At 59.8% G+C, this 47,894-nt stretch carries 48 protein-coding genes, 1 pseudogene and 1 riboswitch; of the genes and pseudogenes, 25 read left to right on the top strand and 24 right to left on the bottom strand.

Features of this window, described 5'->3' with window-relative positions:
- Nucleotides 1–45: 45 nt before the first annotated feature.
- From EOA16_RS12935 to EOA16_RS12925, 3 genes are all read right to left on the bottom strand, one after another.
- Complete coding sequence (locus EOA16_RS12935) at nt 46–831, bottom strand: CbtA family protein (RefSeq protein WP_127258447.1); 786 nt, start codon at nt 829–831, stop codon at nt 46–48.
- Nucleotides 832–846: 15 nt separating this feature from the next.
- A complete protein-coding gene (locus EOA16_RS12930) occupies nt 847–1,026 on the bottom strand; it encodes a CbtB domain-containing protein (RefSeq protein ID WP_013531117.1) in 180 nt (59 codons plus the stop codon).
- Between the two features lie 35 nt (nt 1,027–1,061).
- Nucleotides 1,062–1,257, bottom strand: a riboswitch (cobalamin riboswitch).
- Nucleotides 1,258–1,322: 65 nt separating this feature from the next.
- Entirely contained in the window at nt 1,323–2,522 is a 1,200-nt protein-coding gene (locus tag EOA16_RS12925) for an MFS transporter (RefSeq protein ID WP_127258445.1), read from the bottom strand.
- A 223-nt stretch (nt 2,523–2,745) separates the two neighbouring features.
- On the opposite strand from EOA16_RS12925, the gene EOA16_RS12920 reads away from it, so the two are divergent.
- Nucleotides 2,746–3,744 (top strand): DUF1624 domain-containing protein, encoded by a 999-nt coding sequence (locus tag EOA16_RS12920; protein ID WP_127258443.1) that lies wholly within the window; start codon nt 2,746–2,748, stop codon nt 3,742–3,744.
- On the top strand, nt 3,741–4,217 hold the full coding sequence (locus EOA16_RS12915; protein ID WP_127258441.1) for an isoprenylcysteine carboxylmethyltransferase family protein: 477 nt from the start codon (nt 3,741–3,743) through the stop codon (nt 4,215–4,217). The genes EOA16_RS12920 and EOA16_RS12915 overlap by 4 nt, the downstream gene beginning before the upstream one ends.
- Nucleotides 4,218–4,292: 75 nt before the next feature.
- Here the strand turns inward: EOA16_RS12915 and EOA16_RS12910 are convergent, their stop codons facing one another.
- Both EOA16_RS12910 and mgtE read right to left on the bottom strand, forming a co-directional pair.
- Nucleotides 4,293–4,679: a MerR family DNA-binding transcriptional regulator gene (locus tag EOA16_RS12910; protein WP_023685221.1), complete on the bottom strand. Its 387-nt coding sequence runs from the start codon at nt 4,677–4,679 to the stop codon at nt 4,293–4,295.
- Nucleotides 4,680–4,835: 156 nt separating this feature from the next.
- The gene (gene mgtE, locus EOA16_RS12905) at nt 4,836–6,254 is read right to left on the bottom strand and encodes a magnesium transporter (protein ID WP_127258439.1); all 1,419 of its coding nucleotides are present in this window, start codon (nt 6,252–6,254) and stop codon (nt 4,836–4,838) included.
- A 351-nt stretch (nt 6,255–6,605) separates the two neighbouring features.
- Between mgtE and EOA16_RS12900 the strand changes: the two genes are divergently transcribed.
- The 10 genes from EOA16_RS12900 to EOA16_RS12855 all read left to right on the top strand — a co-directional run bounded on the left by EOA16_RS12900 (nt 6,606) and on the right by EOA16_RS12855 (nt 15,971).
- Complete coding sequence (locus EOA16_RS12900; protein WP_348630317.1) at nt 6,606–7,520, top strand: heme-binding protein; 915 nt, start codon at nt 6,606–6,608, stop codon at nt 7,518–7,520.
- The gene (locus tag EOA16_RS12895) at nt 7,517–9,397 is read left to right on the top strand and encodes a methanol/ethanol family PQQ-dependent dehydrogenase (RefSeq protein ID WP_127258438.1); all 1,881 of its coding nucleotides are present in this window, start codon (nt 7,517–7,519) and stop codon (nt 9,395–9,397) included. Before EOA16_RS12900 ends, EOA16_RS12895 begins: the two co-directional genes overlap by 4 nt.
- Nucleotides 9,378–10,247 (top strand): substrate-binding domain-containing protein, encoded by an 870-nt coding sequence (locus EOA16_RS12890; RefSeq protein WP_127258436.1) that lies wholly within the window; start codon nt 9,378–9,380, stop codon nt 10,245–10,247. Before EOA16_RS12895 ends, EOA16_RS12890 begins: the two co-directional genes overlap by 20 nt.
- Nucleotides 10,244–10,777, top strand: a complete 534-nt coding sequence (locus EOA16_RS12885; RefSeq protein WP_127258434.1) for a c-type cytochrome — start codon at nt 10,244–10,246, stop codon at nt 10,775–10,777. Before EOA16_RS12890 ends, EOA16_RS12885 begins: the two co-directional genes overlap by 4 nt.
- Nucleotides 10,778–10,791: 14 nt before the next feature.
- The gene (coxB, locus tag EOA16_RS12880) at nt 10,792–11,787 is read left to right on the top strand and encodes a cytochrome c oxidase subunit II (RefSeq protein WP_127258805.1); all 996 of its coding nucleotides are present in this window, start codon (nt 10,792–10,794) and stop codon (nt 11,785–11,787) included.
- Nucleotides 11,784–13,754, top strand: coding sequence for a cytochrome c oxidase subunit I (ctaD, locus tag EOA16_RS12875; RefSeq protein WP_127258432.1), 1,971 nt, complete (start codon nt 11,784–11,786; stop codon nt 13,752–13,754). The genes coxB and ctaD overlap by 4 nt, the downstream gene beginning before the upstream one ends.
- Nucleotides 13,751–14,356 (top strand): cytochrome c oxidase subunit 3, encoded by a 606-nt coding sequence (locus EOA16_RS12870; protein ID WP_127258430.1) that lies wholly within the window; start codon nt 13,751–13,753, stop codon nt 14,354–14,356. Before ctaD ends, EOA16_RS12870 begins: the two co-directional genes overlap by 4 nt.
- A 133-nt stretch (nt 14,357–14,489) precedes the next feature.
- Nucleotides 14,490–14,699: a hypothetical protein gene (locus tag EOA16_RS33115; protein WP_245455914.1), complete on the top strand. Its 210-nt coding sequence runs from the start codon at nt 14,490–14,492 to the stop codon at nt 14,697–14,699.
- Nucleotides 14,696–15,574 carry a cytochrome c oxidase assembly protein gene (locus tag EOA16_RS12860; protein ID WP_127258426.1) on the top strand — a complete coding sequence of 293 codons (879 nt, stop codon included), beginning with the start codon at nt 14,696–14,698 and terminating at the stop codon, nt 15,572–15,574. The genes EOA16_RS33115 and EOA16_RS12860 overlap by 4 nt, the downstream gene beginning before the upstream one ends.
- A complete protein-coding gene (locus EOA16_RS12855) occupies nt 15,555–15,971 on the top strand; it encodes a cytochrome c (protein WP_127258424.1) in 417 nt (138 codons plus the stop codon). Before EOA16_RS12860 ends, EOA16_RS12855 begins: the two co-directional genes overlap by 20 nt.
- A 76-nt stretch (nt 15,972–16,047) precedes the next feature.
- Here the strand turns inward: EOA16_RS12855 and EOA16_RS12850 are convergent, their stop codons facing one another.
- From EOA16_RS12850 to EOA16_RS12835, 4 genes are all read right to left on the bottom strand, one after another.
- Nucleotides 16,048–16,887, bottom strand: coding sequence for a hypothetical protein (locus EOA16_RS12850; protein WP_127258422.1), 840 nt, complete (start codon nt 16,885–16,887; stop codon nt 16,048–16,050).
- The gene (locus EOA16_RS12845) at nt 16,884–17,276 is read right to left on the bottom strand and encodes a phage holin family protein (RefSeq protein WP_127258420.1); all 393 of its coding nucleotides are present in this window, start codon (nt 17,274–17,276) and stop codon (nt 16,884–16,886) included. The genes EOA16_RS12850 and EOA16_RS12845 overlap by 4 nt, the downstream gene beginning before the upstream one ends.
- Nucleotides 17,273–17,884 carry a hypothetical protein gene (locus tag EOA16_RS12840; RefSeq protein WP_127258418.1) on the bottom strand — a complete coding sequence of 204 codons (612 nt, stop codon included), beginning with the start codon at nt 17,882–17,884 and terminating at the stop codon, nt 17,273–17,275. Before EOA16_RS12840 ends, EOA16_RS12845 begins: the two co-directional genes overlap by 4 nt.
- 565 nt (nt 17,885–18,449) lie before the next feature.
- Nucleotides 18,450–19,367 carry a hypothetical protein gene (locus EOA16_RS12835; protein WP_164754244.1) on the bottom strand — a complete coding sequence of 306 codons (918 nt, stop codon included), beginning with the start codon at nt 19,365–19,367 and terminating at the stop codon, nt 18,450–18,452.
- 357 nt (nt 19,368–19,724) lie between these two features.
- Between EOA16_RS12835 and EOA16_RS12830 the strand changes: the two genes are divergently transcribed.
- Nucleotides 19,725–20,897: a glycosyltransferase gene (locus tag EOA16_RS12830; RefSeq protein ID WP_127258417.1), complete on the top strand. Its 1,173-nt coding sequence runs from the start codon at nt 19,725–19,727 to the stop codon at nt 20,895–20,897.
- Between the two features lie 2 nt (nt 20,898–20,899).
- The gene (gene glf, locus EOA16_RS12825) at nt 20,900–22,042 is read left to right on the top strand and encodes a UDP-galactopyranose mutase (RefSeq protein ID WP_127258415.1); all 1,143 of its coding nucleotides are present in this window, start codon (nt 20,900–20,902) and stop codon (nt 22,040–22,042) included.
- An 88-nt stretch (nt 22,043–22,130) separates the two neighbouring features.
- Here the strand turns inward: glf and EOA16_RS12820 are convergent, their stop codons facing one another.
- Complete coding sequence (locus tag EOA16_RS12820; RefSeq protein WP_127258413.1) at nt 22,131–23,297, bottom strand: beta-glucosidase; 1,167 nt, start codon at nt 23,295–23,297, stop codon at nt 22,131–22,133.
- A gap of 341 nt (nt 23,298–23,638) precedes the next feature.
- On the opposite strand from EOA16_RS12820, the gene EOA16_RS32615 reads away from it, so the two are divergent.
- Nucleotides 23,639–24,136, top strand: a complete 498-nt coding sequence (locus EOA16_RS32615; protein ID WP_164754243.1) for a hypothetical protein — start codon at nt 23,639–23,641, stop codon at nt 24,134–24,136.
- A gap of 387 nt (nt 24,137–24,523) precedes the next feature.
- Here the strand turns inward: EOA16_RS32615 and EOA16_RS12810 are convergent, their stop codons facing one another.
- From EOA16_RS12810 to EOA16_RS12800, 3 genes are all read right to left on the bottom strand, one after another.
- Nucleotides 24,524–25,348: a Ku protein gene (locus EOA16_RS12810; RefSeq protein WP_127258411.1), complete on the bottom strand. Its 825-nt coding sequence runs from the start codon at nt 25,346–25,348 to the stop codon at nt 24,524–24,526.
- 724 nt (nt 25,349–26,072) lie between these two features.
- Nucleotides 26,073–26,246, bottom strand: coding sequence for a hypothetical protein (locus EOA16_RS12805; protein WP_127258409.1), 174 nt, complete (start codon nt 26,244–26,246; stop codon nt 26,073–26,075).
- Between the two features lie 365 nt (nt 26,247–26,611).
- Complete coding sequence (locus EOA16_RS12800; RefSeq protein WP_127258407.1) at nt 26,612–26,911, bottom strand: hypothetical protein; 300 nt, start codon at nt 26,909–26,911, stop codon at nt 26,612–26,614.
- A gap of 1,263 nt (nt 26,912–28,174) precedes the next feature.
- On the opposite strand from EOA16_RS12800, the gene EOA16_RS12795 reads away from it, so the two are divergent.
- From EOA16_RS12795 to EOA16_RS32610, 3 genes are read left to right on the top strand one after another with little or no spacing between them, the layout of a single operon-like run.
- Complete coding sequence (locus EOA16_RS12795) at nt 28,175–28,909, top strand: Crp/Fnr family transcriptional regulator (RefSeq protein WP_127258405.1); 735 nt, start codon at nt 28,175–28,177, stop codon at nt 28,907–28,909.
- 19 nt (nt 28,910–28,928) lie between these two features.
- Nucleotides 28,929–29,165 carry a hypothetical protein gene (locus EOA16_RS12790; RefSeq protein WP_127258403.1) on the top strand — a complete coding sequence of 79 codons (237 nt, stop codon included), beginning with the start codon at nt 28,929–28,931 and terminating at the stop codon, nt 29,163–29,165.
- Between the two features lie 57 nt (nt 29,166–29,222).
- Entirely contained in the window at nt 29,223–29,636 is a 414-nt protein-coding gene (locus EOA16_RS32610; RefSeq protein WP_164754240.1) for a hypothetical protein, read from the top strand.
- A gap of 646 nt (nt 29,637–30,282) precedes the next feature.
- Here EOA16_RS32610 and EOA16_RS33505 read toward each other — a convergent pair.
- The 4 genes from EOA16_RS33505 to EOA16_RS12765 all read right to left on the bottom strand — a co-directional run bounded on the left by EOA16_RS33505 (nt 30,283) and on the right by EOA16_RS12765 (nt 31,970).
- Nucleotides 30,283–30,579 carry an FAD-dependent oxidoreductase gene (locus tag EOA16_RS33505; protein ID WP_281035854.1) on the bottom strand — a complete coding sequence of 99 codons (297 nt, stop codon included), beginning with the start codon at nt 30,577–30,579 and terminating at the stop codon, nt 30,283–30,285.
- Nucleotides 30,576–31,274, bottom strand: coding sequence for an NAD(P)/FAD-dependent oxidoreductase (locus EOA16_RS33500; protein WP_281035853.1), 699 nt, complete (start codon nt 31,272–31,274; stop codon nt 30,576–30,578). The genes EOA16_RS33505 and EOA16_RS33500 overlap by 4 nt, the downstream gene beginning before the upstream one ends.
- A 51-nt stretch (nt 31,275–31,325) precedes the next feature.
- Nucleotides 31,326–31,610, bottom strand: a complete 285-nt coding sequence (locus EOA16_RS12770) for a hypothetical protein (protein ID WP_127258401.1) — start codon at nt 31,608–31,610, stop codon at nt 31,326–31,328.
- Between the two features lie 111 nt (nt 31,611–31,721).
- On the bottom strand, nt 31,722–31,970 hold the full coding sequence (locus EOA16_RS12765) for a hypothetical protein (RefSeq protein WP_127258399.1): 249 nt from the start codon (nt 31,968–31,970) through the stop codon (nt 31,722–31,724).
- Between the two features lie 280 nt (nt 31,971–32,250).
- On the opposite strand from EOA16_RS12765, the gene EOA16_RS12760 reads away from it, so the two are divergent.
- The 3 genes from EOA16_RS12760 to EOA16_RS12750 all read left to right on the top strand — a co-directional run bounded on the left by EOA16_RS12760 (nt 32,251) and on the right by EOA16_RS12750 (nt 37,179).
- Nucleotides 32,251–35,397 (top strand): GAF domain-containing protein, encoded by a 3,147-nt coding sequence (locus EOA16_RS12760; protein WP_164754242.1) that lies wholly within the window; start codon nt 32,251–32,253, stop codon nt 35,395–35,397.
- Nucleotides 35,398–35,519: 122 nt separating this feature from the next.
- Nucleotides 35,520–35,846: a low affinity iron permease family protein gene (locus EOA16_RS12755; protein WP_127258397.1), complete on the top strand. Its 327-nt coding sequence runs from the start codon at nt 35,520–35,522 to the stop codon at nt 35,844–35,846.
- A 37-nt stretch (nt 35,847–35,883) separates the two neighbouring features.
- Nucleotides 35,884–37,179 (top strand): phospholipase D-like domain-containing protein, encoded by a 1,296-nt coding sequence (locus tag EOA16_RS12750; RefSeq protein WP_164754241.1) that lies wholly within the window; start codon nt 35,884–35,886, stop codon nt 37,177–37,179.
- A gap of 128 nt (nt 37,180–37,307) precedes the next feature.
- Here EOA16_RS12750 and EOA16_RS12745 read toward each other — a convergent pair whose 3' ends face one another.
- The 4 genes from EOA16_RS12745 to EOA16_RS12725 all read right to left on the bottom strand — a co-directional run bounded on the left by EOA16_RS12745 (nt 37,308) and on the right by EOA16_RS12725 (nt 39,259).
- Complete coding sequence (locus EOA16_RS12745; protein ID WP_127258396.1) at nt 37,308–37,514, bottom strand: hypothetical protein; 207 nt, start codon at nt 37,512–37,514, stop codon at nt 37,308–37,310.
- A gap of 8 nt (nt 37,515–37,522) precedes the next feature.
- Nucleotides 37,523–37,723: a hypothetical protein gene (locus EOA16_RS12740; RefSeq protein WP_127258394.1), complete on the bottom strand. Its 201-nt coding sequence runs from the start codon at nt 37,721–37,723 to the stop codon at nt 37,523–37,525.
- 704 nt (nt 37,724–38,427) lie between these two features.
- Nucleotides 38,428–38,715: a DUF768 domain-containing protein gene (locus EOA16_RS12730; protein ID WP_127258392.1), complete on the bottom strand. Its 288-nt coding sequence runs from the start codon at nt 38,713–38,715 to the stop codon at nt 38,428–38,430.
- 298 nt (nt 38,716–39,013) lie between these two features.
- Nucleotides 39,014–39,259 (bottom strand): hypothetical protein, encoded by a 246-nt coding sequence (locus tag EOA16_RS12725; protein WP_127258390.1) that lies wholly within the window; start codon nt 39,257–39,259, stop codon nt 39,014–39,016.
- 730 nt (nt 39,260–39,989) lie between these two features.
- Here EOA16_RS12725 and EOA16_RS12715 point away from each other — a divergent pair.
- Nucleotides 39,990–40,499: a DUF892 family protein gene (locus EOA16_RS12715; RefSeq protein WP_127258386.1), complete on the top strand. Its 510-nt coding sequence runs from the start codon at nt 39,990–39,992 to the stop codon at nt 40,497–40,499.
- An 87-nt stretch (nt 40,500–40,586) separates the two neighbouring features.
- On the opposite strand, the pseudogene EOA16_RS12710 reads toward EOA16_RS12715, so the two are convergent.
- The 3 genes and pseudogenes from EOA16_RS12710 to EOA16_RS12700 form a co-directional block, all read right to left on the bottom strand.
- Nucleotides 40,587–40,778 (bottom strand): annotated as a pseudogene (locus EOA16_RS12710) (NADH-quinone oxidoreductase subunit D); the annotation flags it as partial.
- A 34-nt stretch (nt 40,779–40,812) separates the two neighbouring features.
- A complete protein-coding gene (locus tag EOA16_RS12705) occupies nt 40,813–41,673 on the bottom strand; it encodes an SIR2 family protein (RefSeq protein ID WP_127258382.1) in 861 nt (286 codons plus the stop codon).
- A gap of 41 nt (nt 41,674–41,714) precedes the next feature.
- Entirely contained in the window at nt 41,715–42,023 is a 309-nt protein-coding gene (locus EOA16_RS12700; RefSeq protein WP_127258380.1) for a hypothetical protein, read from the bottom strand.
- A 709-nt stretch (nt 42,024–42,732) separates the two neighbouring features.
- Between EOA16_RS12700 and EOA16_RS12695 the strand changes: the two genes are divergently transcribed.
- From EOA16_RS12695 to EOA16_RS12685, 3 genes are all read left to right on the top strand, one after another.
- The gene (locus EOA16_RS12695) at nt 42,733–44,124 is read left to right on the top strand and encodes a family 16 glycosylhydrolase (RefSeq protein WP_127258378.1); all 1,392 of its coding nucleotides are present in this window, start codon (nt 42,733–42,735) and stop codon (nt 44,122–44,124) included.
- Nucleotides 44,125–44,225: 101 nt separating this feature from the next.
- A complete protein-coding gene (locus EOA16_RS12690) occupies nt 44,226–45,971 on the top strand; it encodes a type I secretion system permease/ATPase (RefSeq protein ID WP_127258376.1) in 1,746 nt (581 codons plus the stop codon).
- A complete protein-coding gene (locus EOA16_RS12685; protein ID WP_127258374.1) occupies nt 45,971–47,281 on the top strand; it encodes an HlyD family type I secretion periplasmic adaptor subunit in 1,311 nt (436 codons plus the stop codon). Before EOA16_RS12690 ends, EOA16_RS12685 begins: the two co-directional genes overlap by 1 nt.
- Nucleotides 47,282–47,894: the final 613 nt, after the last annotated feature.

Here is a 47,894-nt window from a genome sequence, read left to right as displayed (position 1 = left end):
GGGGCGGCCCACGGCCCGCCGATGAGGAAGGTCAGTGTCTTGCGATCAGGCAAAGCTGTCGCGCAGGCTGGTCGCGGTGCCGGTGAAGCGGCCGCGCACCATACCGACGACCGCGCCGAGCACCAGCCAGAACACCAGATTGGTCACGGTCACCGCCACCACGAACTGGTGATGCAGCCCTTCCGGAATCGCCGTCTCGTAACTGTCGGGCTGCGGTGCACCGACAACATGCGGTGCGACGATCAGCAGGACGGCAAGGATCGCCAGCGGCAGCGACTTGCGGAACGCGATCAGGCCGAGACCGGCAGCGGTTGCCGCCACCGTTGCCCACCACCAGATCTGGCGCTGGGTGAGATCGGCGGCCGGCATGGCCGGCAGTTCCGGCGGCAGGCCGAGGCCCGGCGCCAGCGTGAACACGGCAAAGCCGGCCAGACCCCAGAACACGCCCTGGCGCCAACCACCGATGCCGCCAGCGAATTCGGAAACCGCGACCAGGATCAGCGCGAAGCCGATGCCGGTGACGATGTTGGCAAGCACGCTGAAGGCGAAACGCTCGAAACCGTCTGCCGGCGCCCAGCCTTCGTCTGCCGGAGCGGCTTGCGCCGCAGCCGGGGCAGCAGAGCTCATGGCATCTCCCGCCGGAGCAGTTGTGCTCATCGCATTGCTATCCGTTGCGGCATGGTCATGGTGATGCCCGCCGCCCGCCTGTTCGTAGACTTCCGCCTTTAGGATCAGCGGCACGGTGGCATAGGCCTGCAGGCAGGCGAGAACGACGCCGGCCACGAGCCCTGCGATCGCCGCGATGAACACGACGTTGCGAAACAGGTTCATGATGTCAAATCCTCGTCAGTGGCAGGGAAACGCCATCGAATGGCGATAGTCGTGAGCCGCATTGTGGACCGCATCGATATGCGAGAAGCCGACAAAGCCCATCACGAAAATGCCGAGCAGCGCGGCAAGCGCGAGCTGCATGAAGCGCGACTGCGAGGAGACGGAGGCGCCGAGGGAGACGGAAGCGGTAGTCATATCTTGTCCTTTCGCCCTCCACCCGAGGGCATCGAAGTCAGTTTCCTGTCGCCGGCAGGTCTCCTGACTCGCGGATCAGCGTCCTTCCCCACCTTCCCGAAGAAAAATCTTCAGTGGCATATGGAGAGGACTACCGCACACAGTTGCGGGGGCAGCCACGGCATTGGGCGAATTCGCCCTCACCGCATTCCCTCTTGGCTCCAAAATGGAACCGGCGACACCGGCGACTATAGGCAGAATCCTCGCCTCCGGCAAACCAAATTCCGCCGGCGACCATTGCGAATGCGCCATGAAGGTCAAAGCGATTTCGGCAGATAGCGCCACGTCACAAAGCCGCAGACCGCCGCCAGCAGGCCGAGCGTGACGAACACCGAGCCCAGGCCGAAGAAGGCCAGCACCACCGAACAGACCAGCGGCGGCGTCAGCTCGGAAAAGTCGAGATAGGTGCGGTAGACCGCCGCCATCTGCGATCTTTCATAGGAGCGTACCGAGCGCATGAAGGCGGTCGAGCCGAGTGCGTCGAGCGCAATGGTGAAGAAGGCGCCGCAGAGCAGGAAGGCGCCGGTAAGCAGCGGCACGGTTTCGCCGACGAAACCCGCCGCAAGCAGCGCGGACGACATGGCGAAATAGGCGAATGTCATGGTCCTGCGGCCGCCAAAGCGCTTTCCTGCCTTGCCCCAGAAAATCGCCATGAACAAAAGCGCGTTGCCGGCCGAAACCAGCAGGCCGCCGGCCAGCTTGCCCTCACCCGTAATGACCATGAACAGCGGCCCATAGACAAAGAACGTCGTCCAGAAACAGGAGCGCCCAAAGGCGATCAGCCAGGCCAGCCTCAGCCTGGGCTGCGCGACGAAGCGGCCGATATTGGCGAGCGGGTTGACTGGTCGCGTCTTGCCCGGGCGGATCGACGGGTTGTCGCCGAGCCGGTAGGTCCAGAACAGTGCCAGCAGGGCTAACGCGAACACCGCGACCGCACCATGCGCGGCATAGACGCCGAAGCGCGTGTAGAGGAAGATGCCTAGCGTCGGCCCGCCGGTCCAGGCCAGCATCGACCACGCCATGCGCAGCGATTCGGCCTGCATGAAGTCGGTCTTGCGGATGTGGTCCATGATGTAGAGGTTGAGCGTGATCGACAGCGCGCTGGCGCCCATCACCCGGCACAGCATGCCGGCCAGTTGCCCGGCAAGCGTGTCGGTGACGAAGAACAGCGAGCCGATGGCCAGCAGGCAGGCGCCTGATGTGTAGACCCAGCGGCGGGCAAAGCGGCGGATCAGCATCGGCATGAACAATGTCACCGACAGGCCGAGCATCGCCACCACGGTGTAGAGGATCGAGACGATCTGCTCGTTGTGCAGGATCTCATAGGCCTGGATCGGGATGACGCTCGACACCGTGGCGCGAGCAAAGGATTCAACCGCATAGAGCGAGGCGAAGGTGCGCGCGTCCGCGGCCTTGAGGGCCGGTAACCAGATCGGATGGCGCACATGGGTGGACATTGCTTTCCCCGAAGCAGATTCACCGGGTCAAATCTGCAGTGGCGACCCCAGCGCCAACAAGAGGAAACCGACGTGCATCCGGCAAAAGCGAAGCCGGCCAAAGGCTTCCCGGCACTGGCCCAATGCCGCGGCTGATCCGGCGTAATCGGCAGAGTTGCCGGTCTTCTTTTGTCCGGGGCAACCGTGATAGTCCTCCAGCGGGGCTGAATCAGAATGCGAGACCATGAGCATCCAAACGCCGACCGCACCCGTTCAGGATCGACCAAAGCGCATCGTCGCCATCGACATCGTGCGCGGCATCGCGCTGATCGCCATGGCAAGCTACCATTTCACCTGGGATCTGGAGTTCTTCGGCTACACCGATCCCGGCCTGACTGCCTTCGGCTGGTGGAAGATCTACGCGCGCTGCATAGCCTCGACCTTCCTGTTCCTGGTTGGCGTCAGCCTGTACCTCGCCCATGGCCGACAAATCCGCTGGAACGGCTTCTGGAAGCGGTTTGCCATGGTCGCCGGAGCCGCGATCGCGATTTCGGTCGTCACCCGCATCGCCACCCCGGACGGCTTCATCTTCTTCGGCATCTTGCACGAGATCGCGCTGGCCAGCCTGCTCGGCCTCGCTTTCCTGCGCCTGCCGGCGCTGCTGACGCTTGTCGTCGCCGCGCTCGTCATCGCCGCTCCCGTCTATCTGCGCCTCGAGGCCTTCAATCACCCATGGCTGTGGTGGGTCGGTCTGTCGGCGAACAATCCGCGCTCCAACGACTACGTTCCGCTGTTTCCATGGTTCGGCGCCGTGCTTGCGGGCATCGCGGTGACGAAACTCGCCGCAGGTGCCGGCCTGCTTGCCCGGCTTGCCAATCTGGCGCCCGGCCGCTTGGCCAACCCGCTGGTATTCATCGGCCGGCACAGCCTGGCCTTCTATTTGATCCACCAGCCGCTGCTGATCGGCTGCGTCTGGCTGTTCTCGCAGATCATGCCGGCGCAGGTCGAAACCCCGCAGGTGAATTTTCTGAAAACCTGCCACCTGTCCTGCGAGCAGTCGCGCGACACCGAGTTCTGTACAAGCTACTGTGTCTGCATGCTCGATACGCTTGAGGGCGAGGCCACGCTTGATAGGCTCTACAACAACGACCAGACTGCGGAATGGAAGGCACATTTGTCCGATCTCGCCGGCATGTGCACCGCCAAGACCGACAGCAAGTTGATGGAGGAAGGGGTTAAATGACCGAGAACCAGCCGAAGCCGGGGCTCATACCGTGGCCGCCGCTGATCTACATCGCCGCCATAGCCATCAGCATCGCGCTGGGCCTGCTCTATCCTCTGCCCTGGATCGGTGACCTGCTGGGCGATATTCTGTTCGCGGCCGGCTGGGTGGCACTGTTTGCGGTCGCCGCACTCTGGTTCACCGCGATCCGCACCATGATCCGAGCCAAGACCACGCTGAACCCGAACGCTGTGCCCGATCACCTGGTCACCACGGGTCCCTTCGGCGTCACCCGCAATCCGATGTATCTGGCCAACACTCTGCTGTTGATCGGCGTCGCCTTTGTCTCGGGCATCGTGTGGTTCCTGCCACTGGCGTTCATCGCCGCCTATGCCACGCAGAAGGTGGCGATCGAAGGCGAGGAAAAGGTGCTGACAGCAAAATTCGGCAAGAAATACCGCGATTACGCAAAACGCGTGCGGCGCTGGATTTGAGCTGGAACTTCTTCGTCATCCACGGGCGGAGCAAGGAGCGCAGCGACGCAGCGCAGACCCCAGGATGACGAAGGCTCAGGTGTTCACGCCAAGCTCAACCAGCCGCTCGACGCAGGACTCCTCGGCTTGGTCGAGTTCAGCCAGCGTCTCCTCGAGGTCGCGGCGTTTCTGCCGGAGATCCTCGCGCTTTTCCTCAATGCGCTTGATCATCAGGTTGAGCTGGCCGACTTCGCCGGGCGGCTCCTTGTACATCTGGATGATTTCGCGGATCTCGTTGATCGAGAAGCCAAGCCTTTTGCCGCGCATGATCTGGCGGATGAGGTGCCGGTCGGAGGGGCGAAACAGCCGCGTGCGGCCACGCCGCACAGGCTGCACCAGCCCTTCGTCCTCGTAAAAGCGCAGCGTCCGCGTCGACACGTCGAACTCGCGGGTCAACTCGGTGATCGAATAATATTCTCGCATTGCCACTCCCGCACGCCGAAACCCCAGGGCGATCGCCATGCCGGCGTCACCCTTCTGTCCCGAACCAAAACCCATGCCATGCCGGAATCGACATGGCGCCCCGCGCAAGCCTCGCACGGCATTTACGTAAAAGTCAATTGAGCCAAAGGTGTGCCTTCAGGGTACGCCGAACCACCACGTGGCAATGCCGAGAAACGCAAAGAAGCCGACGACGTCGGTGACCGTGGTGACGAAGACCGCCGAAGCGACCGCCGGATCGACCTTGAAACGATCGAGCAGCAGCGGAATCAGAATGCCGGCCAGGGCGGCCACGAACATGTTGATGATCATCGCCGCCGCGATGATGCCGCCCAGATTGGGGTCACGGAACCAGGCTGCCGCAACGATGCCGATCAGGATGGCGAAGACGATCCCGTTGATGAAGCCGACACCCATCTCGCGGCGAATGATGCGGCCGGCATTGTAGATGTCGAGATCCCTGGTTGCCAACGCCCGCACGGTGACGGTCATGGTTTGCGAGCCGGCATTGCCGCCCATGCCGGCGACGATCGGCATGAGCACCGCCAGTGCCACGATATGTTCGATCGTGCGGTCGAACAGGCTGATCACCGACGCCGCCAGGAACGCGGTCAGAAGATTGATCAGCAACCACGGAACGCGTGAGCGCGAGGTCGAAAAGATGCTGTCGGAAAGCTCTTCGTCGCCGACGCCGCCCATGCGCATCAGATCTTCCTCGGCCTCCTGCTGGATGACGTCGACGACATCGTCGATGGTCAGAATGCCGACCAGCCGTTCGTTCTCGTCCACGACCGCGGCCGACAGAAGATCGTACTGCTCGAATTCCCGCGCCGCCTCTTCCTGGTCCATGGTGGCCGGAATGGCGTGCCGCGTCTCGTGCATCACTTCCTCGACCTTGACCGAACGCTTGGTGCGCAGGATCTGGTCGAGGTCGATGGCGCCGAGCAGCTTGAAGGTCGGGTCGATGACGAAGATCTGGCTGAAGCGCTCGGGAAGGTTGTTGTCCTCGCGCATATAGTCGATGGTCTGGCCGATCGTCCAGAACGGCGGAACCGCGACGAACTCGGTCTGCATGCGGCGGCCGGCCGTCTCTTCGGGATAATCAAGCGAGCGGCGCAGCCTGATCCGCTCGGTGAACGGCAGTTGCGACAGGATCTCGTCCTGGTCTTCCTGATCGAGATCCTCGAGAATGTAGACGGCGTCGTCGGAATCGAGCTCCTGCACCGCCTGCGCGATCTGCGCATTGGGCAGATTGTCGACGATCTCCATACGGATCGCCTCGTCCACCTCCGTCAGCGAGGAGAAGTCGAAATCGGCGCCCAGGAGTTCGACCAGCGCGCGGCGCTGTTCGGGATGCAGTGCCTCGAGCAGGTCGCCGAGTTCCGACTGGTGCAGGTCGTCGACTTCATGCTTGAGGGTCAGCGTGTCGCGGTCGGCGATCGCCGCGCCAATCCGCGCCAGGAAGGACGAAAGCACAGCGCCGTCCTCGCCATAGATGTCGGCGTGGTTGTCCTCGGCGGCCCTGGCGCCGGTCGTCCGTTCGTGCTCGCCTTCCACCAGCGCCTCCCGCCACAAGAATCCCGGAAAAGGTGCAAATCAGGTCTAGAGCATCGGACCCAAGGGGGAAACCGGTTTTGGGATAATCCGCTGCTCAAAAAGAAAGTGGCGTAAAGTGCGGGAATATCAAACGAAATGCGCCCGGCCCGCAGCGGGGGCAGACCGGTACAAATCGGATTCTGGAAAGAGAATGGTGCGGTCGAGAAGAGTGCCACTCTGAGGCTATGCAACAAACTTACACAAGGTGCGGATCAAAATGGGCCTTTGACATCGTTGCGGAAACCGGCACGTGGCTGTTCCCAGGAAGAATATGTTCGGGTGGCATCGACGTACGAGGGGTTGCGCGATTTTTTGCAGAAGCAGGAACATAGCTGCATCGCCCACGTTAAACACCGACGTCATTGGATCACGGATTCATTCTCGCATTTCCAGTCTGCCAGAGTGCTCTGGGATTCTTTGATGCTCGAACGAATGGGCAGGACAATGTATCGCTGTCAGCTTTTGCGATCAGCCTTTGGTCTGGTGTTGTTGACGGCTGGCCTGTTCCCACAGGGCCAAGCCATGGCACAGGCGCCCTGCCCGGCCGACCACGATAAGCTGCTCGCTGTCCTCAAGGCCAATGTGAAAGCAAGCGGCGGACCTGCCAACGGTGGCTTTGAGACCAACGAATGGGCCGCTATCATTGCCCGCGACGGCGCAGTCTGCGCGATCGCTTTCAGCGGTCCCACCGCCGATTCGCAATGGCCAGGCAGTCGCCTCGTCGCGGCAGAGAAGGCCAACACGGCCAATGGGCTCAGCCTGGCGCAGATGGCCTTATCGACGGCCAATCTCTACGCGGGGGCGCAGCCGGGCGGGCCGCTTTTCGGCTTGCAGGAGACCAATCCGGTCAACCAGGCCGCAGCCTATGCGGGCGATCCCAAAACGTTCGGAAGCGCCAGCGATCCCCTCGTCGGCAAGCCGATTGGAGGCGTCGTTGTGTTTGGCGGCGGGCTTGCCCTCTATGACGGCAAGAGCATCGTCGGAGGCATCGGGGTCTCCGGAGATTCCTCATGCGCCGATCACAATGTCGCCTGGCGTGTTCGCGCGGCGCTCGGCCTCGACAAGGTTCCCGCCGGGGTCAACCCCAATCGCAAGGACGCCATCGTCTACGATCTCGATCCCGGCGGCAAAAGCGCCTCGGGCTGGGGCCATCCGCTTTGTGCCGGCACCGAGGCTGACATCGCGGCGGAGCTCGGCGCCGGCGTGGGAGGCTCGATCCACAAATGAAAGGCACGCTGCACCCGGCACCGGCTGGCGTTGACGCAGCACAAGGCGCCCGCGCATTGGCGATCTGGAATTCTTTTCGCACCTGCATATTCTCGGTGATGCTGCTGGCATGCGGCCCATTCCTGAGCGGTGCCTCGGAGCCTCCATCGGCGGCGGCTATTGCGCCGCCCGCCACCGCGGCGCCACCCGATGACGGGCAATGGACAATGCCGGCCAAGAACTACGCGTCGACCCGCTTCAGCGAACTGACCGAGATCAACGAAGGCAACGTCAAGAACCTGCAGGTCGCCTTCACCTTCTCGACCGGCGTGAACAAGGGCCAGGAAGCAGCGCCGCTGGTCGTCGGCAACATCATGTACATCGTCACGCCCTTTCCCAACATCATCTACGCGCTCGACCTTTCCAGGCCCGGCGCGCCGATGAAGTGGAAGTACGAGCCTAACCCCGAGCCGGCGGCACAAGGAGTGGCCTGCTGCGATGTCGTCAACCGCGGAGCGGCCTTCGCCGACGGGCGCATCTTCTTCAACACGCTGGACGGCCACACGATCGCGCTCGATGCAAATACGGGCAAGCCGATCTGGAACGCTCATATCGGCAACATCAACATCGGCGAGACCATCACCATGGCGCCGCTGGTGGTGAAGGGCAAAGTTCTGGTCGGCAATTCCGGCGGCGAAATGGGCGTCCGCGGCTGGGTCAAGGCGCTGGACGCCGGAGACGGGCACGTTGTCTGGACGGCTTATGGCACTGGGCCCGACAAGGATGTGCTGATCGGCCCGGACTTCAAGCCCCACTACGACATGGACAAGGGCACAGACCTTGGCGTGACGACATGGCCGCCGGAAGCCTGGAAGATCGGCGGCGGCAATATGTGGGGCTGGATCTCCTACGATCCGGACTTGAACTTGATCTTCCACGGCACAGGCAATCCAGGACCGTGGAATCCGGATTTGCGGCCAGGCGACAACAAATGGACGTCCGGTATTTTCGCGCGTGACGCCGATACCGGAGCGGCGAAGTGGTTCTATCAGTGGAGCCCGCATGACCTCCATGACTATGACGGCATCAACGAGCAGATCCTTCTGGACATGACCTGGCAAGGCAAGCCGCGCAAGGTCCTTGTCCGACCGGAACGCAACGGCTACCTCTATATCCTCGATCGGACCACTGGCGAGGTGCTGTCGGCCACAGCCTATGGCCCGGTCAATTCCAGCAAAGGCGTCGATCTGAAGACCGGCCGCCTGATTGCAAACCCCGACAAGAGAACCGGCACCGGCAAGGTGGTCCGAGACATTTGCCCAACAGCCTCCGGCCTCAAGGACTGGCAGCCATCGGCCTTTTCGCCGAAGACCGGCCTGCTCTACATCCCCCATAACAATCTCTGCATGGACGAAGAAGGCGTCGAGGTAAACTACATCGCAGGCACGCCTTATGTTGGCATGAACGTACGCATGATACCCGGGCCAGGCGGCAATCGTGGTGCCTTCACCGCCTGGGATGTTGCCGCCGCCAAGCCGGCCTGGGTCCTGAAAGAGAACTTCCCGGTGTGGAGCGGCACGGTCGTCACTGCCGGCGATGTCGCCTTCTACGGCACCATGGAAGGCTGGTTCAAAGCGGTCAGCGCCAGGACTGGCGATCTGCTTTGGCAGTTTAAGACATCGTCCGGGATCATAGGCCAGCCGATAACCTATCGCGGCCCCGACGGGCACCAATATGTCGCAATTCTGTCAGGCGTCGGTGGCTGGGCCGGCGCTATCGTTTCGGGCGACCTCGATCCACGCGATGCCACCGCTGCACTTGGCTTCGTGAACGCGATGAAGGATCTGAAGAACGCTACCACGGCGGGAGGCACGCTTTATGTGTTCCGGCTGCCTTGATGGATTGGACTTGACCGTACGTCCGGCGCGAAAGGCGTTCCAACGGGTGGCGATCGGCATGGCCGGGCTCGCCTTGTTGCTCTTGCCGGCTATTGCCAATGCACGTGAGTTGAGAGTGTGCGCCGACCCGAACAACATGCCGTTTTCGAACGCGGCCGGTCAAGGCTTCGAGAACAGGATCGCGGAAATTATCGCCACTGATCTCGGCGCCAAGCTGACGTATACTTGGTGGGCGCAGCGCCGTGGCTTCATCCGCAACACGCTGAAGGCAGGCCTTTGCGATCTCGTGCCCGGCACGCCTGCCAATCTCGAAATGCTGCGCACCACCATGCCTTACTACCGTTCGTCCTATGTCTTCGTGACCCGCCAGGACGGCCCGGACGTGGCCTCCTTCAACGACCCGCGGTTGCAAGAATTGCGCATCGGTGTTCAGCTCATCGGCGACGATGGCGCTAACTCGCCGCCTGTCCAGGCGCTTGGCCGCCGCGGCATCGTCGGACACCTGATCGGCTATCCCGTCTATGGCGACTACTCCGCTCCCAACCCTCCGGCGCGCATCGTCGAAGCTGTCGCGAACGGTGAGATCGATCTTGCCGTGGTCTGGGGTCCGCTCGCCGGCTATTTCGCCAAGAGGCAAAAGGTGTCGCTCCGGATCACGCCGGTCACGCCTCGCATCGACGGCCCGCAACTGCCGCTGATGTACGACATCTCAATGGGTGTTCGGCGCGAGGACGATGCGCTGCGTGGCGATGTGAATAGCGCGCTTGCCAGACACAAGGCCGAGATTGACGCGGTTCTGGCGCAATACGGCGTACCGCGTCTGGACATGGCCGGGAGTCCGGCGCGATGAGGCAGGCTCTGGCGATGTTGCTGCCCTTGACGCTGGCCCTGGTCGCCTGCCAGCGCGAGGAGCGCGACACGCGACCGCAATCGGCGCTCGGCTCAGGTGAGCAGCCGACGCCTGTGACCACGTTGGAGCCGGGCGGACAGCGACCCTCTCCCACCGACAACAAGGCGGCGAGCTTCGAGGCCAACGCCTTCCACATGAGCGAGGGCAAACGCCTGTTCAGCTGGTTCAACTGCTCGGGCTGCCATGCCAATGGCGGTGGCGGCATGGGTCCGGCGCTGATGGACGAGAAGTGGCTCTACGGCAGCTCGATCGAAAGCATCCACGCCACGATCCGCGACGGCAGGCCGAACGGGATGCCGAGCTTCGGCCAGAAGATACCCGACGACCAGATGTGGGAGCTGGCGGCATATGTGCGCGCACTGGGCGGCAACGCGCCCTCCTCCGCCGCGCCGCAGCGCAATGACGACATGATGGTGCATCCCTCGGAAAACCGCCTGCCGGATGCCGCGACACTGGGAAAGTCGCCGTGAAACGGTTGGCCTTCATGGCGCTTGCCCCCTTCTGTGTCCTGCTTCTGCAGGGATGCGCAGGCTGGCAGTCGGCGCTGGACCCGAAGGGCCCCGCAGCCGGCGAGTTGGCCTGGCTGATCTGGTTCTTCACCGCGCTTTGCGCGGTTGTGTGGGTGCTGGTGATGATCGCGCTCGCAGCACCGCTGGTCATGCGATCGCGTCCCGGCGATGAACCCCTCTTACTCAACGCAGGGGCCGAACGCCGCAAGATGCGCGTGGTTGTCAGCGCTGTCGGGCTTACCGCCATAATCCTGATCGGACTTACGCTGCTGAGCTTTTTCGCCAACAGGACGCTTGCCGCCATTGGCTCGGACGCTGCGCTGACAATCAGGGTAACCGGGCATCAGTGGTGGTGGGAGGTGCGTTACGAGAATGCTACGCCGAGCCGCATCCTGACGACGGCGAATGAGGTCCACATCCCCGCCGGCGAGCCGGTGCGGCTTCTTTTGACCTCGACGGATGTGATCCATTCGTTCTGGATCCCAAGCTTGGCCGGTAAGCTCGACCTTATACCGGGTCACATGAACGTGCTGGACATCAAGGCGGACAAGCCGGGCGTCTACCGCGGTCAATGCGCTGAATTCTGCGGCGCGCAGCATGCCAATATGGGCACCTTCATCATCGCCGAGCCGCGCTCGAAATTCGATGCTTGGCTGAACGACCAGTTGCAGCCGGCCGGCGCGCCGGCGAGCGGCGAAGCCAAGGCCGGCGCGGACCTGTTCCTCAAGCGCCCCTGCGTGATGTGCCACAGGATCGGGGGAACGCCGGCCGGCGGAACGGTGGCTCCCGATCTCACCCACATCGCCAGCCGGAAAACACTGGCGGCCGGAACGCTGACGATGAGCCGCGGCAATCTCGCCGCCTGGATAGCCGACCCGCAAGGCATCAAGCCGGGTTCCCACATGCCAGTGGCAGATCTCAATGGCGACGAGCTCAACGCAATCGTCGCTTATCTCGAGGGGCTGAAATGAGCAGCGCCGATGTCACAGGCGACCGCCACATCCAGGAACCAGACCCGGCCAAGGGCGACCTTGCTCCCGAACGTGAGGGCCCCCGCGATACGGGCATGGATGATGCCAGCCTGCATCGCTGGCTCGAACGCACTTGGCGGACGCCGTCCGGTATCTTTGGAGCGCTGTCTAGCGTCGATCACAAGGTGATCGCACGACGCTATTTGATCACCGCATTTGTTTTCCTGTGTCTTGGCGGCCTCAACGCTGTCGCCATGCGTATCCAGCTCTCGGGACCACAACGCGGCCTGATCGGGCCGGACCTCTACAACCAGCTGTTCACGATGCATGGCGTTACGATGATGTTTCTGTTCGCCGTGCCTATCGTGCAGGCGACTGGCATCTATCTGGTACCGCTGATGGTCGGCACCCGCAACATCGCGTTTCCGCGCCTGAACGCGTTCAGCTACTGGATCTACGTCTCGGGCGGCGCTTTTGCCTGGGTGTCCTTCGCCCTCAACATGGCCCCTGATGTGGGCTGGTTCGCTTACGTGCCGCTGTCGGGCCCCGAATTCGCATCGGGCAAGCGCGCCGACGTCTGGGCGCAGATGATCACGTATACGGAAGTGTCGTCATTGGCCGTGGCGGTGGCGACCATCGTCACCGTGTTCAAGCAGCGAGCCCCCGGCATGTCGCTGGACAAGATCCCGCTCTATGTCTGGGCGATGCTGGTCACTTCCTTCGTGGTCGTTTTCGCGATGCCGGCAGTGATGATCACCTCGACCTTCCTGATCCTGGACCGGCTGGTCGGCACACATATCTTCAACCCGGCTGAGGGTGGGGATGCTCTGCTGTTCCAGCACCTCTTCTGGTTCTTCGGCCATCCGGAAGTCTACATCATCTTCTTGCCGGCGACGGGCATGGTCTCTTCGATCATCCCCGCTTTCGCCAGGCGACCGACATTCGGCCATCTCGGACTTGTCCTGTCACTCTTCGCTGTCGGCCTCCTGTCGTTCGGGCTCTGGGTCCATCACATGTTCGCCACCGGATTGCCGAAGCTCGGCGCAAGCTTCTTCACCGCGTCCAGCATGATGATCGCCATTCCGAACGGCGTGCAGATCTTCTGCTGGCTGGCAACATTATGGGATGGCAGACCGGTGATCCGGACCCCGTTGCTGTTTGTCTTCGGCTTCTTCTTCATCTTCGTCATCGGCGGACTGACCGGCGTCATGCTCGCCTCTGTGCCATTGGATCTTCAGGTGCACGACACCTATTTCGTCGTCGCGCATTTCCACTACGTGCTGATTGGCGGCTCGGTGTTCCCGTTGCTCGGCGCGGCTTATTTCTGGTTCCCGAAGATCAGCGGCCGCATGATGAGCGAACGCCTCGGGCGTTGGCATTTCTGGCTGGCCTTCATCGGGTTTAATGCGGCCTTTTTCCCGATGCATCTCGTCGGCCTATGGGGCATGCCACGACGGGTCTACACCTATCCGGCCGAGCTTGGCTGGGGCAACATCAACCTTTTCATCTCGGCCGGGGCGCTACTCTTCTTCCTGAGCTTTGTCCTGTTCACCTTCAACCTTGTGCATGGCGCGTTGAAAGGCACCTCGGCCGGCAACAATCCGTGGGACGCAGGAACCTTGGAGTGGGCAACATCCTCGCCGCCGCCGAGCTATAATTTCGCACGCATTCCCGTCGTCACCCATATCGAGCCGCTCTGGGCCGAGCGCGAGGCGCTACCTGTAGCAACCGGACTCCGCGTCGATGCGCGCGAGCTCCTCATCTCGACCGTGGCCGAAGCTTATCCCGACATTCGTGAGAAATCGGCCACACCGTCGATCTGGCCGCTTCTCGCGGCGCTCGCCGTCGGCGGTACGTTTCTCTATTCGATCTTCACGCCCTGGGCGATCGTCTGGGGCGCGGCGCCGATCGCCATCACGTTGATCGGTTGGTTTTGGCCTAAGGGCGATCCGGAGGACCAGGAATGAAGCAGCGCGCCGCCGCCGATCTTTCTGGCCTGCCGACCTTCGGGCATGGTCCGCGCAGCCCCACCTGGTGGGGCACGCTCGGCTTCATGGCTTTGGAAGGCACCGGTTTTGCGCTGGCGGCGGGCGCATATCTCTACCTTGCGCTGTCATGGCCAGCATGGCCGCTCAGCGCACCGCAGCCGAACCATTGGCCCGGAACGATCGTCACGATTTTGTTTGTCGTCAGCCTTGTGCCCAACCATATCCTCCACCGCTATGCCAAGCAATGCTCCATGGTTCCGGTGCGGATCGGCCTGGTGGTCATGTCGCTGCTCGGGATCGCTCCGCTCGTCGTGCGCTGGTTCGAATTCCCCGCCCTCAACATCTATTGGGACACGAACGCCTATGGGTCGATGCTCTGGGTGCTGCTTGGCCTGCACACCACGCACCTCATAACCGATGTCGGCGACACCATCGTGCTGACAGTGCTGATGTTCACGCGCCACGGCTATAGCGGCCGGCGCTTCGGCGATGTCGGCGACAATGTCTTCTACTGGGATTTCGTGGTCCTGACCTGGATCCCGATCTATCTGCTCATCTATTGGGCGCCGAGGCTAGGCTGACATGCGAGCGTTGCGGTTGGGAACGTCTTGGGGTGGTCTTCTGTCGGGTCCGCTGGCCTGGGCGGTCTCGACACAGCTGAATTATGCGCTGGTGTCTTGGCAATGCAATCGCCAGGTGCCGGTCGTGCTTCCCGTGGCGCTGCTGCTCGTCTTGTTGTCGCTGCTCGGCGGGGCGCTGTCGTGGCGGGCGAAGCGGCGAGGCGGTGCCGGATTCAAGCCGGAGCGTACGCCCGGCACGGAGCGCTTCGTCGCCAACCTCGGAATGTTGTCGGCGTTGCTGTTTGCGCTTGTGATCCTCATTCAAGGCAGCGCGGCGCTGATCCTGGATGAGTGCCTGCGATGAACCTGGACGCGCTGTTCTCTACTTCCATCTGCTACGGCGCCGGCGCACCTGAGGCCGGGTGGACGCTCGCGCTGCCCATTACGCTGCCGCTTGCCGTCCTCGGACTCGCCTATGTCGTGGGCGCGAGTCGGCTTTGGCGGCGCAGCAGCCGCGGCAGGACTTTGCGGCTGCGCCAGGCTCTGCTGTTCACGGCCGGATGGGGCGTGTTGACAGCCGCATTGGTCAGCCCGATTCATGCGCTCGGCGAGCAGGTATTTGCGGCGCATATGATCGAGCATGAACTTCTGATGGCCGTGGCGGCGCCGCTGTTGGTCTCTGCCTGCCCGGCTGCGGCCTTGATGTGGGGCCTACCCACCCGGTTCCGGCGCATTCTGGGAATTGCCGGGCACGCCAATTGGCTGAGGGTGGTCTGGGCCTTCGCAACGCGGCCGATCAGCGCGACCATTATCCACGGCATAGCCATATGGATCTGGCACATCCCGGTGTTGTTCGAGGCCGCGCTCGAACGCGGCGTGATGCACTATGCTCAGCACGCGAGCTTCTTCGGAACAGGGCTGCTGTTCTGGTGGGTACTCTTGCCGCGTCCCGGCCGCCAGCATGCCTATGGGAGCGCAGTGATGCACCTCTTCATCACCTCGCTGCATACCGGTCTGCTCGGCGTTCTCCTGTTGCTCTCGCCACGACTCTGGTACCCGGAGAACGCCGTGGGAGCGGCACTGTGGAATTTGAGCCCCCTGGAAGACCAGCAGCTAGCCGGGCTGGTAATGTGGGTTCCGGCTGGACTGATCTATGGCGGCACAGCGCTGCTGCTGGCCGCGCTGTGGATCAGGACGAGCGGAAGCAGGGAGGCGGCGCATGCGTACGAGCTTGTCTAAACTGCTTGCCGCCGTCAGCGCCGCGCTGGTGCTGCTCGTCGCGGCCGTGGCCGGAATGACGTGGTGGTCCGATCGGGCCGCGCGCGTCCGCCATGAGGCGGAGGCGGCCACGGGCGGCGACACTGTGAGGGCCTTGCCGATCATGACGGCGAATGGCTGTTCGGGCTGCCATACGATTGCGGGCGTGCCGGGCGCGCAAGGGCAGGTCGGCCCTCGCCTGGATGCCACTCTTGCTGACCGCGTCGTTATCGGCGGCGGGCTGGCCAACAATCCAGAGAACCTGATCCGCTGGATACGATCGGCAAGGGAAATCAATCCGCACACGGCCATGCCATCGACCCGGATTACGGAGCAGCAGGCGCGCGATATCGCGGCCTACCTTTACGCTCTGAAATGATTTGAGCGGTTCACCGTTTGACGGACAACGCCAACCCTGTAAGAGACGACTATCGTCGATCCAGGATCATCTCAAGCTAGGTTTGATGCTGAGACGGATCGGAAATCCGTTCACGCACGGCATGCTCGGTCTTGTCTGCTGTGGACTTCACGATCTCGCCGAGCTGATCGGCGATCGTGTCTGTTTCCATATGTTGCCGGCCAGCTTCCTGCTTGATGGTCTCATAGGCTTCGGCGGCGACCTGCTTGGCCTCATCGAGACCCCTGTCGAGCACGGTTTCGGCGGTATCGCGAAGCTTGTCGCCATAGGCGCCTAGCCGCTCATCCTCCGTTGCGGTATGGGGCAGCATTGCACCTATAGCGGCGCCGATGGCGAGACCGACGGCTGCTACGGCCAAGGGTTGGTCCTCCAACAGATCTTGCGCGGAGCGGCTGGCTTTCGCCGCCATGTGACCAGTCATCGAGCTTGCATTGGCAGCGCTTCCCGTCAGACCCGCCGCAGCGGCTCTTGCGGTGCTCGATATCGTATCGCCGACGCTGGTAGCGCTCGATGAGAGCGAGTCCGCAGCGTCGGAGAGCGTGCCGCCGAAGCCGCCGCGCTCCCCTTCGTCATGTCGTCCAGGCGCCGAAGGCATTGAGTAGCCAGCCGATCCGTGGGCGGTGTTTGCGGCACCGCTGCCGAACATCAGCCAAGCCAGACCTGCGCCCACCATGGTGACCGGCAAAGGATTGTCTCGGACCTGCGTTCTGAGGTTGGCGAGCATGGCCGAGCTCTCCCCTCCCGAGAACAGCCCGGTGAACTCATCCAGCAATTGTCCCAGCGTCATCTTGCCCCGAATGGATTCGGCGGTCTCCATTACCCTGGCGCGGGCTGCCTCGGCCTCGCGTTCAAGTTCGGCTGCAGATTTCTCTTTCATCTCACTTGTTCCTTGATCACGCTCGCGTCGCGCTTGAGCTGTTCCTGGGTCCGGTCGGGGGTAAGTTCGGAAGGCGCCATGCTGGCCATCCCGGTCCGCAGCAGGATAACGCCGAGGACCGCCACGACCACACCGACCAACAGGGAAGACCACCCCGCGCCGAGCCCTGCCCGCGTCAGTGCGATGACGAGTGCCTGAAGCAACACCAGTAGCGCGGCGAGCAGGCAAATCGCGCCGCCCAGCACTTCCGCGGCACCTGCCCCGGCTTTGGTAAGCTTTTCAGAGAGCTCGGCTCGAAACAGCCTGGCCTCGGTTTGCACCAGAGTTGTGACATTCTGGGCCAAGTCGGTGATCAGCCCGGGAAGGCTGGGATTGTCCTGGGTGTTCATCTGTCGTGCTCCGCGCTCTGCGTGGCCTCATCATCATCGCCGACGAGGCCAGAATCCTGCGAACGATCAGCGGACCAACCCTGTGCCTGATCGGTATGTGATTTGAGGTCTCCCGGAGCATCCTGAAATTCAGGATCGCCCGGCGGAGAAGCCTTGATGAACCGCCCGAGAGCCAATCCGGCCAATACGGATCCCGCAAGCAGGACACCGGGATTTTGTCGGCCAAAGGACTGCACCTCCTCAAGGACCTCGCCGAACGGTTTTTGTTTCAAGGACGATGAAAGCCGCTCAAGCCCACCGGCAGCATCCAACGCGAACTTCGATGCGTTCCTTTCCTCGTTGTTGGCCAGGTGGTCGCTGGCCGCGCGCAGTGCGCCGCCCAGCGCCGCCAGGCTTGATCCGATGTCGCGCTGAGCTTCTTCCGCCTTGTCGGAGATGACCTGCGTGGCTTCAGATGCATAGTCGCCAGCCTTGCGGGTCACCGTGTCACGCGCGTCGTGAAGCAACTCGCTGGCACGCTCATTCTCCTGGCGAAGCCTGTCGGAAACGTCGCTTTTCGCCTTGTCGAAATCGGTGGGCGGTCCGCCCTGATCGTTCTCATGCTGCATGGGTCACCTAGTGAAGACCGAGGAAGGAGAGGACCGCGAGCACGACAACGATAAGGCCGATAAGATAGATGACACTGTTCATGTGCACGTCCTCCGTGGCTTCCCAACTTCGAGGAACCGGCGATGTTCCCTTAGGTGAAAGCATTTATGATCAGGCTGAAACGGAGAACTCGTCAGGCACGCAACAATCAGGAACGAGCTGAGCTGCCCCTCGTGCGGAGCTTCAGTGGCTCGAGTACAAACCCTGTGCTCCCGAGTGCGCAAGGGTCGAGCGGAAGGCCGCCGGTTGCCTCGGCTTTGGCTGACCTTTGTCTATTCGGCTGCCCGCCTGTCGATCATCTGCTCGCTCTGGGCGCCCCATTGTGCCCGGCAGTCCCTGCGCTGGTTCGACACATTTAACGAAGCGAGGCATGAAGGCATAGAATACGTGCCGATGCCCATTCTCCTGCGGGAAGGAGCAGAGACATTCAGTCCGCCCATGTCTTCGAACGCCGCGAGCGACTGCTTGTGCATGGTGTCGTGTGCACGCGCTCCGACGGATTGTTCCGTCCGTGCAACACCCAATTTATGCAACCTTGGAAAACAGGGCGACGTCGCATCTGGCCAGGCCATAGCGCCACCGATGATCGGTCGTGGCGACCCGGCTTTGGTAAAACAGCGAAAGTTGGCCCCCTTCGATCATCACGGTCGAGTGGCCGTTCTCTCCCGGCTGGCCTGGCTCCAGCACCGGTCCAATCGACACATAAGGTCCAGCGACGTCATCGGCGATGGCGAAAAACACGCGTTGCCGGTTCCCCCGAAGCCCATTCGGCAGAAAACAAGTGGCATTGAGAAGCACCCGACCGTCCGGCAACTCGACCAGCTGTGCGCCTTCTATGCCCCATTCATAGTCGGGATCCTCTCTCGTATTGTGGTGAGGAACATCATTATGGTCCAGGATCTTGCCGATCCGCTTCCAGGGACCGAACCACGAGTCGGATTGGCTCCGTGCGAGGTAGATGTCGGGCTGTGGTACCCTGGTGAATTTTGGCATGGCGGAATAGACGAGGTAGCGCTTGCCGCCAATGACTGCGGGATGCGGATCGTAAATGCCATCTTCCTCCGTGTCCGGGATGGCGAGGATTGCCGGGCTAAGAACCACCCAATGGAACCCGTCATTGGAAACCGCATGCTCGCACCGGCCGCCAGACTTCATGAACTCGGTCTGGATGAACATATGAAAGACGCCGCTTTCGTGGATGACACCGGGAGCCGCAACACCACTCCCGTTGATAGGAAGTTCGATCGGCGGATGCTCGGTCCACGGTCCATAGAGATCGGGCGCCGTGGCATGAAGGATCCTCCACGTCTCGGTGGTCACCGTGCCACTTGAGCCGAAGACGTGCCACAGACTGCCATCGAAGACAGGGCACGGGTCTTTGAGATCATCCACGCTTTGCGGATGAAACAGCGGAAAAACATTGGTCGCAAAGTCGATCTTCATATCAGCCCCGGAATCTTGCCCTGCCAAACCGAATCGCCAGTCATGCAGGCGAATCAACGTGATGTTTTGCGAATTTTATAACCAGCGACTTCAACGCAAATACGGCAGGTCCGTTCTCCACCGACATTCCGTCACTCACGCTTTCAAAGCCCGGCGACGCGTGGTGGCCGTTCTCAGCTCCGCGGAAATATCGCCGCATTCGTCATCCGAACGGTGACTGAGAGCTCTTCACTTCACCTTGGAACAACTCACGTGCTGGAAAGTTAGGAGCTGGCACAGAAGTCTATTTTTCCTCGATCCGCGATTAACAAATGTTAGTCGTAACATAAACGAAAGCTTACGGGAAGGAACATCTCAATGGAAGCAGCCTTGGGCAGGGTATCCGCCAGTAAACACGCTGGCAGGGAAAATCTACTGGTTTGCTTCTCCCACTTGCGATGGAATTTCGTTCATCAACGTCCGCAGCATATCCTCACTCTCGCATCCAAGCAGCAGAGAGTGGTCTACTTTGAAGAGCCTGTTTTCGAAGACCTGCCACAGCCGCAGATGCGGACGAGCGAGGCGTCGCCAAACATTCTAATCTTGACACCAGTGCTGCCGCTCGGCGCGTCAGCCGCGAAATCAGATGCCGTGCAGCGGAGATTTGTTCAGCAGATCATAGCTTCTATGCCATACAGCCGGCTGATCGCCTGGTATTACACGCCGATGGCTCTCCGCTTCACGGAATTCCTTGACCCAGACATATGCGTCTACGACTGCATGGACGAACTCTCCGCATTCAAGAATGCGCCGCCCGAGTTGGGGCAGATGGAAAAGGCCCTGCTGCGCCGCGCCGATCTCGTTTTCACCGGTGGCCTGAGCCTGTTCGAGACCAAGCGTCACCTGCACCACGCGATCTTCCCCTTCCCGAGCAGCATCGATGTGAAGCACTTTCACACCGCAAGACGCTCAGGAACGGAGCCAGCCGACCAGGCCGGCATTCAGCATCCGAGGGTCGGGTATTTTGGCGTTATCGACGAGCGGCTGGACGTCGAACTCGTGGCGCAGGCGGCAGAGACCATGCCGGACGTGCAATTCGTGATGCTTGGCCCGGTGGTCAAAATCGACCCTGCAACCCTGCCTACAGCCGAAAACCTGCATTGGTTGGGCTCAAAAGCCTACTGTGACCTGCCCGACTATCTGCGTCATTGGGATGCCGGGTGGATGCCGTTTGCACTCAACGAAGCGACCCGCTTCATCAGTCCGACCAAGACGCCGGAGTTTCTGGCGGCGGGCCTGCCGGTGATCTCCACGGCCGTCGTTGACGTTGTGCGCAGCTACGGCGCTGCTGGACTAGTGGAAATCGCCGACAGTGACGATCTGGAAACCAAGCTGCGCTCCATTCTATCGCGACCTCGTGAGACGTTCCTGCCGCAAGTGGATGCCTATCTTGCCGACATGTCTTGGGAAAAGACATGGAGTGCCATGACCGCTCACATCGAGCGTGCCTATCAAGCCAAGAAGGTCATTCCACTCCGCAGGAGCGCATAGCCATGTTCGATTGGCTGATCGTCGGCGCGGGATTTGCCGGCAGCGTGCTTGCTGAAAGGATAGCCTCCCAGCGCAATGAAAGTGTTCTCCTGGTCGACCGCCGCAGCCATGTCGGCGGCAACGCCTATGATTGCTATAATGAAGCCGGCATCCTCATCCACCGTTACGGGCCACATATTTTTCACACCAACAGCCAGTCGATCGTGGACTATCTCTCGCAGTTCACCGAATGGCGCACGTACGAGCATAGGGTGCTGGCGGCGGTGGATGGGAAACTGCTTCCTATCCCGATCAATCTCGACACGATAAATCGCCTTTATGGCCTCGACCTGAATTCCGCACAGTTGGAGGAGTTCTTCGCGTCGCGGCGCGAGACGGTGGAGGACGTGCGAACGGCCGAGGATGTTGTCGTAAGCACCGTGGGACGCGAACTCTACGAAAAATTCTTCCGTGGCTACACCAGAAAGCAATGGGGCGTCGATCCGAACCAGCTGAGCAAATCGGTGACGGCACGAGTGCCGACCAGGACCAACCGCGATGACCGCTATTTCAGCGACAGCTTTCAGAAGATGCCTGCCGGCGGGTACACGAGGATGTTCGAACGCATGCTCGATCATCCGAACATCAAGGTCATGTTGCAGACCGATTTCCGCGAAATTCGTGACGAGATACCATTCAACCGCCTGATCTATACCGGCCCGATCGACGAGTACTTCGGCTGGCAGCTAGGGCGTCTTCCTTATCGCTCGCTCCGTTTCGAGCACGTCACCCTCGACCAAGAGCAGTTTCAGCCGGTTGCCGTCGTCAACTATCCCCAGACGGAAGATTACACCCGCATCACCGAGTACAAACATCTGACCGGCCAGCAGAACGCGCGGACCAGCCTGACCTACGAATATCCCACCGACATCGGGGACCCCTACTATCCGGTGCCGCGGGCCGAAAACGAAGAGCTCTACAAGCGCTACGAAGCGCTCGGCGCAACCTGTCCCGACGTGTGGTTTGTCGGTCGCCTGGCAACCTACCGCTACTACAACATGGATCAGGTGGTCGGGCAGGCCCTGGCTACCTTCGCCCGCATCCAAAAGAGCGTCCCAGAATGGGCGAGCGCGGGGAAGGCGTCGTTGGCCGAAGGGGTGCTGTAGCTCCGCCACCTGGACCTACTTGGGAGCATCGGGCGTGGCAACGCGGCGCCGACAGGCGCTCGCGCAATCCCTCGTGCCGCTCATGTATTTAACGCGTCGGGTTCGCTGCGAACAAAGCTTGCTGGCGGGTTAATTCGTCGGCGATGGGCTTGCGGACGTGTCGGCTGCCGTCCGCCTGAACAACCGAAAACAATCCCACCTCCGCATGCCGCGAATTGTCCCAGCCCGGATAGGCGGTTATCGGGTATAGGCAAATACCTTCGATCGGCGCTTCGAGACCGATTGCGGCACGCACCTCGTCGCAGACATAATGGAGCCAAGCCGCCCCGCCCGATCCTTCGGAGCCGGTCTCGGCGATGAACATCGGCTTGCCGTAGCGACGCGCGACCTCGATCAGCATCTCCGACAGGGCACGATACTCGTGATGTCCCATCGGGATCGTCGGCCCGTTTAGGTACCATTGATTGTGCGGGTAAAAATTCAGGCCAACGACATCGACAACATCTTCGCTGCCCCCCAACTCAGGTTCTGCCCGGCCCAGCAGCATGTCGTAAGCTTCGAACTGTCCAAGACGGGCATTTTCGGCCCGGCGCCGTTCAGTCCGCGTTCGGTCGCGAGGAGCAATGTGGATAAGCGGCTCGGCCCAGACAAATCTGCAAGCGGGATCGACCTCCCGCATCGCGCGAACGCCAGCTATTGCAGCTTTCACGAGGTGCCGCTTGAACCATCCCCGCTTCTTCGGACCGACGCGCGGGAAATAGCCGACCTCAACAGCCCAGGCGAAAAACGAAATTTCGTTGATCGGACACAACAGAGGCGCTGTACCGGCGATTGTACGATGAACCCTCACAGCTTCCGCAGCGAACGAGGCATAGGCATCGATGAAATGCATCGATCCTTGATCAACATGGTCTGGAGATCCATAGTGGAAGATGTCCCAGATGACTTGGACACCTGCCGATTGCGCTGCTTCGACCATCGGCGTCCAGTTCGACCAGTCATAGGTTCCAGGAGCGGTTTCGATGAGGTGCCAGCGCAACCCGTCGCGGACGGTACGAAGACCGAGTTCGGCGCAACCGCGGTAGTCGCCCAGGGCATGCAAATAATGCGACGTCGCGCGGATAAGATCGAGGCGAACGCCGTCCTTGCGCCGGTGCGACGAGCACTCGAAGCCAGCCATGAAAAAACTGGCGAACGGCGACGTGCCCGCACTCGAAGTCACCTCATTGCCTTCGCTGTGTCCTGCTTCGCTCATGCGAAGTCTCCTTTGGGCATTTGGGCTCAATCTCGGCTGCCGAATGCAGATCGGGAAAAGCCATAGCAATCCGGCAGCCGTCTCTCATCCGCCAGGCTGCACATTCGTCCTGTGCTTAACGGGATGGTTCCAAACCGGATGGTCGAGCCTTTGTTCCCGAGCGAACCACCGGGGGCAGAGCAGCCAGGGAAGAAGCTGCGCGAGAAGTCCGGGCGAGCCACAAGCCGTCATCGGATCGTCCACCGCTCCGACGAAGGCAGGGAACAGTACGTTTAAATTCGACTTTCCGACATCGGTCATGCCAGGCGAGAGGATCGAAGCGACCCCGCCTGGAGTATCACATGAGCCGCTCCGCCGATCTTTGCTGTAAAGCCCCGCCATTCGCTTCAAGCGGGAACATTGGTTACTTCAACAAGTTTGATCGCCATAGCAATGGGCCGCAGTGGGCGGGCGCACAGATGAGACATCTGGTCAAAGATATCCTGATCGAGATCGCTGAAATGCTTCCGGCCATCACTCAAAAGGGAAAAAATTCGGCCGAAGCACTGCCCGTCCATGCGCCGAACTTCCCCCACGATCTGGAGCCGGTGATCCGGGCAGACCCTTCCTACCAAGTGCCATCGCAATGCACCGACGATCGGCATGAATCAGTCGCAGTCCCGAGCAAGCCGCAAGCTGTGTGGAGGGATATGGCGCCGGCTGTGATGATCGCACCTTTCCCAGTCACGATAGATGAAGGCACGGTCAAGGCTCACGCCTCCGACGGGCAGCATGCACGGCGTCGAGTGCCGGGCGAACGGCTTCAACGTTTGAGGCGTGAGGCTGGGCTCACGGCCTGAAGATCAGCGGCGTTGTCCCTGCGCCTCTTCATCGCGCATTGCTTCGGCGCCGACATCAATTTTGCTCACGCCAGTTCCGTCGCTTCTAAACCTAGCACCTGCAGCAGAGTAGGTAGCACTTCGCCGGGCAGTCTCCAAAGCAGGCCTCAAGTTCTTTGCTTAATGCGTCTAGGTCCGCCGCCACGCGGCACGTCGCGCGGAGAGGCCAACCCGCACTCACGGGTAATTCGGTCATCTCTTCTCCGCGGCATGGAGGGACCAAGGCGCTGACCATTAGCAGGATCCTTAGACAGTCCTGTACCATTCCACCACGAGAGCTGGGTTCGCTGATTGCGCAAGGTATTGCACTGGTTTTTTGAGCGCAGCGGTGATGGTGATTGCTATCTTTTATGCTGATTTGCGGCTCTTGGCCTTTGGCCGATCTTGGCCGATGCCTTCCTTGGCGAGGCTCTTTCGAAGAACTGAGGCCAAGTCGATCACGTTCTCCTTGGGTTTCGGCGCCGGTTTCGGGGGTTTTTTGCCCTTGCGCTTGGCGTCAATCATGGCGATCAACGCATCCTCGTAGGTGTCCTCGAATTTCGAAGGATCGAACTTCGTCACCTTCTTGTCGATGAGTAGCCCCGCGATTTCCAGCAAATCCGAGTCGTATTTTGGGCTTTTCACGTCATCGAAGACGGTGTCTTCCGATGTCATCTCATTGTGGGTCCGTAGCTCGGTCAGCAACATCCCTTTTCCAAGGGGCTGTATCAACACCTCCCGCCCGCGCTGATAGAGTACGACGCAGGAGCGTGCCGCAACGCGCTTCTTGGCCATCGCATCGCGCAGGACGGCAAAGGCCTCCAGGGAGGGACCGTCTGCCGGGATCAAGTAATATGGTTTCTCCAGAAAACGTGTGTCGATCTCGGCAACCGGAACAAAGGAATCGACGTCTAGCGTATGCTGCGACGTAAGCTTCAGTTTCTTTATCTCGTCCGGCTCGACGTGGATGAAATCACCCTTGTCCGCCTCATACCCTTTGATCTGTTCCTCGGCTTCGACCACATCGCCGGTCTCTTCATCGACATAGGCGGTTTTGACGGGTAAACCGTCCTTGCGGTTCAAAATCTTGAAGTGGATCTTGGATGCCTCGCTTGTGGCACCAACTATCTTCACCCCGCATGACACGGAACCGACCCTCAGAAAGCCCTTCCAGACCGCGCGTGGCGCCACCATGCCGTTTCTCCTACGTCGATCTCGGCACAACGTCAGGCACACGGTTCTGTTCCGCAACGTTGGCAGTACCCCTCGCCAGATCCAGGCATTAGTTCTCCCGGAGTCTAACATGGCCGGCGCCATCAGCCCACCAACTCCCAACTGGCGCCGGCGTCTTTTCACCCGACCGGCAGGAGCAGAGGTTGCCTTCACAAGCAACGCGGTGCTCAAGGGCGCTTCAAATACATCGAAGCACCGGCTCAGCACGACGAAAGCGTTCGCCTAAGGGTAGTCGGCAAGATAAGCGGACCAAGCTCGGGTTGAGTGACCGTGCCGACCATAACTGGACACAAGGGTGGGCCGAATGAACAGACGCACCGGCACAAGGGGAATGCTACAATTAAGCCTGATGGGCCTATGTCGTGACTAAGCGCAAAGTCGCATGGCGCAACTGATCCCCGCAACGATAATCACTTTCACGGATTGCATATTAGACGGGCGCTCAGTGCCCCGGCGTCGACGCTGCCTCTCTAGCGCGCGCTCTTGCAGGTCCGCACCCGCTGTAGGAGGGCGAGTTCTTCGGATTGGCAACGCCGATGGTGCCATGGCTTCCTCCGTTGGGCGGAAGCATGTTCTTCGCTCACAGCCGGCGGTGCCCTGAAACTACCGCCGATGAGCCACGCTCATATTCGCAAGAGTCGATGCAATAATAACTTAGTGAAGGTCGCACGACCGGCAAGAGCATCTAATGCCGCTCTTTCAAAAATCGGGCTTCACGAAGCAGCGAATTCCAGTCCGTGCCGATAAGCTTGATCAGACCGCGCGCATCAGGTTCTGAAATGCCGACTTCTTCAGACAAACGTCGGGCAAGCAGTTGCTGATTGTCTTTGTCCACACGTCCATCGCCATCCTTTTTCATTGGCTCCTCCTTTGGGAAGCCAACTTTCGGAATGACCTTTCGTTTCACGGAGTAAGAAAAAAGCCCGCCGTTCCATTCGCGGCAGCGGCGGGCCGTCGCAGATAAAGGGACTTGCTGGGGTGTTGGTTTACCCCTGCTGTTGCGGGCGGCGCTGCCACGTAGGGTGAACCTATACCGCACACCTTGCGGGCGATAAGGTTTATTTCGATTAATATAATGGAACGGCCGCTGGAACCGACAAGACCTTGGTCTTGGTACCAACCCGCCGTGCCGACCTAGCACGACGGGCGTTCGACGGCGGCTACAGCCTGAGAATTGACCGTTTTGCATCAATCTGGAACAGGCGCAACAGTTCCCAAGGCAGGTCAGCAGCCCTCCGTGGTCTTTTTCATCTGGCCAGGAGCCGCCGTGTTAGCATCGGAATCCTGTTGACCTGGCGCGGCCTGCTTGGCGCTGCCAGTTTGTTGACCCGGAGCGCAGTCCTTGGCGGAGTTCGAGTTCGTTCCACTCGTGGTGGTCGAATCCGTCCCCTGATCGGTCGTAGTGCTCGGCATTGTCTTTGTTGTCGAGCTCGACGATCCGCCTGTGGTCGTGGTGGTCGATTGCGCAAAGGCGAGGCCAGTTGACAGTACCATAATGGCTGAAGCCAAAAGAACCTGTTTCATGATCAACTCCATATCGAATGCCCCTTCGGTACCGAACTCCGCTGCGAAAAGACGGTTCCAAGAAAGATGGGCAATCACGTTTGGAGGGTCCGCACCACTTGCGAGCGATGCGCGCCGGCCAAGGGTTGCCTTTCCTTGACCAGCAGCGCTGGGCGCGCTCCCATCGCTGGAACGAGTTCTTGGACATGAGGTTCTGATAAGGACGAAAAAGCGCGTCGCTGTCTTAGGGCGAGCGTCAGCGTCGAAGCGAGACCTAGCCCCTGGACCGACCTTTCTTGAATGCTTGCGAAGCCTTGGCTTCGGCAGCAAGGCGTTGTTCTCGAAGTCGCGCAGTTTTTGTATCTCGCGCCTCTCTCTCGGCCGCGTTAGCAATCTTTGCCTCACGGTCTGCGCGCTCCAATCGGTCTTTGTCGACGCTTCGCCGGGACACATTGGCCTCCTACCACAAGACCGTTGAATTTACAGTTTGCTAAAATGTTCCCCGCAATACGGGATGTTTTCACGCAATGTGGCGGGCTTCCCGGCCCTTCTGGGAACAACAAAGCAAAAGCCCTTTACCGGGAGGGGCCTTGAGAGACAGGCAACTTGGAAAAGGGACGGCCCCAACAAGCTTCCTTTTCGTAATACAGCGCGGCCTTAGTCAGTCGGCCCCGAACTGACAGTCGATAAGTTGGGCGAATCCGTCACCGACGACAGTCGCTCGCGCTAGGTCAAAAATGGGCTTCTCACAGGTCTTCTTCATTCGATATCTCCCTTCGCCAATCGCATAATCACATACCGCGTTGCCTCGGCTTGGGGATGCGTGTCAGCCGCACCGCGAGATGCCCAAGGAATTATCACCCCCTTCTGGCCAGCCGCTTTCTTTCCTGTGGCCTGTGCCTTTCCTGTGGCTTGTGCGGAATGCTGGCGGGCTCAACGAAGTTGGAGCCCGGCCAGCGAAAGTTGAGCTTCAGCAGGATGATTGTGGTCAGATATAAGTTGCTTGATTAACGTCAACAATTCGAACCCAGCGTATGTCATAGGTTAATGCGTGGCTCGGGCGGCTCCCTTATGGGTGCGGCATACTCACGGAGCTTGCCGCACACCAACAGAACGGAGCCCTCAACCCTCTGCCGCTGGGCACTTAGGCCCCGGCCAAGGTCCTGGGTGCGTTCGCGTCTTGAGTTCCCAACTGCCGACCATCAGTCCGGCGCCTCTTTACGAGTGCCCGGAACTTTTGAAGCGAATGCAAGTTCGATAACCAACATCAGCTAGGTAGCCAATTTGTCACCCACCTCATCCATGGATGTACTTATTCGCAAGCTCCAGAGCATCTCGGATCTCCGAGGGGGCGATATCGATGTTTTGAAAGGCATCCAAATTCAGGAGAAGGATTTCCTGGCCAACTACGACTTGGTGCGTGAGGGTGACCGTCCTGTTAGTTCGTTCGTGGTTTTGGATGGCCTGCTCGGTTCCACCAAACTTACCGGCGACGGCAAACGGCAGATTACATCCTTCTTTGTGGCTGGGGATATTCCGGATCTGCACGGACTGCATCTGTCGGTCATGGATTGCAATTTTACGACCCTCACCGCAGCCAGACTGGGCTTCATGCGACATGACGCTCTTCGCGCCATTTGCGAACAGCATCCTCGAATCGCGACGGCTTTTTGGCGGTCGACTCTAATCGATGCAGCGATTTACAGGGAATGGGTCACTAATGTGGGAAGACGCGAGGCATACACGCGCATGGCTCACATCTTGTGCGAACTGATTTTTCGCTTGCGCTCAGTTGGACGCATCCAGGATCACGTCGCGGATCTTCCCATTACCCAAGCAGCCCTTGGCGATGCATTGGGCTTGTCTACAGTCCACGTCAACCGAATGCTTCAGGAACTTCGACGTAGAGGCCTCATCGCCACCACAGGATCAAGAGTGCATGCTCTCGATTGGTCTGGCCTCACTCATGCAGGTGATTTCGACACGACCTACCTGCACCAAAGGAACCCTGCAGTTTAGCAGTGACGGAAGCTCTCGGATGGCACGATTTTTCTTTGATAGTGGGGATCACGATGTGGTCACCGAGGATGAAATCGGCATCGAATGTGCCGGTTTGGAGGAGGTGCGCCGCGCGGGCTTCGAGGGCCTCATCGACCTTACAAGAGACGCACTATCAGAGGTGGACGGGCAGCAAGTGTTTGTTGAAGTGCGGAACGAAAACGGCGAAAGGATTCTGAGGCTGAGCATCTCGCTTCAGATCAAGTTGATGAGGTGACATGCTCACCGGACTTGCTGCGTCAGAAAGCTGCCGAGCGCCGGCACATCGAATGTCATGAGCGGCGAGGAAACCCAACGCCGCGACAGTCGCACGAAGATGCCGCCGCCATTTGCGACCGACAGGCAAGCTCCGGTTCCCCACATGGAGAAATGGGCAGGCACAGCAGAAGGCCAAGGCCCGTCTCGTACTTGGCCCAATCCGACTGATAATCGGTGTCGCGTATTTTTATTGCAGTTCTGGAACGCGCGCCCTCAGCGCTCGTTCATGTTGTCTCAGCAGTGGGTTGTCGAAGTGCAACGAAAAGCGAACGAAGCAAGCCGGGTAGCGAAAGGCCAGGAACTTGAGGTCGAACATCTGGTCGAGCTCACGGACATTGCCCCCAAGCAGGCGCGAACGCTGCTTCGCAGGCATGGCGCCGATTGGCCGAAGCTCAAAGACGAGGCGGAAGCTCTGAAGAAGGAAGACTAATCATCACCTTCCCAGCGGTTAGCGAGAAAGCTGCAGTTCTGATGGCGTGAAGGCGTCTCTATGCATCGCATCTCAACTCCCGTGCGCCACACGTCTCAAGAGGGCCGAGGCGGGCTGAAGCTGTGGTTGCAGCCTCTGATGCCGGCCAGCAAGAGATCGCAGAACAGGCGCGCGCTAACGCTGGAAAAGAACGAACGTTCCGCGTATTTCGGAGCTAAACAAAATGGCGTCCGCTCCAGCAGCAACGGCCTTTTACCGGCGTGATCTGCCTCAACTAAATCCGGAAAGCCTCTTCCTAGATGGAAACCCCGCCCCGGACAAAGCCGAGACGGGCCGAAGCTGCTTCGGCAGCCTCAAGGCCCAGACAATGAGGGAGGATTGTAGGCCTGCAGCCAAACCTCTTACCGCCGTGAATGTTCCGCGGCCGTAAACTGTCGGTGGGATCATCTCCCGCGGTTAAAGGCAGGACGCGGGCATCTCCGTCCGGTCAAGCGTTTATCCTGATCCCCGGAAAACCTCTTGGATCTGTATCATGACCTTTCGGGGATCGACATTCTCGGCCAGTTGCGGCAACTCCTTGTAGGCCGAATCGCAACGTTCATATGCGCGATCAACGCAGCCAACATCTCGATCAGCCGCGTGGTTTTCATGTTCGTTGAGAAGGCTGATCTGCAAATCCACTCCACTCGGCGCTCTCCAACTCTCTATGGGCATGCGACGCGGCAATGGCAGCCTGTCCAAAAGCGACGGCCATCTGGTTCAATGCTTTGACAACGTCACCAAGGGCGTACATGCCGTGGATGGAAGTCTGCTGATGCTCGTCGACTGTGACATAGCCGTCTTCACAACATCTTGCGCCAACGGCCTCGGCGAGTTGAGAATGTACCTTGCACCCCAGTGCCAGATAAATGGCATCGAAGCGATACGACGTTCCGTCTTTCAAAATCGCCTCGCAGGCGTCGGCGGCCGGGCAGAGCCTGTCGAGAGTATCCCTCGTCCGCTCGCCGCGCGACGCGTGCTGGGCGAGAAGGCAGATGCATCGGTGGCCAGCAATGTTACGAGCGGTGTAAAACGACTGAGAAAAATGGCCTCCTGCAGGGCTCTCTCATCCTGCCCCACGACTGCTATCTTCCGGTCGATCACCTCATACCCGTCGCATACAGGGCAGAGTCGAACGACACCTGCGGTGATTGCCGCGCGTAGACCCGGAATGACGGGTGTCGTGTCGGTGATCCCTGTCGCCAAAAACACCTTGCGTGTCCGGATTGCGCCGATCGAGGTCTCAGTGACGAACCCCCCATAGGCAGGGGCGAGGGAATAGACCTGCCCTCCAACCAGAGTGGCTCCATACAAGGTGGCGTGACGTCGAAGGCGATGCAGAATATCGGCTCCACTTATCCCTTCGGGAAAGCCAGGACAGTTATGGCTCGTTGGGATCAAGGCCGCACGAGGATCGCCGGCATCGATCACCAGCACGCGATGGCGAAAACGGGCAAGATATTGAGCGGCGGTCAGTCCCGCCGGCCCGCCTCCGACGATCAGGACATCTTCGGTCTCGGCGACCGGTCGACTGACGTGGCTGTCGTGCATAGTGCGGCGCATCACCGCCGAACGATTTGGTTTCGCGCTATGTTCCAAGGGCGGTTTTCGGGACATCTGGCTCGATGGCGACAGCGTAGACACCGGGCTTCAACCCGACCGCAAGACGCCGGGCTCCTCTGTTTCCTTGAACTCTTCCGTATCCTTGGGCGCGGCGACCAGATCCTGGAATCCGAGAGTGGCGACGAGATAGCCTGCCTCATCATAAACCTTCGTCACCCAACTGGTCGGGTCCACGCCATCGACAATTCCGTCGAGCATGGCCTCCTTGGCAGCGCGCTTCGCTTCTCTGACAGCCTCATCTCGGTCAGCCATATCGGCGAAGATTGCAGGCTGCGACATGCCTTCGATAAACTCGAAGCGAAATTTCGGCATCAGTCGCTCCAGTCATTGTGCCAGCGCATCGGACATTTCTGGCAGGTTTGACGCTCAACGCGGCGGTGTCGAAAAGGATGCAACGGGCGGTGTTCGCATGACCATCTACCGTCAGGCAGCGTTGCCGCCTCCCATCTCCCAATCGTCCCGCCAACGTGCGCGCACGGCAATCATCAGCGTGGCCGCTTCCGTTATCCCTGTTTGGAACAGCCTGATCAGCTCTCTTGCGACGGCATAGGCCGCCCCCGTGTCAGGCGAAATAGCAAATTCCTGGCACAGCGCGTCAAATGCCGCGCGAAGGATGTTCAGGTCACTGGGGTAGAGAGCTTCCGTATTCGTCCGGGTTGGTCGGCTAAGCATTCAGGTGCTCCTATTCGGCTATAGGGGGATTGCTCCCAAGCAGCGGAGCCCGTTACACAGCCGCTGACGATGGCTTTATGCGGCACAGCCCAGCAGGTGTCATTAAACTATGATGCACTGCGCATCGTTGATCCGTTCAGGGCGCATATGACTTGGCCTTCGCTGACGCAAGTTTCTTCGCAAATGCGTCGGCGGCTTAGCCCCCGACCTATTGTTCGGCGCCTGGAACTCTTCGCGACTGACCGCATTATCTAGTCCAACTGACCGGGGGCGAAATGGAGTGACGTCACGCGATCGTTTGTCTGAAGTGCAGCGCTTCGAGCTTTTGGCGGGGTTGGGTGACAGGATTCGGGAGATCGATGATCCTGCCGAACTGGCATTCGCGGCAGCGGAATTGCTTGGTAAGCATTTTGGCATCAGTCGAGCCGGATATGGCACGATCGATCTCGAGAAAGAAACGATAGTCATCGACAGAGACTGGAACGCGCCGGGAATCCGAAGTCTGGCCGGAACTCTGAATTTCAGGGACTACGGTTCCTATGTCGATGATTTGAAACGAGGCGAGACGGTCGTCTTCGAGAATGCCGAGACAGACCCGCGAACCCACGACCATGCCGAGGCTCTCAAAGCAATCAGCGCCCAATCCGTCATCAACATGCCGGTCACAGAGCACGGCGGGTTGGTTGCGTTACTGTACCTTAATCACTCCGAGCCAAGACACTGGACGCCAGCCGAGGTTGCACTGATTTCGGAAGTGGCTGACCGGACGCGCACAGCAATTGAACGGCTTCGTGCGGAGAAGGCCTTGCGTGAAAACTCCGAGCGCCTCGCCTTTCTGGACTGCCTCGGCAGAGAGATCTCCCCGGCGACAGATGCCGACGCTGTCATGGAGGTCACCACCCGTCTACTTGGCGAACATCTTGGCGTTTCGATTTGCGCCTATGCCGACATGGAGCCGGACCAGGACCACTTCACTATTCGCGGCGACTGGAGCGCTCCTGGCTCGCCTAGCATCAGGGGATACTACAGTCTTGCCGATTTCGGTCGTCTCGCTGTTGGCAATTTGACCGCCAATCGGCCGCTCGTCATCAACAACAATCTCGAGGAAATTGCACCCGAGGAAGCACAGACCTTTCAGGACATCGGCATAACGGCAACGATCTGCATGCCCTTGGTCAAGCAAGGCCGGCTGGCTGCGCTAATGGCCGTTCACGACAAGCAGCGCCGCGTCTGGTCGCAGCGCGAACTGTCCTTGCTGGCGGAGGTGACGGAGCGGTCATGGGCTCACATCGAGCGCGTCCGCTCGGAACAGGCTGCCCGAGCCAGCGAGGAGCGGCTAAGGCTAGCGACCGATGCGGCCGCTATCGGAACGTGGGACTATGATCCCATCACAAGGGTGCTGCGTTGGGACGACCGATGCAAAGCTCTCTTCGGCCTGCCACCTGAGGCGGAGGTGACATATGAGAGCGCGTTCTTGGCGGGTCTCCATCCAGAAGACCGTGAACGGGCGGATGAGGCCGTACGTCAGGCGCTCGCGCCGGGCGAGTCTTCCCGTTACGACATCGAATATCGGACGGTCGGGCTGCGCGATGGAAAGGAGCGTTGGATAGCTGCAACGGGCGAATCTCTTTTCCGGTACGGACGCGCGGTGCGTTTCATCGGCACCGTCATCGACATTACCGCGCGAAAGCGGGTGGAGAACCAGCTTCAGATGATGAATGCGACTGCCGCCGCCGTGGCAGCCGAGCTGGACGTGGACCGCATTGTCCAGATTGTCACCGACGCCGGCGTGGCGCTGTCAGGCGCGCAATTCGGAGCTTTTTTCTACAATGTCCTCAATGACAAGGGCGATAGCTATATGCTCTACGCGCTGTCGGGAGCGCCACGCTCCGCTTTCGAAAACTTCCCCATGCCACGCAACACGGCGGTGTTCGAGCCTACTTTTCGCGGGACCGGTGTGGTGCGTTCCGATGATATCCTCATGGATCCGCGCTATGGAAAAAATCCGCCGAGGAAGGGAATGCCGAAAGGCCATCTTCCCGTGCGATCCTATCTTGCCGTGCCGGTCATTTCGCGATCGGGCGAAGTGCTGGGTGGCCTGTTCTTCGGACATTCCGGTCGCGGTGTCTTTGCCGCAGAGCATGAGACAGCCTTGCTGGGGCTAGCCGGCCATGCCGCCACGGCAATCGACAACTCCCGTCTGTTCAAAGCGCTGCAGACACTCAATGCCACACTTGAGCAACGTGTGGCAGAGGAAGTTGCCGAACGCATCCGAGCAGAAGAGCACCTGCGCCAGGCGCAGAAGATGGAGGCCGTGGGACAGCTTACCGGTGGCATCGCCCACGACTTCAACAATATGCTGGCTGTCATCATTGGCGGTTTGAATCTCGTGCAGCGCAAGCTCCGAAACGGCGACACGAACGTCAACCACTTCGTCACCGGTGCAATCGATGGGGCACAACGCGCTGCGGAACTTACCAAGCGGCTGCTTGCCTTCTCCCGCCAGCAGCCCTTGGCACCGACGCGCCTGAACCCTAATCGACTCGTCTCCGGCATGAGCGAACTGCTGAGCCGAACGCTTGGAGAGACCATAGCAATCGAGACGGTGCTCGCCGCTGCGCTGTGGCATGTGGAGGCCGATGCAGGGCAATTGGAAAGCGCATTGCTCAACCTTTGCGTCAACGCACGCGATGCCATGCCCGCCGGCGGAAAGCTGACGATTGAAACGTCTAACGCCCACATTGACGATCGGTATGCGAGAGAAAACGCAATCTCCTCGGGCCAGTTTGTGATGATAGCGGTCACCGATACCGGAACGGGCATGACTGCGGACGTGCTGGCAAGAGCCTTCGATCCGTTCTTCACCACAAAGGGGGTCGGCAAGGGTACCGGGTTGGGACTTAGCCAAGTATATGGATTTGTTCGTCAGTCCGGCGGCAGCGTCAAGATCTATTCCGAAGTCAGTGTCGGAACCACCTTGAAGATTTATCTACCTCGGTCGTATGGCGGCGTTCCTGACAGCCCGAGCGCCACGTTGGCGGGGGAGCACCCGGGACGTTCAGACGAGGTCATCATGATCGTCGAGGATGAAGATCGTGTCCGCCTGATGGCCGCAGAAGCGCTGCGTGAACTGGGCTATTCCGTCCTGGAAATGTCGGGGCCACGAGACGCACTTGCCGCCGTGGAGAGCGGGCAAGTGCCTTCGCTTCTGTTCACCGATGTGGTCATGCCGGAAATGTCAGGCCGCGAACTGGTGGACAAACTCAGGACATCGCACCCATCACTGAAGGTGCTCTACACCACCGGCTACGCGCGAAACGCGATTGTTCACAATGGCACGCTCGATTTTGGGACAGAGCTTTTGACCAAACCCTACACGATCGACGAGTTGGCCGAGAAGGTCCGAAAGGTGCTCGATCGAAAGTAAAGGTCGCCCAGAGGCGGTGTACTCAAGCGGCCGACCCATAAGCCACTGTACCGTTACGTAGGCCACGACGGGCCGGTATGATGCCTCGCGGGAACCAGGGGCACTGCCGCGAGTTCTTTGGAATGGCAAATCATCCGATCACGAGCGCCCTTACCTCAATCGGCACACTGACTTCCCGTCCCGCTGCGTTCCTGGTGTTGCTGGCCTATGCAATCCTTTGGATGATTTTCGAGCGACAGAGCTTGGATTGGCATGGAGCCGCTACATTGTTTACCTGGGCGATGACGCTGTCCATTCAGCGCGCGGAGCACCGCGACACTCAAGCGATCCACGCCAAGCTTGACGAGATTCTGCGGCCAGATGACGCGGCTTCAAACATCACGCGGATCGACGATCAAGAGCCCGAGGAGATCGAAAAACATCGCCATCGCCAGCAGCGGGGCGATTGACGTGCAGCCTTTCGGCTCCGTTGCGTCAGGCGCCCGCATGAAGACCTCCGGCATTGAGCTTTGGCGAAAGGTGCTCATCTATCTGGCCATTGCCACCATCGCCAGCCTGCTCACGGTGCTGATCATCAATCTCGATCCAGAGCCGCGCGTTCTACAATCAATTGTCCCCCATCGGTTCGACGCTACCGATCCCCAATTTTCCAAGACGATGAGCAGCTATTCGCAGGGGCAGATGTTCGGTTCCAATGCGGTCCAAACTTTCATCAACGGGGACGAAATATTCCCGTCAATGCTGCAAGCAATCGGGGCGGCTCGATCCAGCGTCGACATGGAGACATATATCTATTGGTCAGGAGCCATCGGCTACGAGTTCGCGATCGCATTGGCGGCGAAGGCCAGCGAAGGCGTCGAAGTCCGCGTGAACGTCGACTGGGTTGGCAGCCTTCCCTTCGACGAGGACTTGATCCACATCATGACCACGGCCGGTGTGAGGTTCGAACGCTATCGGCCGCTACGCTGGTATACGTTGGACCGTGCAAACAACCGCACTCATCGCAAGCTGCTGATCGTCGATGGCCGGGTCGCTTTCACTGGCGGGGTCGGCATCGCCGACAATTGGCGCGGGAACGCACGCAACTCAAATGAATGGCGCGACACGCATTACCGGATCGAAGGACCCGCCGTGGCCGCATTCCAGGCGGCGTTCGCCGAAAACTGGCTGGAGACGACCGGCGAGGCATTGCAGGGCGGGAAGTTCTACCCTGCAGTTGCGCCCGCTGGTGAGCTCGATGCCCAGCTAATACTTTCTTCGCAGCCAAACGGCTCGGAGAACATGGAGCTGATGATGTTGTCGGCAATAGCCGCGGCCAAGGATCATCTGCGTATCGGCATGGCCTACTTCGTGCCGGACGACATAGCCCTGCAGCAGATTCTTGATGCAAGGAGGCGAGGCGTCTCGGTCGATGTCATCGTTCCCAATTGGCTGACGGATGTGCCTATAGTGCGAAAGGGTTCACGTTACTTCTGGGGCGAATTGCTCAAGGCCGGGGTGCGCATCTTTGAGTTTCAACCCACAATGTACCATCCGAAGCTTTTGATCGTCGACGACGTCTGGGTGAGCTTTGGCTCGGCTAATTTGGATGAGCGTTCCTCGCGCCTCAACGATGAGGCCAGTCTGAATGTCTACGGCTTGGTATTTGCGCGGACGCAAATAGACGTTTTCAACGAGGACCTGAAGCGATCAAGGCAGGTCAGTCTGGAAGAATGGCAAGCGCGTCCGATAAGCGAAAAGGTCACCGACTACTTTGCGAGCAGGTTTCGCTCCCAGCTTTAATAATGGCGAGGATGCGGAGATGCAGAAGTCCCCGCGATTGCTCGCCATCCGAGCGGCGCTCGTCGCCTGGACTGGTCACGTTTCTTCCAAGTGTTCCGCAAGGATGTGGAGAGCCTAAAATACTTCAATCACCTCACGGCTTCTTTTTTGAGAGCTTGGTTGGGTTTGCGATGAGTTTGCGGCTGCGCCGGCGACGACTCCACCTGACGCTGTGCAAGCCTTGCTTGTCTCAGCCGCGCCGTCTTCTCGGCGCGTTGCGCGCGTTCAGCGTCCAGCATCTCTTGGCTGATACGCTTGGCGCGGTCGTATCTTTCCTTGTCATGATTGCGAGTCACGGCACCTCCTAGCCAGCAACAAAAATCCTGCGAATTTTTTTGGTGATACGCGGCTTGCGTTGGATGGGACCGGGCGTGATGGCTTGTGCGAGGCGCGCTTCCTTCAACCGCGCCGTCTTGGCGGCGCGCTCAGCACGTTCCTTGTCGACAATGATTGCTGCAGCTGATGTGGTCTTCTCGTTGCGACCGTTATCATTGGTCCGCGGCATCTCAGCGCCTCGCCTTAACTCTTGTCGCCCGCAGTGCCATTTTATACCTGGGTCGTGCTCTAACCTGGTCTATCGTCCCCTCGGGCGAGATTTTGCCTCCATGAGCCGGCTTCTTGCGCAGGTGGTTGTCGTTGTCCGCTTGTGAGATGGCCATCTCGGTTCTCCTATGCGGGTCGAACTTCGAAATGGCGGAAGTGTTCCCAGGCAGCTCGCAAGCTGCTGGGCTATTTTCGGATGTAAGGAACGCGCGGGTGCTCAGGCGTGTGATCGGAGCATTGTGATGGAGGGCCGTGGCTGGAACTTTGAGAGCTCAGATAGCGTCGGCGCCTGCACATGAACGGCGGCCTTCTCCCCTCTCGAAAAATCTGTCAGCCGCAGCGGTGCGATTTTGTTACCGGGAGCAAAGGAGCTTGGTGTCGACGATGAATTTTCCTGGCGACGAGATCGTTCAGATCTTTGCTGCAGCACAGGATCCCCGCAAGCGCATTAGCTGGGGTATTGTAGGGAATTGAGCGTTAGAGCCGTCAAGCTTATAGGCAGCCGCAGGTCCAAACGAGGAGCACGGTTCCAAGCGCATACGGGACCAGAAGCAAACCTATCGTCACCCAGAAAGCCGGCTCTGCCAAGGCGGCCATGTCCTTGCGAAACTGCTCCATGGCTACCCCGGCAACTTCGACAAACGAATAGAGCTAATCTGGTGAAGGCTATGGCCCGCTTTTGGCATCTTCGACCTCCAGCGCCTCCATGACGGCCACATCGCCGGCCTCTCCGTCAACGCTACCATGCATCTCAGTCCCGGCATTCTTTAGCGCTTGCTCGATCGCGTCTTCAATGTTTCCGAGCTCGTCCTCACGCACCTGGCGACCATAACCGGCCGCTTCGGCATCCTGCTCGAATTGCTGGGCCAACTCGGCGAAGCTCACCTCTTCGCCAGCAAGAGTGTCGACATTCTCCTGCAGCCAGTTTTCAAAAAACTCTTTGGTCGCGTTCATCTGATAACTCCTCCGCCTGGTTAAGCGCGGCGGCGATCCGAAGTTCCGCCATGCCGTCACTTTCCAATCAGCAAGGGCTACGGCTCATGATCATGACAATTCGTCTGCGCGGTGCTGGCTCCAGCCATCCGGCGACTTCGGTCGCCCTGTATCTAAGTATTGCCCGCTCCGTTGGGCAAGGCTGCCCCGGAGGTGGTTGTTCGCCTCCCCGGCCTTGACCGCTGATCGCCATCTGGCTGATGACAAACACGCTCGCCGCAATAGAACCGCTAGCCTTGCAACCCGGCACTGAGCTAAGCTATCTCGACAGTTCGGATTCCATAACCTCATCGGTTGGCGACCCATCAGACGTGACTGAACTTTTGACTTGGTCCGTCCCGAACTGAGCGACTTGAATCATCATAGCCTTGGCCTTTGCAATGAGTTCGTCGTTGGCAAGATTGTGCCCGGCCTGCAGGGTCACTGTAATACTCTCGCCTCCCTCTCCGCGGAATTCCACGATCGGAGCCTGGTCTCGGCTGACGACAATTCCCATCATCTGCATAAGAACCTCCTTCGACTGTAGCGGGCAGCCGAAACTCAACGCAGCTCGGCCGTCTAATCCTTGACATAAGCCCCAGGCTGACGACCGCCTCTGGGCGCCTTGGCGTCTTTGGAATGCTCGGCGATCGCAGGGCCTGCTCCGGAGATTTTCTCTGCGGCCGGTGAAGGTGTCGCCGGCTTTAGCGGGGTCCTGCCGCCCGATTTTTCGGGGCGGGATGATATACCAGCCGAAGAATTGTCTGAAGAAGTCATGGCTCATTTCCTTAGCTGCGAAAACTTCCTTACCAATCTCCGAAATGCCCTGTCGTTCCATTGCGATCCGTTCGTGAGATAATATCTCCGCAGGTGAACATGCCTCGTCCCTGGACGCGGCATCAGCTACGGGTTGATTTCGCAAACGAACGGTAAAATGCGAAGCCGCTCGGGCGAGATACAGCTTAGCCCCACATGGCAGCGTGGGCATCAGAATACGGGCCGACGCGAAACTCTTCCTTGGATCATCCATCGTGGAAACCCGCGACAGGCAGCAGCTTCGTCATTTCTGCAGAAATGCGTTTTGCCGACGCGGGCACCGCGACCATGCCCGTCGCCCGTATTCTCTCCTACTGCCAGGGGCCCGCTTGCAGCGCCGACCCTGCAAAAGCCTGCAATAAGGCTGACTCCGCAGCTTGACCGATGAGGAACAATATCTCCCTTTGAAAGTTCTGGCCGACCCATCAAGGAGATATGAAATGTCAGAAGCGCGCGAATGGCTTGTCCAATGGCTCAGGGATGCTCACGCCATGGAGGAGCAGGCCGAAACCATGTTGAATGGCCAGCTGAACCGAATTGAGAACTATCCTGAGCTCAGCGAGCGGATTCGCCAGCACATTCAGGAGACCAGACAGCAGGCTGCTCGGCTGGAAACCTGTCTCGACCGCATCGGACAAGGATCTTCCACACTGAAGGATGCCGGCGGCAAGCTGACGGCAATGGCGCAGTCGCTCAGTGGGGTCTTCGCCGGTGACGAAGTGATGAAAGGATCGCTTGCAAGCTACACGTTCGAGCACATGGAAATCGCCTCCTATACAATCCTTATCGCCGCTGCCAAATCGCTGGGTGAAGCAGAGGTCGCCCAGGTCTGCGAAGAGAACCTGCGTGAGGAAGTCGCGATGGCGGACTGGCTGAAAAGCCATATTCCAGCGACAACCGAACAGTTCCTCGCGCGGGCCGAGTCGGAGAGTGAGAACGCCAAGCGTTGATCGGTCGGTAGAGTCATTTGCCAATAAGAGATCGCGCGTTGCGCCGAAGCTCGGCGCAACGCGCATTGAGGTTTAGGCTTTACCGGTGTCGAAGTAAGGCAGTGCTTTGAGGTAGTATTTCGTCAGTTTCTCCGCGCCGCGATTCAGCATCCCGACATGCAGGTCGAGCCATCCAACGACATCTCCATTTAACTCAAGAGCCAGGCGAAGCACGTCATGTACGGCAAGATGTTGAGGGCCGAAATTGAACGTTGAATTCCGGACGGAATTCTCTGCCATGGGGCCGTTCATTGAAAGCCCGCCGAACTGCCGTTTACCCCGATTGTTCCTGTTGCTCGCTGTTTGGCGACAGTTCCCCATCCCCAACTATTTCCGCCAGCCGGCTGAGGAAATCGATCAAAGCAGCTTGCGGCTCGTCGATTTCGCCGACGACGACCGAAATGCCCCAACGCCCAAGAACGGCCTCCTCCACAGGGTTTCGGCTGGTCATGAAGATGAACGAGGGCGGGCGATCTTTCTCGTAGCCGGACCGATGCCACGTCTGCCAGAGACGGTGCAACAGCAACCGAATGTTTGGGTCGGAAAGGCTATAGCCAATGAAGAGGATCGTGCTGCCGAGTGCATCCGAGCGAAAACGCACGTCCAGCGGAGAATTGAAGGAGAGGCGATCGAGGTAGTCCGTTTCGGTGAGGACGAGAGAAGAATCCTCGTCGAAATCCCCATGGAACTTGACGATGTGGGTAATGCCTTGGCGGGCCTGCGCTACATCGCGTGCATTGGCCACTTTCACGTAGTCCCGACCGTGTATCTCATAAGCCAGTTCTAGGTTCCGGTCATAGTTAGTTGTGTAGATGACAGGGAAGTCGAGCCCCACGATGAGACGATGCAACTCGGATCTCTCGATCCGGTCCTTAGGGACGGACCAGTTTCTGTCCATCCAACTGCGAAGTGGCCCGATGCTGCCATGCTTGATCCGATAATACTCGGCCAGGGTTTGAAAACGATCGCGTCGCGTGGAAAATTCGTCGTCGACGCCGAGCTCCTTTGCCATCCGCTCTATCAGCTTCTCCCAGGAGGGTAGTCCAACACTGATCGACACCCCTGCCCCAACAAACAGAATTGCGCTGCGATGGCGAATTGCGTTGGCGAGCGAATCTACAGGGTCATCGTTCATCAAGTCTTTCGAGGCCACCCGCCCAGGTCGACCTTCCTCCCTCACATCTCGTCGTTGTTAGGCTGCTTGGTGATCCCCACCTGCCTGGCCAGCTCGGAAAACGGTGGCACACTCGCTTCGAACTGCTTGGTGTTAGCCAGCCGCAAAAGACGCAAAGGGAAACACACTGCGTCGCGGTTAGCCGGCGACATATCCTCGAAGAGGCGCTCATCAACCGTGAACGAGGCTTCCGCGTTTTTCAACGCCATGTCGATATCATCGACCGAGAGAAGGCCTCTGCGGACCAAGGCGTTATTGACGGCCGCGACCGCCATAAGCAAACCTTCTAACTGGAGGTTGGCGACGTTCATGGATCTTCGTCCTGCATATATTCCCCGGCTTGCCTGCCGCCCTTTATGGCTCCGACATACTTGGAATGCTGGTTAATAATGTTTCTGCTCCCGAGGCTTTCTGCCGCGCCGGTGTTACCCCGTTGTGAAGGCATTTCGGCTGCCCGGCAGCGCCGGGATTGGCATCTTGTCGCGCCATGGCTTGAACCTCAGTTGGGCTGCTGGACAACTCTCCACATGCCTTGAGGTTCCGGTCCCGCTATCGCACAGGGGGGGCAGTTGTTCAAATGCAGGCGGGTCCGAGCACATTTACAGGCTGACAGACAAAACTCGGCATAACATGTCTATCATCAGACCGTTGGCTGTTGACGGGATGTCTTAGCCGCGGCTCCTTTTGCTGCGTGACGTCGCTCCCAGAAGGGCGTCATCTGGATGTATCCGCGATTGCAGTCGGTGGTATTATCTTCAGGTCCATGTCAGCGCTCAGCAAATCTCCGCATAATCGAGACAACCGATTTAGGCGCAGGTTCGCCGCCCTTCCGACGCCTTCATTGTGGTTTGAGTGCGCCGCCTGAGACACTTTCAATTCCCTCCGATGGCCAGACAGACACGTCGGCCCCTCCGCATTTACCCTTTGGTAACCCTCCTAAGTTGGAAGACAAAACCTATCGGCTCCTTTTGCCTTCCATTGTGTTAGGGCTTGGATCAAACCAACGGAGCTGTGAGCAAAATGGCGACCGTAACCAATGCCAAGGGCGTTCCGCTCCCCTATAGTGGGTCTTCCGCAAAGTGGTACTCGGCGACGAATTCGGGCCCGGCCCTCTACGGCAGTATCTATAACGATTCGCTGTATGGCGACGGCAGCGTCAGCGTCACGATGTATGGGGGCAAGGGCGACGATATTTACTACCTGTACTCCGCGAAAAACAAAGCGGTGGAGCTGCCCAACGAGGGCATCGATACGATCTCGACCTGGATGAGCTACAGGCTGCCGTCGAATTTTGAGAATCTGACGGTCACGGGCGATAAACAATATGCCTTCGGAAACGCTCTGAACAATATTATTGTCGGTGGTTCCGGCCAGCAGACGCTCGACAGTTTGAAGGGCGACGATGTTCTCAAGGGAGGTTCCGGCGCGGACATTTTTGTCGTCAATCCAGGCAATGGCAGCGACCTTATTCTCGACTTCGGCGCCGACGATACCGTACGCGTCGGGGGCTACGGCTTCACCTCCTTCGACCAGGTGCACGCCAATATGGTCCAGTCGGGAACCGACGTCCGACTCACCCTGTCGCCAACCGAGTTTCTCGTCTTCGCAAACAAGACCATCGACCAGTTCAGCGCCAACCAGTTCGATCTCGCCCTGGATCGATCGCACCTGACGCTTACTTTTTCCGACGAGTTCAACACGCTGAACCTGCACAGTGGTTCGACCGGGACCTGGGATACGAACTTCTGGTGGGGTGCTCCGAACGGCAGCACGCTTACCACCAACGGCGAGCTTCAGTGGTATCTCGACGCCAGCTACGCCCCCACGAGTTCCGTCAATCCGTTCAGCGTCCAGGACGGTGTTCTCACCATTACTGCCGCCCGGGCTCCCGACGCGATCAAGCCCTACATAAACAACTATGATTACACGTCAGGCCTGCTGACGACCTACCATTCTTTCGCACAGACCTACGGATATTTCGAAATTCGAGCCGACATGCCCGAAAAGCAGGGTGCATGGCCGGCCTTCTGGCTTCTTCCGGCGGATGGATCCTGGCCACCGGAACTGGACGCCGTGGAGATGGTCGGCCAGGATCCCAACAAGCTTACCCTGACCAGCCACTCGAACGCGACGGGGTCTCATACAAAAGTGACCTCGACCGTATACGCAGCGGATACCGCCGGGTTCCACAAATATGGGGTGCTTTGGACCCCAAGCGAACTGGTTTGGTATTTCGACGATGTCGAAGTTGCCCGTGCACCAACGCCTGCCGACATGCACAAGCCAATGTATATGCTGGTCGACCAGGCTGTCGGCGGCATGGCGGGAGCGCCCGCCGACGGGCTTGCCACCCCTTCTGAAATGCATGTCGACTATGTCCATGCTTACGCGCTGAATGATTGGTTCATCTAGGTGCCATGCTGGAAGAAGGAGTGAAACCGACATCCTTCAACAACTGGTCTCGAACGCGTTCATTGCCGCTTGCCGCCGCGCTGGGCCCGAGGTGAAGGACGATGTTTCACTCCCATCCATCTGAGCCGCCGCGAACGACGCTCACGGCAGTGTTGGCTTCCTTTCGCCGGGCATTCGCCGGCATCGCCTTGATGAGCGGAATCATCAACGTCCTGGCGTTGACCGGCTCGTTCTTCATGCTGCAGGTCTACGATCGCGTCATCCCCGGCCGCAGCGTGCCGACGCTGGTCGGCCTTTGCGTGTTTGCGGGCACGCTGTTCCTCTTTCAGGGCGCTCTCGAGCTGATCCGATCGCGGCTGCTGGTGCGTATCGGCATGGCGCTCGATGCGCGGCTCAGCGGGCAGGTCTACACCGCACTGATGCGTCTGCCGTTGCGTACGAAGCTCCCCGGTGATGGCTTGCAGTCATTGCGGGACCTCGATCAGGTCCGATCGTTCCTGTCGAGCGCTGGGCCGACCGCGCTGTTCGACCTGCCCTGGATGCCGCTTTATCTTGCAATCTGCTTCCTGTTCCATTTCTGGATCGGCATGACCGCGTTATTGGGCGCCATCATTCTGTTTGCCCTGACCTTGCTGGCGGAACTGCGCACCCGGGAGCCCGCGAAACGTGCCAACAGCCAGGCCGCTGCGCGCAACACGCTGGCGGAGGCGACGCGCCGCAACGTCGAGGTGCTTCAGGCAATGGGTTTTGGTCCACGCATTGCCGATCGTTGGTCTGCCGTCAACGCCGACTATCTCAAGACGAATGCCAAGGCGAGCGATTTGGCGGGGACGCTCGGAACGATTTCGAAAGTCGTGCGCATGATGCTTCAATCCGGCATCCTGGCGATCGGCGCCTGGCTCGTCATCCATCAGGAGGCGACGGGCGGCATCATGATTGCCAGCTCGATCATGATGAGCCGGGCGCTGGCACCGATCGAACTCGCGATCGCGCATTGGAAGAGCTTCGTCAGCGCCCGCCAGGCCTGGACGCGCCTCACCCACCTTCTGGGGCTGCTGCCCGAGGCAGCAACAAGTGTCTCGCTTCCGCCACCGTCGTTTCGCCTCTCGGTAGAGGGCATCAGTGTGGCGCCGCCGGGCGAGCGCCGCCTTGTCGTCCAGGATGCGGGCTTCGTGCTGGAAAAGGGCGCTGGCCTCGGCATCATCGGTCCGAGCGCCTCGGGAAAATCCTCGCTCGTCAGAGCGATCGCCGGTGTCTGGCTGCCAGTGCGCGGTACCGTCAGGCTGGACGGTGCGACGCTCGACCAGTGGTCGTCGGAAGACCTCGGCAAGCACATCGGCTATCTGCCGCAGGATGTCGAGCTGTTCGACGGCACCATTGCCGAGAACATAGCTCGCTTCGAACCCCAGCCCCCCTCGAACAAAATACTGACCGCCGCGCGCGCCGCCGGTGTTCATGATCTGGTGGTCCATCTTCCTGAAGGTTATGAAACGCGCATTGGCGAGGCCGGGTCGGCGCTTTCGGCGGGCCAGAGACAGAGGGTCGCCTTGGCGCGTGCTCTCTATGGCGATCCGTTTCTTGTCATACTCGACGAGCCGAATTCCAATCTCGATGCCGACGGAGAAGCCGCTTTGACGGCGGCGATCCAGGGCGTGCGCGACAGGGGCGGCATGGCCATCGTGGTGGCCCATCGGCCGAGCGCGTTGCAAAGTCTTGACCAGATCCTTGTCATGACGAACGGCAGCATTCAGGCCTTTGGCCCGAAGAATGAGATCATGACCAAGGTGACCCGTCCCATCAGTGTTCCTTTGAAAGTTGTCTCAAGCCCTGAAGAGGCGGCGCTCTGATGCCAGTGAGGGCGACATCGGTGATCGACCGGGCCATTCGACGTTATCTGCTTGGCGGCGTTGCGACCTCCATCCTTCTGGTCGGTGGAGCGGGCAGCCTTGCCGCGGTGACCGACCTCTCTGGCGCAGTCATTGCCTCGGGGAAGCTGGTTGTCGATTCCAGCGTCAAAAAGGTGCAGCATCCAACCGGCGGCGTGGTCGGCCAGATCTTCGTGCACGAAGGCGATGCCGTGCAAGCGGGACAGGTCTTGATTCATCTCGATGAAACCGTCAGCCGCGCCAATCTGGCCATTGTCACCAAGAGCGCGGATGAACTCGACGCCCGCCTGGCACGTCTCGAGGCCGAGCGCGACGGAGCTGACGCCATTGGTTTTCCGCCGTCGCTGACGTCTCGTCGGGACGATCCGGATGTTAGCGGCACAATGGCCGGAGAGCGGTCGCTCTTCGAGTTCCGTCGGCAGGCACGCGCCGGCCAGAAGGCGCAGTTGGCGGAACGTATCTCCCAGCTCGCGGAAGAAGTCTCCGGCCTGACCGAGCAAAGAGACGCCAAGAGTCAGGAAATCAAGCTGATCGGAACCGAGCTGGGGGGCATGCGCACACTATGGAAGCGCAAGCTGGTCTCGATCGATCGCATCACCGCCCTCGAGCGCGAGGCCGTGCGGCTGGAGGCTGAACATGGGCAGCTGACCGCGGCAATAGCGCAGTCGAAAGGCCACACGTCGGAAATCCGCCTGCAAATCATCCAGATCGATCAGGATCTGCGCAGTGGAGTCGCCACCGAACTGCGCGAGGTCCAGGCGAAACTCTCGGAACTCATCGAACGTAAGGTATCGGCCGAGGACCAGCTCAAGCGCATCGACATTCGCAGCCCGCAGGCCGGCGTCGTCCTTCAGCTTGCCGTACATACGATTGGGGGTGTCATCACTGCGGGCGAACCGATCATGCTCATCGTGCCGGTCGCGGACCGACTGACCGTCGAAGCCCGCGTCGCCCCGCAGGATATTGATCAGCTGAAACAGGGGCAGTCGGCAACGCTGCGGCTTTCGGCCTTCAATCAGCGCACCACGCCTGAGCTCAACGGGACCGTCAGCAAGATCTCTGCCGATCTCAGCACCGACGAGCGAAGCGGCGCCGGCTATTACACCGTGCATATCGTCTTGCCGCGCACGGAACTTACCAGACTCAGTGGACTGACCCTGACGCCCGGCATGCCCGTCGAGGTGTTCTTCTCGACCAGCAGCCGCACGATGCTGTCCTATCTCATCAAGCCTCTGGCCGATCAGATCCAGCGAGCATTCCGCGAGGAGTGAAACGCGTCGGCGCTGCAGCGACGATGCTGTCCCTCATTTTGTTGGGCACCCCCATGGCCAATGCTGATCAATTGCCACGGGGTGGGTCACAAATTTTTCGCACTGACCTGAGGAACATGCATCCGCAAGCGAAGTTCGGAATGTGCTTGGTGTGAGAACACTCCCTCCCTCAAGTCCAAGCTCTGGTGCAGGGCCTGTCGCTGTGATCTCAGCGGCGGGCCTACCTGCAAAAGCCGGGAAGCGTTAAATTTTTGTTTCTGAAATCGAAGTTGGGTTTGCAGCTTGGCTTCCAACCCCGGGCCAGGTCTCGAAAGCAAGGCCCGCCGCTGTAGTTGTGTCCTCAGCGGCGGGCCTACTTCGTTTACCGCACAGGGGCATCGGTTCATGTATCAAAAGGGAGGTCGGCACGATCAAGTTACCAAGCACCGGTGACGGTGAGCGTGCCGACCAATCTGGGCACAAAGGTGGGCTAAATGACCAGGCCTACACGCTACTGGCAGAATGAAAGCGCAGCAATTAGTCCCGATGGCCTAGACTGCCCGTCAGGCGTTCCGCGAGCACCATAGGCATTGGAGCCGGTTTATATTAGCTTGTGCTTGCGGCGGCCCACCCC

It is taken from the genome of Mesorhizobium sp. M7A.F.Ca.US.008.03.1.1 (genome assembly GCF_003997495.1).
Classification (GTDB): domain Bacteria; phylum Pseudomonadota; class Alphaproteobacteria; order Rhizobiales; family Rhizobiaceae; genus Mesorhizobium.
This window is presented reverse-complemented; position numbering and strand designations above follow the sequence as displayed.

Excerpts from the sequence above, each read along its gene's own strand:
- EOA16_RS12935 (WP_127258447.1), bottom strand. The coding sequence starts at position 831 with ATGAACCTGTTTCGCAACGTCGTGTTCATCGCGGCGATCGCAGGGCTC.
- EOA16_RS12930 (WP_013531117.1), bottom strand. The coding sequence starts at position 1,026 with ATGACTACCGCTTCCGTCTCCCTCGGCGCCTCCGTCTCCTCGCAGTCG.
- EOA16_RS12925 (WP_127258445.1), bottom strand. The coding sequence starts at position 2,522 with ATGTCCACCCATGTGCGCCATCCGATCTGGTTACCGGCCCTCAAGGCC.
- EOA16_RS12920 (WP_127258443.1), top strand. The coding sequence starts at position 2,746 with ATGAGCATCCAAACGCCGACCGCACCCGTTCAGGATCGACCAAAGCGC.
- EOA16_RS12915 (WP_127258441.1), top strand. The coding sequence starts at position 3,741 with ATGACCGAGAACCAGCCGAAGCCGGGGCTCATACCGTGGCCGCCGCTG.
- EOA16_RS12910 (WP_023685221.1), bottom strand. The coding sequence starts at position 4,679 with ATGCGAGAATATTATTCGATCACCGAGTTGACCCGCGAGTTCGACGTG.
- EOA16_RS12895 (WP_127258438.1), top strand. The coding sequence starts at position 7,517 with ATGAAAGGCACGCTGCACCCGGCACCGGCTGGCGTTGACGCAGCACAA.
- EOA16_RS12890 (WP_127258436.1), top strand. The coding sequence starts at position 9,378 with ATGTGTTCCGGCTGCCTTGATGGATTGGACTTGACCGTACGTCCGGCG.
- EOA16_RS12885 (WP_127258434.1), top strand. The coding sequence starts at position 10,244 with ATGAGGCAGGCTCTGGCGATGTTGCTGCCCTTGACGCTGGCCCTGGTC.
- coxB (WP_127258805.1), top strand. The coding sequence starts at position 10,792 with ATGGCGCTTGCCCCCTTCTGTGTCCTGCTTCTGCAGGGATGCGCAGGC.
- ctaD (WP_127258432.1), top strand. The coding sequence starts at position 11,784 with ATGAGCAGCGCCGATGTCACAGGCGACCGCCACATCCAGGAACCAGAC.
- EOA16_RS12870 (WP_127258430.1), top strand. The coding sequence starts at position 13,751 with ATGAAGCAGCGCGCCGCCGCCGATCTTTCTGGCCTGCCGACCTTCGGG.
- EOA16_RS12860 (WP_127258426.1), top strand. The coding sequence starts at position 14,696 with ATGAACCTGGACGCGCTGTTCTCTACTTCCATCTGCTACGGCGCCGGC.
- EOA16_RS12855 (WP_127258424.1), top strand. The coding sequence starts at position 15,555 with ATGCGTACGAGCTTGTCTAAACTGCTTGCCGCCGTCAGCGCCGCGCTG.
- EOA16_RS12850 (WP_127258422.1), bottom strand. The coding sequence starts at position 16,887 with ATGAAAGAGAAATCTGCAGCCGAACTTGAACGCGAGGCCGAGGCAGCC.
- EOA16_RS12845 (WP_127258420.1), bottom strand. The coding sequence starts at position 17,276 with ATGAACACCCAGGACAATCCCAGCCTTCCCGGGCTGATCACCGACTTG.
- EOA16_RS12840 (WP_127258418.1), bottom strand. The coding sequence starts at position 17,884 with ATGCAGCATGAGAACGATCAGGGCGGACCGCCCACCGATTTCGACAAG.
- EOA16_RS12835 (WP_164754244.1), bottom strand. The coding sequence starts at position 19,367 with ATGAAGATCGACTTTGCGACCAATGTTTTTCCGCTGTTTCATCCGCAA.
- EOA16_RS12830 (WP_127258417.1), top strand. The coding sequence starts at position 19,725 with ATGGAAGCAGCCTTGGGCAGGGTATCCGCCAGTAAACACGCTGGCAGG.
- glf (WP_127258415.1), top strand. The coding sequence starts at position 20,900 with ATGTTCGATTGGCTGATCGTCGGCGCGGGATTTGCCGGCAGCGTGCTT.
- EOA16_RS12820 (WP_127258413.1), bottom strand. The coding sequence starts at position 23,297 with ATGAGCGAAGCAGGACACAGCGAAGGCAATGAGGTGACTTCGAGTGCG.
- EOA16_RS32615 (WP_164754243.1), top strand. The coding sequence starts at position 23,639 with ATGAGCCGCTCCGCCGATCTTTGCTGTAAAGCCCCGCCATTCGCTTCA.
- EOA16_RS12810 (WP_127258411.1), bottom strand. The coding sequence starts at position 25,348 with ATGGTGGCGCCACGCGCGGTCTGGAAGGGCTTTCTGAGGGTCGGTTCC.
- EOA16_RS12805 (WP_127258409.1), bottom strand. The coding sequence starts at position 26,246 with ATGAAAAAGGATGGCGATGGACGTGTGGACAAAGACAATCAGCAACTG.
- EOA16_RS12800 (WP_127258407.1), bottom strand. The coding sequence starts at position 26,911 with ATGAAACAGGTTCTTTTGGCTTCAGCCATTATGGTACTGTCAACTGGC.
- EOA16_RS12790 (WP_127258403.1), top strand. The coding sequence starts at position 28,929 with ATGGCACGATTTTTCTTTGATAGTGGGGATCACGATGTGGTCACCGAG.
- EOA16_RS32610 (WP_164754240.1), top strand. The coding sequence starts at position 29,223 with ATGAGCGGCGAGGAAACCCAACGCCGCGACAGTCGCACGAAGATGCCG.
- EOA16_RS12770 (WP_127258401.1), bottom strand. The coding sequence starts at position 31,610 with ATGCCGAAATTTCGCTTCGAGTTTATCGAAGGCATGTCGCAGCCTGCA.
- EOA16_RS12765 (WP_127258399.1), bottom strand. The coding sequence starts at position 31,970 with ATGCTTAGCCGACCAACCCGGACGAATACGGAAGCTCTCTACCCCAGT.
- EOA16_RS12755 (WP_127258397.1), top strand. The coding sequence starts at position 35,520 with ATGGCAAATCATCCGATCACGAGCGCCCTTACCTCAATCGGCACACTG.
- EOA16_RS12750 (WP_164754241.1), top strand. The coding sequence starts at position 35,884 with ATGAAGACCTCCGGCATTGAGCTTTGGCGAAAGGTGCTCATCTATCTG.
- EOA16_RS12740 (WP_127258394.1), bottom strand. The coding sequence starts at position 37,723 with ATGCCGCGGACCAATGATAACGGTCGCAACGAGAAGACCACATCAGCT.
- EOA16_RS12730 (WP_127258392.1), bottom strand. The coding sequence starts at position 38,715 with ATGAACGCGACCAAAGAGTTTTTTGAAAACTGGCTGCAGGAGAATGTC.
- EOA16_RS12725 (WP_127258390.1), bottom strand. The coding sequence starts at position 39,259 with ATGCAGATGATGGGAATTGTCGTCAGCCGAGACCAGGCTCCGATCGTG.
- EOA16_RS12715 (WP_127258386.1), top strand. The coding sequence starts at position 39,990 with ATGTCAGAAGCGCGCGAATGGCTTGTCCAATGGCTCAGGGATGCTCAC.
- EOA16_RS12705 (WP_127258382.1), bottom strand. The coding sequence starts at position 41,673 with ATGAACGATGACCCTGTAGATTCGCTCGCCAACGCAATTCGCCATCGC.
- EOA16_RS12700 (WP_127258380.1), bottom strand. The coding sequence starts at position 42,023 with ATGAACGTCGCCAACCTCCAGTTAGAAGGTTTGCTTATGGCGGTCGCG.
- EOA16_RS12695 (WP_127258378.1), top strand. The coding sequence starts at position 42,733 with ATGGCGACCGTAACCAATGCCAAGGGCGTTCCGCTCCCCTATAGTGGG.
- EOA16_RS12690 (WP_127258376.1), top strand. The coding sequence starts at position 44,226 with ATGTTTCACTCCCATCCATCTGAGCCGCCGCGAACGACGCTCACGGCA.
- EOA16_RS12685 (WP_127258374.1), top strand. The coding sequence starts at position 45,971 with ATGCCAGTGAGGGCGACATCGGTGATCGACCGGGCCATTCGACGTTAT.